The organism is Pedobacter quisquiliarum (assembly GCF_014642175.1).
Taxonomy (GTDB): domain Bacteria; phylum Bacteroidota; class Bacteroidia; order Sphingobacteriales; family Sphingobacteriaceae; genus Pedobacter; species Pedobacter quisquiliarum.
In genome coordinates, this window is record NZ_BMIL01000004.1 from 115,343 (window position 1) to 173,013 (window position 57,671).

The 57,671-nt window shown below is 46.6% G+C and carries 45 protein-coding genes, 1 tRNA gene and 1 riboswitch (2 of these 47 running past the window's edge); of the genes, 32 read left to right on the forward strand and 14 right to left on the reverse strand.

What is annotated here, in order from left to right; all coding sequences use genetic code 11:
• A protein-coding gene (locus tag IEW69_RS07090; protein ID WP_188626147.1) for an alpha-amylase family glycosyl hydrolase crosses the window boundary here: on the forward strand, positions 1-230 show its final stretch. The gene continues 2,371 nt to the left of window position 1, outside the view; the window shows 230 of its 2,601 coding nt (coding positions 2,372-2,601); the start codon falls outside the window, past its left edge; it ends in the stop codon at positions 228-230.
• Between the two features lie 109 nt (positions 231-339).
• The gene (locus tag IEW69_RS07095) at positions 340-1,305 is read left to right on the forward strand and encodes an acetyl-CoA carboxylase carboxyltransferase subunit alpha (RefSeq protein ID WP_188626148.1); all 966 of its coding nucleotides are present in this window, start codon (positions 340-342) and stop codon (positions 1,303-1,305) included.
• Between the two features lie 348 nt (positions 1,306-1,653).
• On the opposite strand, the gene IEW69_RS07100 is transcribed toward IEW69_RS07095, so the two are convergent.
• Positions 1,654-4,680 carry a glycosyltransferase family 117 protein gene (locus IEW69_RS07100; protein WP_188626149.1) on the reverse strand — a complete coding sequence of 1,009 codons (3,027 nt, stop codon included), beginning with the start codon at positions 4,678-4,680 and terminating at the stop codon, positions 1,654-1,656.
• A gap of 224 nt (positions 4,681-4,904) precedes the next feature.
• Between IEW69_RS07100 and IEW69_RS07105 the strand changes: the two genes are divergently transcribed.
• The 3 genes from IEW69_RS07105 to IEW69_RS07115 all read left to right on the forward strand — a co-directional run bounded on the left by IEW69_RS07105 (position 4,905) and on the right by IEW69_RS07115 (position 6,631).
• Positions 4,905-4,975 (forward strand) — tRNA-Gln (locus tag IEW69_RS07105).
• Between the two features lie 70 nt (positions 4,976-5,045).
• A complete protein-coding gene (locus tag IEW69_RS07110) occupies positions 5,046-5,987 on the forward strand; it encodes a ribose-phosphate pyrophosphokinase (protein WP_188626150.1) in 942 nt (313 codons plus the stop codon).
• Positions 5,988-6,052: 65 nt separating this feature from the next.
• A complete protein-coding gene (locus IEW69_RS07115; protein WP_188626151.1) occupies positions 6,053-6,631 on the forward strand; it encodes a 50S ribosomal protein L25/general stress protein Ctc in 579 nt (192 codons plus the stop codon).
• Between the two features lie 68 nt (positions 6,632-6,699).
• On the opposite strand, the gene IEW69_RS07120 is transcribed toward IEW69_RS07115, so the two are convergent.
• On the reverse strand, positions 6,700-8,043 hold the full coding sequence (locus tag IEW69_RS07120) for an alpha-amylase family glycosyl hydrolase (RefSeq protein WP_188626152.1): 1,344 nt from the start codon (positions 8,041-8,043) through the stop codon (positions 6,700-6,702).
• A 120-nt stretch (positions 8,044-8,163) separates the two neighbouring features.
• On the opposite strand from IEW69_RS07120, the gene pth reads away from it, so the two are divergent.
• Positions 8,164-8,724, forward strand: a complete 561-nt coding sequence (gene pth, locus IEW69_RS07125; protein WP_188626153.1) for an aminoacyl-tRNA hydrolase — start codon at positions 8,164-8,166, stop codon at positions 8,722-8,724.
• 1 nt (position 8,725) lies between these two features.
• Here pth and IEW69_RS07130 read toward each other — a convergent pair whose 3' ends face one another.
• Genes IEW69_RS07130 through IEW69_RS07140 form a run of 3 tightly spaced genes read right to left on the reverse strand, consistent with a single transcriptional unit; the run spans position 8,726 to position 14,609 of the window.
• Positions 8,726-10,318 carry a hybrid sensor histidine kinase/response regulator gene (locus IEW69_RS07130; RefSeq protein ID WP_188626154.1) on the reverse strand — a complete coding sequence of 531 codons (1,593 nt, stop codon included), beginning with the start codon at positions 10,316-10,318 and terminating at the stop codon, positions 8,726-8,728.
• A 16-nt stretch (positions 10,319-10,334) separates the two neighbouring features.
• A complete protein-coding gene (locus IEW69_RS07135) occupies positions 10,335-11,150 on the reverse strand; it encodes a CheR family methyltransferase (RefSeq protein ID WP_188626155.1) in 816 nt (271 codons plus the stop codon).
• A gap of 9 nt (positions 11,151-11,159) precedes the next feature.
• Complete coding sequence (locus IEW69_RS07140; protein WP_188626156.1) at positions 11,160-14,609, reverse strand: response regulator; 3,450 nt, start codon at positions 14,607-14,609, stop codon at positions 11,160-11,162.
• Positions 14,610-14,766: 157 nt separating this feature from the next.
• Between IEW69_RS07140 and IEW69_RS07145 the strand changes: the two genes are divergently transcribed.
• The 4 genes from IEW69_RS07145 (at position 14,767) to IEW69_RS07160 (ending at position 20,354) form a co-directional block, all read left to right on the forward strand.
• Positions 14,767-17,223 (forward strand): outer membrane beta-barrel family protein, encoded by a 2,457-nt coding sequence (locus tag IEW69_RS07145; protein ID WP_188626157.1) that lies wholly within the window; start codon positions 14,767-14,769, stop codon positions 17,221-17,223.
• 6 nt (positions 17,224-17,229) lie between these two features.
• A complete protein-coding gene (locus IEW69_RS07150) occupies positions 17,230-17,583 on the forward strand; it encodes an ArsC family reductase (RefSeq protein ID WP_188626158.1) in 354 nt (117 codons plus the stop codon).
• 63 nt (positions 17,584-17,646) lie between these two features.
• Entirely contained in the window at positions 17,647-18,372 is a 726-nt protein-coding gene (locus IEW69_RS07155) for a peptidase associated/transthyretin-like domain-containing protein (protein ID WP_188626159.1), read from the forward strand.
• 5 nt (positions 18,373-18,377) lie between these two features.
• Entirely contained in the window at positions 18,378-20,354 is a 1,977-nt protein-coding gene (locus IEW69_RS07160; RefSeq protein ID WP_229663548.1) for a M1 family metallopeptidase, read from the forward strand.
• Positions 20,355-20,419: 65 nt separating this feature from the next.
• On the opposite strand, the gene IEW69_RS07165 is transcribed toward IEW69_RS07160, so the two are convergent.
• From IEW69_RS07165 to IEW69_RS07185, 5 genes are all read right to left on the reverse strand, one after another.
• Entirely contained in the window at positions 20,420-21,262 is an 843-nt protein-coding gene (locus IEW69_RS07165) for an endonuclease/exonuclease/phosphatase family protein (protein WP_188626160.1), read from the reverse strand.
• A 28-nt stretch (positions 21,263-21,290) separates the two neighbouring features.
• Positions 21,291-23,063: a RagB/SusD family nutrient uptake outer membrane protein gene (locus tag IEW69_RS07170; RefSeq protein WP_188626161.1), complete on the reverse strand. Its 1,773-nt coding sequence runs from the start codon at positions 23,061-23,063 to the stop codon at positions 21,291-21,293.
• A gap of 40 nt (positions 23,064-23,103) precedes the next feature.
• Positions 23,104-26,376, reverse strand: coding sequence for a SusC/RagA family TonB-linked outer membrane protein (locus tag IEW69_RS07175; RefSeq protein ID WP_188626162.1), 3,273 nt, complete (start codon positions 26,374-26,376; stop codon positions 23,104-23,106).
• A gap of 507 nt (positions 26,377-26,883) precedes the next feature.
• On the reverse strand, positions 26,884-28,029 hold the full coding sequence (locus IEW69_RS07180; RefSeq protein WP_188626163.1) for an alpha/beta hydrolase-fold protein: 1,146 nt from the start codon (positions 28,027-28,029) through the stop codon (positions 26,884-26,886).
• A gap of 191 nt (positions 28,030-28,220) precedes the next feature.
• On the reverse strand, positions 28,221-28,442 hold the full coding sequence (locus IEW69_RS07185; protein WP_188626164.1) for a VF530 family protein: 222 nt from the start codon (positions 28,440-28,442) through the stop codon (positions 28,221-28,223).
• A gap of 35 nt (positions 28,443-28,477) precedes the next feature.
• Here IEW69_RS07185 and IEW69_RS07190 point away from each other — a divergent pair, with 35 nt between their 5' ends.
• Positions 28,478-29,113, forward strand: coding sequence for a DUF8465 domain-containing protein (locus tag IEW69_RS07190; RefSeq protein ID WP_188626165.1), 636 nt, complete (start codon positions 28,478-28,480; stop codon positions 29,111-29,113).
• Positions 29,114-29,127: 14 nt separating this feature from the next.
• Positions 29,128-30,753: a GAF domain-containing sensor histidine kinase gene (locus IEW69_RS07195; protein ID WP_188626166.1), complete on the forward strand. Its 1,626-nt coding sequence runs from the start codon at positions 29,128-29,130 to the stop codon at positions 30,751-30,753.
• Here the strand turns inward: IEW69_RS07195 and IEW69_RS07200 are convergent.
• The 3 genes from IEW69_RS07200 to thiC all read right to left on the reverse strand — a co-directional run bounded on the left by IEW69_RS07200 (position 30,737) and on the right by thiC (position 34,066).
• Positions 30,737-31,126 carry a response regulator gene (locus IEW69_RS07200; protein ID WP_188626167.1) on the reverse strand — a complete coding sequence of 130 codons (390 nt, stop codon included), beginning with the start codon at positions 31,124-31,126 and terminating at the stop codon, positions 30,737-30,739. The two genes, IEW69_RS07195 and IEW69_RS07200, sit on opposite strands and share 17 nt — an antisense overlap.
• 22 nt (positions 31,127-31,148) lie before the next feature.
• On the reverse strand, positions 31,149-32,003 hold the full coding sequence (locus IEW69_RS07205) for an alpha/beta hydrolase (protein WP_188626168.1): 855 nt from the start codon (positions 32,001-32,003) through the stop codon (positions 31,149-31,151).
• A gap of 179 nt (positions 32,004-32,182) precedes the next feature.
• Positions 32,183-34,066 carry a phosphomethylpyrimidine synthase ThiC gene (gene thiC, locus IEW69_RS07210; RefSeq protein WP_188626169.1) on the reverse strand — a complete coding sequence of 628 codons (1,884 nt, stop codon included), beginning with the start codon at positions 34,064-34,066 and terminating at the stop codon, positions 32,183-32,185.
• Between the two features lie 55 nt (positions 34,067-34,121).
• Positions 34,122-34,209, reverse strand: a riboswitch (TPP riboswitch).
• Between the two features lie 112 nt (positions 34,210-34,321).
• On the opposite strand from thiC, the gene IEW69_RS07215 reads away from it, so the two are divergent.
• From IEW69_RS07215 to rpsJ, 20 genes are all read left to right on the forward strand, one after another.
• A complete protein-coding gene (locus IEW69_RS07215; RefSeq protein ID WP_188626170.1) occupies positions 34,322-34,723 on the forward strand; it encodes an HYC_CC_PP family protein in 402 nt (133 codons plus the stop codon).
• 143 nt (positions 34,724-34,866) lie between these two features.
• Complete coding sequence (locus tag IEW69_RS16975) at positions 34,867-36,165, forward strand: efflux RND transporter permease subunit (RefSeq protein WP_188626171.1); 1,299 nt, start codon at positions 34,867-34,869, stop codon at positions 36,163-36,165.
• Positions 36,162-38,099, forward strand: a complete 1,938-nt coding sequence (locus tag IEW69_RS16980) for an efflux RND transporter permease subunit (protein ID WP_188626172.1) — start codon at positions 36,162-36,164, stop codon at positions 38,097-38,099. The genes IEW69_RS16975 and IEW69_RS16980 overlap by 4 nt, the downstream gene beginning before the upstream one ends.
• Positions 38,086-39,333: a TolC family protein gene (locus IEW69_RS07230; RefSeq protein WP_188626173.1), complete on the forward strand. Its 1,248-nt coding sequence runs from the start codon at positions 38,086-38,088 to the stop codon at positions 39,331-39,333. The genes IEW69_RS16980 and IEW69_RS07230 overlap by 14 nt, the downstream gene beginning before the upstream one ends.
• Positions 39,311-40,504, forward strand: coding sequence for an efflux RND transporter periplasmic adaptor subunit (locus tag IEW69_RS07235; protein ID WP_188626174.1), 1,194 nt, complete (start codon positions 39,311-39,313; stop codon positions 40,502-40,504). The genes IEW69_RS07230 and IEW69_RS07235 overlap by 23 nt, the downstream gene beginning before the upstream one ends.
• Positions 40,505-40,506: 2 nt before the next feature.
• Positions 40,507-41,715: an efflux RND transporter periplasmic adaptor subunit gene (locus IEW69_RS07240; RefSeq protein ID WP_229663549.1), complete on the forward strand. Its 1,209-nt coding sequence runs from the start codon at positions 40,507-40,509 to the stop codon at positions 41,713-41,715.
• A 29-nt stretch (positions 41,716-41,744) separates the two neighbouring features.
• The gene (locus tag IEW69_RS07245; RefSeq protein WP_188626176.1) at positions 41,745-42,317 is read left to right on the forward strand and encodes a DUF3347 domain-containing protein; all 573 of its coding nucleotides are present in this window, start codon (positions 41,745-41,747) and stop codon (positions 42,315-42,317) included.
• A 123-nt stretch (positions 42,318-42,440) separates the two neighbouring features.
• Entirely contained in the window at positions 42,441-43,529 is a 1,089-nt protein-coding gene (gene dinB / locus IEW69_RS07250) for a DNA polymerase IV (RefSeq protein ID WP_188626177.1), read from the forward strand.
• A gap of 38 nt (positions 43,530-43,567) precedes the next feature.
• On the forward strand, positions 43,568-44,899 hold the full coding sequence (locus tag IEW69_RS07255) for a sigma-54-dependent transcriptional regulator (RefSeq protein ID WP_188626178.1): 1,332 nt from the start codon (positions 43,568-43,570) through the stop codon (positions 44,897-44,899).
• 258 nt (positions 44,900-45,157) lie between these two features.
• Positions 45,158-45,235: a potassium-transporting ATPase subunit F gene (locus IEW69_RS17080; RefSeq protein WP_373284097.1), complete on the forward strand. Its 78-nt coding sequence runs from the start codon at positions 45,158-45,160 to the stop codon at positions 45,233-45,235.
• Positions 45,236-45,238: 3 nt separating this feature from the next.
• Complete coding sequence (kdpA, locus tag IEW69_RS07265; RefSeq protein ID WP_188626180.1) at positions 45,239-46,951, forward strand: potassium-transporting ATPase subunit KdpA; 1,713 nt, start codon at positions 45,239-45,241, stop codon at positions 46,949-46,951.
• 2 nt (positions 46,952-46,953) lie between these two features.
• Positions 46,954-48,987 (forward strand): potassium-transporting ATPase subunit KdpB, encoded by a 2,034-nt coding sequence (gene kdpB, locus IEW69_RS07270; protein WP_188626181.1) that lies wholly within the window; start codon positions 46,954-46,956, stop codon positions 48,985-48,987.
• Positions 48,988-49,005: 18 nt separating this feature from the next.
• Positions 49,006-49,584: a potassium-transporting ATPase subunit KdpC gene (kdpC, locus tag IEW69_RS07275; protein ID WP_188626182.1), complete on the forward strand. Its 579-nt coding sequence runs from the start codon at positions 49,006-49,008 to the stop codon at positions 49,582-49,584.
• A 6-nt stretch (positions 49,585-49,590) separates the two neighbouring features.
• On the forward strand, positions 49,591-50,661 hold the full coding sequence (locus IEW69_RS07280) for a porin (protein ID WP_188626183.1): 1,071 nt from the start codon (positions 49,591-49,593) through the stop codon (positions 50,659-50,661).
• 19 nt (positions 50,662-50,680) lie between these two features.
• Positions 50,681-51,811 carry a sensor protein KdpD gene (locus IEW69_RS07285; RefSeq protein WP_188626184.1) on the forward strand — a complete coding sequence of 377 codons (1,131 nt, stop codon included), beginning with the start codon at positions 50,681-50,683 and terminating at the stop codon, positions 51,809-51,811.
• 13 nt (positions 51,812-51,824) lie between these two features.
• A complete protein-coding gene (locus IEW69_RS07290; protein ID WP_188626185.1) occupies positions 51,825-53,582 on the forward strand; it encodes an ATP-binding protein in 1,758 nt (585 codons plus the stop codon).
• Between the two features lie 318 nt (positions 53,583-53,900).
• Positions 53,901-54,314, forward strand: coding sequence for a 30S ribosomal protein S12 (gene rpsL, locus IEW69_RS07295; protein WP_008244597.1), 414 nt, complete (start codon positions 53,901-53,903; stop codon positions 54,312-54,314).
• A 16-nt stretch (positions 54,315-54,330) separates the two neighbouring features.
• Positions 54,331-54,798, forward strand: coding sequence for a 30S ribosomal protein S7 (gene rpsG, locus IEW69_RS07300; RefSeq protein WP_188626186.1), 468 nt, complete (start codon positions 54,331-54,333; stop codon positions 54,796-54,798).
• Positions 54,799-54,816: 18 nt separating this feature from the next.
• Positions 54,817-56,931 (forward strand): elongation factor G, encoded by a 2,115-nt coding sequence (fusA, locus tag IEW69_RS07305; protein ID WP_188626187.1) that lies wholly within the window; start codon positions 54,817-54,819, stop codon positions 56,929-56,931.
• 60 nt (positions 56,932-56,991) lie between these two features.
• The gene (gene rpsJ / locus IEW69_RS07310; RefSeq protein ID WP_008244591.1) at positions 56,992-57,297 is read left to right on the forward strand and encodes a 30S ribosomal protein S10; all 306 of its coding nucleotides are present in this window, start codon (positions 56,992-56,994) and stop codon (positions 57,295-57,297) included.
• Between the two features lie 98 nt (positions 57,298-57,395).
• Here rpsJ and IEW69_RS07315 read toward each other — a convergent pair whose 3' ends face one another.
• On the reverse strand, positions 57,396-57,671 hold the 3' end of the coding sequence (locus tag IEW69_RS07315; RefSeq protein WP_188626188.1) for a hypothetical protein. It continues 345 nt past the right edge of the window; 276 of the gene's 621 nt are visible here — the last part of the coding sequence; its start codon lies off the right edge, out of view — the gene reads right to left on this strand; it ends in the stop codon at positions 57,396-57,398.

Genomic DNA, 57,671 nt, shown 5'->3' on the forward strand with positions numbered 1-57,671 from the left:
GTGTAGCTGGTGCGGTGAAGTACATCAAACTTACTGACGCGGATAACGTGGTCGTAGTAGTGGGGAACTTCGATGTCACAAATCGGGCGGCAAATGTGGACTTCGGCACTGCTGGTATCTGGTATGAAGCGGGCAGTTCGCAAACCCTGAACCTGGGCAGTAGCACTTACAGCCAGAACCTTGCACCAGGTGAATACCACATCTACAGCAAGCGGCCGTTGTTAAACTAAAACGGGTGAGAAGTTGTTATTTCAACTTGCACCGTTTTTAACTAAAAAATAGCTAATCAGCATGTAGCTGTAATGTTTTAAATAAAATGTCTATTTTTACAGCCCGCTTATGGAACAGATAAAAACGTCATTTGATTTCGAAAAACCAATTGCTGAACTGGTTCAGCAGATCGAAAAAGTAAAACAGGTTTCTGAAAAAACCAAGGTAGACATGTCTGCTACGCTCAGAGAACTGGAAGAGAAGCTGGATGTCACCACAAGATCTACCTACAGCAATCTATCTGGTTGGCAGCAAGTGCAAATGTCCCGCCACCCGGAAAGGCCGCAAACTTTAGACTATATCAATTTGATCTGTGATGACTTCATTGAGCTTCATGGAGATCGTACGGTAAAGGATGATAAAGCGATTATCGGTGGTTTTGCAACCATCGGTGGACAAACCGTAATGGTTATCGGGCACCAGAAAGGTAAAAATACCAAGGAGCGCCAGTACAGGAACTTCGGTATGGCAAACCCGGAAGGTTACAGAAAAGCCTTAAGGCTGATGCGTCTTGCAGAAAAGTTCAACAAACCGGTCGTTTCCTTCATTGATACCATGGGTGCTTACCCGGGGTTAGAAGCAGAAGAGCGTGGACAAGGTGAAGCGATTGCAAGAAACCTGCTGGAAATGTCTATTCTGAAAGTGCCAATTCTATGTTTCATCGTAGGTGAAGGTGCTTCAGGTGGTGCATTGGGCATCGGTATTGGCGACCGTGTTTACATGCTTGAGCATACCTGGTACTCCGTAATTTCTCCAGAATCCTGCTCATCCATTCTTTGGAGAAGCTGGGATTACAAGGAACGTGCTGCAGAATGCCTTAAATTAACATCAGATGATATGTTCCACAACAAGTTAATTGACGGTATTGTAAAGGAACCACTTGGGGGTGCGCATCAAAACCCGGAATTGATGGGCCAATATTTAAAAGAACAAATCTTAAAAGACCTACAGGAACTTATTCCTGTACCAACAGAACAGCTGATCGCACAAAGGATTGACAAGTTCTGTGCAATGGGCGTGGTCGAAGAAAACTAAACAAGATTTATATCACATAGCTGAAGGCTGTTCATGTTACATGACCAGCCTTTTTTGTTGAACAGCATTGCTACTTAAAGCGGCCTGTAACAGGTTGAAATATTGATAGCTATTAGAAAGATGGACAGCATACAAAGGGCGGACTTGCTTCCTTCAGGGGTTGTGCAGGGGGTTGACAAGGCGAGAGCCCTGTTAACCCCCTGCACAACCCCTGTGGGGACCCTGTGGAGGCCTTGTTATCCCTGGTGTTGTCCGCTTGTAATTGATGTGCTGTTAAGGTGCTGCTAAGCACAAAAAAAATCCCGCCATCAATGATGGCGGGATTGAAATATGTAAGCTGCGTAATGCTTATTCCTGTGCCAGGTAAGGACCGAATCTGGTTTCCAGTGCCCTGAACTGGTTGTTCAGTTTGTCTGCAAGCGGCATTTGTTTGTACTGTGACGCAGTGTTTGCCATCTGGTTTAAGAACGACATACCCAGACGTACGTTTTGCATACCCACAAGCCTGTTTTTGCTGTCAGATACATCGGCAAGGTAAATTAATTCCTTCTGGATGTAATCCGCGCAGCGGGTTACAATTGCGTTTGCTTTAGCGGTTTCTCCCAGGGTGTAGAAGTTTTCAGCCATAAAGTAGGTACCCATCATCGAGCGCATGCCGTAGAATTTGGTTGGCATAACTTCCAGGTATTTGTTGGCGGCCTTTTTAGCTTCTCCAACTTTACCTTCTTTAAGCATGCCGGTTACGGTGTTGTTCCACACGTTTGAGAAGATTGAAATGTCATCTGCGGATTGTGGATCCAGGTATTTAGCATCCTTGATGTTACCCCATTTGAATTTGTTCATCACATTGTTGTACAACACTGGCGCATTGATCAGCTCTGCTCTGTTTGCAGCTGTATCAGGTGTTAGCGGCATTAAGCGTAATGCTAAACCTTCGTTGTACAGGTAGCTGTCCAGACCGTTATACTGATCTGAAGGAACGGTGCTGGCGAAGTAAATTGGTCTCTTCCAGTTGTTATGTGCAAGGATGTCAAACATGGCCAGTGTACCTTTGGTTACATAGCCTTTATTGAAGGTCCATTGCATAATCGGTGCAATCTTGTCTGCATCTGCAGGGTTAACCGTACCGGTTTTAAGTACGTCTTCTTTGTTAACGGTGATGTGAAAGTTTTTCGTTGGAATAAAGTTCTCTTTTGTCGTTTCCGTAACCTGAACCTTATCCTCGTCGTTGTCGGATAACAACACTTCAAGGATGCTCTTCAGTTCCACAGAACCAGCAATTTTATAATCCTGATAGTACATGACATCACGAACACCCTGTACATACTGCGATTCTTTCATCGTAATTGGCAGAGGCTCAGATTCGTTCATCTTGCGCTTCATGCCGTTGATGTACCAGTCGGTGTCGAATAAACTTAAGTTTACCAGTCGGATATCTGGACGGATACCTTCCACTTCCTGTGCATACCATAGCGGATAGGTATCATTATCCCCATAGGTGAACAGAATGGCGTTTGGTGCACAGGATTCGAGGTAATCTACGGCGATATCATGTGCAACCATCTTCGTTGAGCGGTCGTGGTCATCCCATCCCTGTGCAGCCATAATGATTGGCGCAGCGAACATGGACACGACAGTGGCTCCGATGGCAGCATTTTTAGGGGTGACTTTCTTCTCCAGCCATTCACGAATGGCGAGCACACCGAAGCCGATCCATATGGCAAAGGCATAGAAGGACCCAGCGTAGGCGTAATCACGCTCACGCGGCTCTAAAGGCTTTTGATTTAAATATAAAACGATTGCAAGACCGGTGAAGAAAAACAATAACGCAACGATGCCGGCATCTTTCTGGTTGCGCTTAAAGTGCCATACGGCACCCAATATACCGATGATGAGGGGTAGGAAGAAGAACCTGTTGTAAGCTTTGCTTTCCACAATGCTCGGTGGGAGGTTCGACTGATTACCAAGCAAGATGCCGTCGACTGGCTTAATACCGCTTAGCCATTGCCCTTCGTAAAGGCTGCCCTGGCCCTGATCATCATTTTGTCTACCCACGAAGTTCCACATAAAGTAGCGCATGTACATGTTTCCGATCTGGTATTTGAACAGGAATCCGATGTTATCGAACAAGGTTGGGAACTGGGTTTCATCCAGGCCCGTCATGTCTCTGTAGTACTCTACGTGACGCGGATCGTCGCTGTACATACGAGGGAAAGGTGTTTTTCTATCGTATTCGTAGTCGGTCTTTTTACCGGCAATTTCATATTTGTCTTCACCTTTTCTGTACAGGTTTTTACCTTCTTTCACTGCAACACGTTGTGAGTTGTAGTTTGGTCCGAAAAGTAAAGGGCGGTCGCCATATTGCTCCCGGTTCAGGTAGCCAAGCAAAGCGAAAGCATTGTCCGGATCACTGTTGTTCAGGTTCGGATCTGCTTTTGCGCGGATGACGATCATCGCGTAAGATGCGTAACCGAAGATGATCAGTACGGTCGAAAGCAGGGCAAGATTAAGGACATGCTTGCGGTGTTTAATGGAGTGGCGGATACCAAGCACCAGCGCTGTAATCAGCACCAATGCAAAGAAAAGTACGCCGGTACCGAAGCCCATGCCCAGAGTGTTGACAAAGAAAAGATCGAAATAAGCACCGAAAGAAATCAGGTACTGAATGATACCATATTGAACAACGGCAAGGATCAGGACGCCAACAATGAAGGTTTTGAATATCCCTGCAGTGGTTGGTTTTACGGTTTTACGGAAGTAATATACAAAGGCAATTGCCGGAATGGTTAGTAAGTTAAGGAGGTGGATACCAATGGAAAGACCCATGATATACGCGATAAACAACAACCAGCGATCTGCCTGCGGCTCGTCTGCATGTGCTTCCCATTTCAGGATGCCCCAGAATACGATGGCGGTAAACAAGGAAGAAAGCGCATAAACCTCCGCTTCAACGGCCGAGAACCAGAAGCTATCGGAGAAGGTGTAGGCAAGTGCGCCGACCGCGCCGGCACCCATAATGCTGATCATTTTGGAGGTGTTGATTTCTTCACCTGCTTTCACGAGCATTTTCTTGGCGAGTGCCGTGATGGTCCAGAACAGGAAGAGGATGGTTGCTGCACTGGCAATGGCAGAACCCAGGTTCATGAAGTAGGCAACCTTAGTTACATCGCCGAAGGCCAGTAAAGAAAAGAAACGTTCGATCATGAGGAACAGCGGTGCACCCGGTTGGTGTACGACTTGCATTTTGAATGCGGAGGCAATGAATTCACCGCAATCCCAGAAACTTACAGAGGGTTCAAGTGTCAGCGTGTAGGTAACTGTAGCAACTAAAAAGCATATCCAGCCAATTAAGTTGTTTATTTTATTATACTTCATTTTAAAAGTGGGTATAGGTTATGGGCATATAAATGCTGCCGAAATTAAAGATAAAGATTGATAATAGGGCAGGTGTAAAAAAGAGTTTAACAAATTTTAACTAGCACTCAGGGCTTTAGCTTGGGATTTTAAAATAATTTGAAATTTTCTCTGCGAAGATTTGCAGAATTAAAAAATGTGCGTAGATTTGCAATCCCAATTCAAAGCAACCCTTTGACGGAGATTGCCCGATAGTATAAAGGTAGTACGACGGTTTTTGGTACCGTTTGTCTAGGTTCGAATCCTGGTCGGGCAACAAAACATATTCGGATTGCGAATAAACCCGCAATCCGATTTTTTTTAACCAGCATTGATACCCGCCAATCATGCCATTGCAATTTAACCCAGTTAAACTCTTTGCCGGAACCGGCAGTAAAGCATTAGCTCACAAAATTGCCGCCAGTTACGGCAAGCCCTTAGGAAATGTAACCTTAAGTAGATTTAGTGACGGGGAATTCCAGCCTTCTTATGATGAAACGGTACGTGGATGTGATGCATTTCTAATCCAGTCTACCTGTCAGCCCAACGATAACCTTATGGAACTGTTGTTAATGATCGATGCCGCGAAGCGTGCTTCGGCGCATTACATTACAGCCATTGTGCCTTATTATGGGTACTCCAGACAGGATCGTAAAGATAAACCACGTGTAGCCATCGGTGCTAAACTGGTTGCAAATCTTTTACAGGCAGCAGGCATTAGCCGCATCATGACCATGGATTTACACGCAGCACAGATACAGGCATTCTTCGATGTTCCTGTAGATCACCTGGATGCTTCTGTAATCTTCGTACCGTACATTAAGAGCTTAGGCCTTAGCGACCTGATTATCGCATCACCGGATATGGGTGGTTCTTACCGTGCACGTACCTTCGCAAAGTTTTTCAATGCAGAGGTGGTGATTTGTGATAAGCGTCGTAAACGTGCGAACGAAATTGAATCCATGTCGATCATTGGTGATGTTACCGGGATGGATGTGGTATTGATCGATGACATCATTGATACTGCGGGTACGCTTTCTAAAGCAGCAGGATTAATCATGGAGAAAGGTGCAAAGAGTGTAAGAGCTGTTTGTACGCATCCGGTACTCTCTGGCAAGGCATACGAAACCATTGAGAATTCAATGTTGACGGAGCTGATCGTTACGGATACCATTCCGCTGAAAAGAGAAAGTGAAAAGATCAGGGTACTGAGTACTGCTGAGCTGTTTGCGAAAGCCATTGCAAATGTAAATGAGCATGGTTCGATCAGCGACTTATTTAAAGTATAAACAATAACATTAAACCGGAGCCAGTACATTGGGTAGGAAGCTTCAAATAATTAAAAATCAATAAAATGAAAACAATCGCAATTAGCGGTTCTCCAAGAGAGAACGTAGGGAAACGCGATGCTAAAGAGCTTCGCTATGAAGGCAAGGTTCCTGCAGTATTGTATGGTGGTACAGAGCAAATTCACTTTGCTGTAGTTGCAACTGACTTAAAAGAAGCAATCTACACCCCAGAAGCAAACTTCTTAGAAATCGAAATCAATGGTGCTAAAAGTAAAGCAATCATTAAAGAACTTCAATTTCACCCACTAACTGACCTTTTATTACACGTAGATTTTCTACAGTTGTTTGACGATAAAGAAATCCTTATGGAGATCCCTGTTAAATTAACCGGAACTTCTCCAGGTGTTAAAATGGGTGGTAAACTGGTACAAAAATTACGTAAACTTCGTGTTAGATCATTGCCTGCAAACATGCCACAAGTGGTAGAAGTAAGCATCTCTAAATTAGAAGTTGGTAATTTGTTCCGTGTACGTGACCTTGCAAAAGCGGATTACGTAATCACCAACACACCAGAAGATACCATCGTATCTGTAGGTATGTCAAGAGCTTTAAAACAAGCTGAACAACAAGCTGGTAAAAAATAAGCTTCCGAGCTTAAAAGAAAAGGCCTGTATCGATTTGATACAGGCCTTTTTTTATTTGCTGTTATGTCCTATTGACTTTCCAACACCATGTACTGATAGGGTTCCAGGGAAACAGCTGTTTTAAGTGTTTTGGTGTTTCCGCTAAAAGCGTCTTTCCAGCGGGTGTTCTTTAAAGGGGATTTAAGCTGGTAGCTGATTGCTTTGGGTCTGAGGTTCGCCACTACGAGCACTTTCTTGCTGCCAAGTTCCTTTGTGAATACACAAACATCATTATCGCTGTATGTTTTTAGCTGACCACGCCTTATTGGCTCACTCCCTGCTCTAAACTTTATAATTTTCTTATACGCAGCGGTATGCGCTGGATTAATGTTCCAATCAATTTTATCGGTTGTGAATGGGAAAGTCAGACGATTAGCTGTTCCAACTTCCTGTCCATTATAAATCATCGGAATACTTTGCATGTACGAGACCACAACAAAGGCTGCCAGTTCTCCTTTTTTGCCATCGAATAGACTTAAAGAGGTGCCATCAGAACTATTTACATCATGATTGCTGGTGTATCTGACATATTGCTGGCCAGGCAGTGCACCTTTGAGATCTGCAGCGTTTATGCTATCAATAGATTGAACGGACTTTCCATCTTTGTATATCTTTTTAAGGTTTTCAAAGAAGTGAAAGCCAAAGTTATAGTCGAATCCAGCTTTGAAATGGTCTGCACGGGTACCTTCTGATAGCAATAGCAGCTTTTTGCTTTCTGCGGCAGCTCTTAAACTTGCAACAGCCTCTTTCCAGAAATCAAACGGTGGGCCATCAGAATAATCACATCTGAACCCATCTATGTTGACGTTGTCAAGCCAGAATTTCATAGATTTTATCATTTCCCTTCGCATGTCGGGATTGTCGAAATTAAGTTGGGCAACATCATTCCAACCTGTTCCCGGAGGACTTATAATTTTACCGGTGGAGTCCTGCTTGTACCAGGATTTGTTTTTTGTCCAGGTATGATCAAATGCTGTATGATTGGCTACCCAGTCCATGAGTACCCCCATCTGCTTTTGGTGTGCGGTGTTGACTAAGGTCTTTAGATCGTCCATCGTTCCAAATTCTTCTGCTATGGAAGTATAATCCCGAATGCAGTAGGGGGAGTTAACGGAATTTACGGTCCCTACCGGGTACAAAGGCATCAGGTAAATGACGTTTATGCCCAGTGCCTTTATGGAGTCAAGCCGGACCGTTACGCTCTTAAGGTTTCCAGCAACACTGAAAGCACGTGTGTTAACCTGGTACAAGGATACATCACGTCTGTCGGGTACAATAAAGGATGTTGATGAAGATTGCTGCTGCGCGATAGCTGCTGTTCCAAAGCAGAGCAGGAGCAGGGTGTTTAGTGCTAGTCTTTTGAGTGAATTCATATTCATGACGCTATATTTCAGATTTTCTTACGATAAATTAGGTGCTGCTGGATTACGCAAAACCGTGGTATTCGCGAAGGTAGCTGTTAATAATCATTTAAAGGCCTATATTTGCGGGGCATGAAATACTTAATCGTAGGTTTGGGAAACATCGGGTCTGAATACGCACACACCCGTCATAACATTGGGTTTGACATCGCCGATGAGCTGGTAAAATCCCTTGAAGGCAGCTTTCAAAACATTCGCCTGGCCTACTACGCAGAGGTTGGTTTTAAAGGCCGGAAACTCCATGTGATCAAACCAACAACTTACATGAATCTTAGCGGCAAGGCCGTGAATTACTACATGCAGGAGTTGAAAATTCCTTTGGAAAATGTATTGGTGCTGGTTGATGACCTTGCTTTGCCTTTAGGTAAGCTTCGCTTGAAGCTGCAGGGCAGCAGTGCCGGGCACAATGGCTTGAAAAGTATTGAAGCCCTTTGCGGCGGACAGCAGTATCCACGGCTTCGGTTTGGAATCAGCGACAACTACCCGAAAGGGAGACAGGCAGATTATGTGCTTGCACCGTTTGACAAAGACGAACAGCTGGAATTACCTGCCTTAATTGATCGTAGCGTGGAACTGATTAAGAGCTTCGTTACCGTGGGCCCTGCCAAAACCATGACTGCTTTTAATTCCTAGTTCAGGACACCAGGCAAAGATCGCTGATTTTGCTGTGGAGTAATTTTACATCAAAAGGTTTACTTAGAATGTCGTTCGCCCCTGCGTCTAACGCGGTCTGCTTATCCTGTTCCATTACGGCTGCAGAGAAGGTGATGATGGGCGTCTGTTCTTTTCCGGGCACAATGCCTCCACGGATCAGTTTTATGGCCTCTAGGCCGTTCATAACAGGCATAAAGGTGTCCATCAGGATGATGTTGTAATCATGCTCTTTCAGGCGTTCGATTGCTTCCTGTCCGTTCTCCACGATGTCTGCCTGTGTGTTCCAGGATTTGAGTATGCGTAAGATCAGGAACTGGTTGATTGCATTGTCTTCAGCCACAAGGATCTTTATGCCGTCCAGCGACTTCAGTCTGTTATTTGCCGGAACTTCAACCGGCGTGATGTTCACCTGCGGCAGCTCATATCGGTTGCTGAAACTGAAGGTACTGCCTTTCGATTCTTCACTACTAACTTCAAGAACACCGTTCTTTAGTGCTGCAAGCTGTTTTACGATGGACAAGCCCAGGCCAGTGCCACCAAACTTCAGCGTTGTAGAATCTTCGGCCTGTTCAAATGATTCGAAGATCTTATCTATGTTACTCTTGGCAATGCCGATGCCGGTATCAATCACCAGAAACTTAAGCATGCAGTCTGTTTCGGTACGATCGCGCACTTCAACCTTTAGGGTTACACTGCCTTCGATGGTAAACTTTATGGCGTTGCTGATCAGGTTGGTGAGGATTTGATTTAAGCGTAAGGAGTCTGCGATTACCGCATCCGGCACGTCCGTTTCGATCTCCAGGATCAGGTCAATACCTTTTTCCTTGGCTTTAAACTTCATAATGCTCAGCACGTCGTTGCAGATGCTGCGGATTTGGGTTATGCCACGCACAATTTTGAACTTACCGGATTCAATCTTAGAAAGGTCGAGGATATCGTTGATTACGCCAGACAGGGAATTGGAAGATACCTCAAGCAGATTCACCATTTCCTGTTGTTCTTCGTTCAGGTCGGTAAGCTGCAGGAGTTTAGTAATGCCGATGATGCTGTTTACGGGGGTCCGTATCTCATGGCTCATCGTAGCAAGAAAGTTCTCTTTACCGCGTTTTGCCTGCTCCGCAAGTTCTTTAGCTTTGATAAGTTGCTCCTGAAACTCGAGCAGCTCCTGGTTTTTGTTCTTCAGTATGCGCTGCGTTCTGGTGAAGCGGATAAAAGCGTCTACTTTGGCAGCGGTTACAAAAGGATTGAGGGGTTTGTACAGGTAATCTACAGCACCGGATTGATAACCTTGTAATGCGAATTCTGTATCCGTGGAAATGGCCGTGACAAAGATCACGAGAATGTCTTTAGTCTTTGGACTGCTTTTCAGGATTTTTACGAGTTCAAAGCCATCCATTTCAGGCATTTGAACATCTACAAGGGCTATTGCAATATCATTCTCCCATGCAATACGAAGCGCGTCATTTGGTCGGGTAGTGCTAAGTATATTGATGTCTTCGCGTTGCAAAAGTGCTTCAAGGGCAATGATATTCTCGGGTCGGTCATCAACAATTAATATGTTAATTTTATCCATGTTCCTACTTGGTACATTATGTAATTTTCTGATAGATATTAAGCTTCCTGTCAACAACCTTGAAACGGCCGGTCATGCTACCTTTCAGACTTTCTTTACTTCCTAAGCAAAGAAAGCCAAAATTCGCCAAACTGTCGTAAAATAACTTGAGGACTTTTTCCTGTAGGTCGGGGTTAAAGTAGATCAGTACGTTCCTGCAGGATATTAAATGAAACTCGTTGAATACCCCATCGGAGACCAGATTATGGATGGAGAAAAGCGTTCTGTGCTTTAATGCCGGGCATATGACCGCCGTATCCCCGTCTTTTTCATAATAGTTTGCCAAGCATTTGCGGCCACCAGCAAGGCGATAGTTTTCCTCATAAAGGCTCATCTGCTTCAAGGGATAGCGGCCACTGCGGGCCTGATCAATCACGAGCGCATTAACGTCTGTTCCGTACATGAACGACCTTTGATAGAGTTCTTCCTCTTCAAAAGCGATGGCGAATGAATAGAGTTCTTCGCCCGAGGAGCAGCCTGCGTTCCAGACTTTGACGTGGGGGTAGGTGCGCAGATAGGGGAAAACGGTGCTGCGCAGTGATTTATAAAAATCAGGATCTCTGAACATCTCGGTGACGTTTACCGTGATTTCCGTCAGGAAATATTCGAAGTAGTCCGCATCATTTGTCAGCAGATTTTTCAGGTCAAAGATGCTGAGGTTCTGCAGCTGTGCAATGCGTGCCACGCGTCGCTTCAGCGATGCCGGCGAATACTCGCTGAAGTCGAATCCGTGTACATTTTTGATCAGCTGCACCAGCTGATCCATGTCCTCAAAAGATATGTTTACAGGCATATGGAACGTTTAACTTAACCAAACACGCATGAGGGCCAGGAGTTTGTCGACATCAACAGGTTTGGAGATGTAATCACTCGCACCGGCGTCAATACACTTCTGCCTGTCGTTTTTCATCGCCTTTGCCGTAAGGGCGATGATTGGTATTTTGCCGTACTGCTCGTCTTTTCGGATGCGTTCTATGGCTTCGTAGCCATCCATTTCGGGCATCATAATGTCCATTAAAATCAGATCAATATCTGGCGTAGACGCTAATTTTTCCAGGGCTTCCCGACCATTATTAGCAATGATAATTTCCATGTCGTAGGCATGGAGCGCTGTTGAAAGCGCAAAGATGTTACGCATATCATCATCCGTAATCAGGATGGTCTTGCCTTTTAGTACCTGCTCCTGATTGGTGGACTTCTGTTTAGGGAGGGATTCTGTTGTTTCGGGTGCGGATTGTTGACTTTGCAGCTTGTTCATAAAGAGGCTGACCTCATCCATGAGCCGTTCGTTCGATTTATTCGACTTTAGCACCATGGCATCCGAGTAGTGCATAATTCTGGTCATCATCTGCTGGTCGAGCTCCATTGCCGTGTTGATTACAACAGGAATGTGGGCGAGCTCTGGCTGACTTTTTATCTTGTCGAGCAGTTCCATACCTGAAATATCCGGCAGGTTCAGATCGAGGATAATGCAGTCGAAGCTGTGCGTAGCCAATAAAGCCATAGCCTGCTTGCCATCGAAGGCCTGACGCACTTCGATGCCTCTGGAGGTTAGCTGAACTTTAAGGATTTCACTTTGAAGCTCCTGATCTTCCACAATCAGTACAGATTTGAAGTTACTGAACTGTGCGTGTTCCAGCAGTTCGAATGCCTCGTTAAGCGCTGCGCGCTCCACAGGTTTTTGCAGAAAGCCCACAGCACCTTCTTTTTCCGCTCGGCCGGGATTGCTTTCGCCGGAAGACATCATGTGTACCGGAATATTCTGGGTATTTGAATCTGCCTTAAGTGATTTCAAAACTGCCCATCCATCCATATCCGGCAGGAAGATGTCGAGAATAATTGCGTCTGGCAGGTGTTCCCTGGCAATGCTTAAAGCGGTTGCGCCATCGTGGGCGAGCAGGGCCTTGAAGCCTTTCTGATTGGCATAATTTTCCAGCAGTTTCGCGAAGATGACATCGTCTTCAACAATCAGCATGGTGTGGACGCTGTTGGATGCAGCCGCTTCTACTGTTGCTTCGGGTTTTGGCTGCGGAGCTACGGCTGGTGCCGGGGTGAGGGATGCATCAGGCTCCGTTACCGGCAGGTATAGCGTGAACTTGCTGCCCATACCCACTACACTCGACAGCTGGATTTCACCCCCAAGCAGCGCGGCAAGTTCCTTGCTGATGGACAATCCAAGGCCTGTGCCGCCGTATTTACGGCTGGTTGAACCATCCGCCTGTTGGAAGGCTTCAAAGATGAGGCGCTGTTTTTCGTCCGGGATGCCAATGCCGCTATCGGAAATGTGGAAAGCGAGGACATCCGCTTGCGTGCTTTTCAGGTTCTTGGAATAGAAAGGTTGCGTAGCGGGTACAAGTTCGACCTTCAGTCCGATGGTACCCTGCTCTGGTGTAAATTTGAAGGCGTTAGAAAGCAGGTTCTTTATGATTTGCTCGACCCTTAAGCTGTCAGAAGTAAAGCTGCCGGGCACCGCAGCAGCAATCTCGGTATGAAACTGTATTTTCTTGCTGTTGGCAATCTCAGAGAAAAGCAGTTCCATATTCTGGCAAATCTCCGTTGGCCGTACTGGCTCCTGAATAAGTTCCACCTTTCCAGATTCGATCTTTGAAAGATCAAGAATGTCGTTAATCAGGTTGAGCAGGTCGGCACCGGCATTATGGATTACGCCAGCATATTTGATCTGATCCTCCGTGAGGTTTGAAGGCTTGTTCTCTTTCAGAATTCTGGCCAGAATTAGGATGCTGTTTAGCGGGGTACGCAGTTCGTGACTCATATTGGCCAGAAACTCCGACTTATACCTGCTGGAGGCTTCAAGCTCTTCTGCCTTTATGCTCACTGCTTCCTTAGCCTGATTGATGGCGAGGTTTTTCTCCTCCAGCTGCTGTGCTTTCTCCTCCAGTTCGGCATTGGTTTGCTGAAGTTCTTCCTGCTGAATTTTCAGTTCTTCTTCAGAGGCCTGCAACTGCTCAGATTTGTACACCAGTTCTTCGTTGGTGGTTAACAATTCTTCCTGTTGACTTTCCAGTTCTTCACTTTGTGCCTGCAACTTATCGTACAGCTGGCGAAGCATGACTTTCGCAATACTGCTGTTAAGGCCCACAGCGATGTTTGCCGCAAGGCTTTCCAGGAATAAGACAGCATCAACGTCCGGTTCATTGATGTAGCCGATTTCAAAGATGGCCATGGTTTCCTGATTGTGTTGCACCGGGATCAGGTAAAGTGTTGATGGCTTGCGCTCGCCTAAAGCGGAGCTCACTTTGATGTAGTTATCAGGTAAATCCTTGATGATGCTGACCTGCCCGTCTAAAGCGGCTTGCCCAAGCAGCCCTTCACCCAGCTTAATGGGCGATTTATGCTTGCCGGGCGTGACAGCATACGTCCCCTTGATCAGCAATTCATTCGCTTCCGTACTAAAGTACATTGCGCCCACACTTGCCTTGGTGTATCGGCAAACTTCACTCAGGATGTTCTTAGCGAGATCTTCGAGCTCCTGATTGCCGAACATGAGGTCGTTCACCTTTCTTAAAGCAAGCATTAGCTTGTTCTTCTGGTCATTGTCGTACGACAACTGCGCTAGTCGCTCGTTACGTTCTTTTACCTGCTCCTCAACACGTTTCTGAAAATCAAATGTCTTTCTGATGAGGGTGAATAAATAAAGCACCAGACCAAAGATGGTTAGGGAGCTGATGATCACAATCGCGATGGTTCGCTTAGAATTAAGTTCCGAATCCGCTTTCCGCTGCTTGAGCAATAGGCGTTCTTCAGTCACAAGCGACTCCATGGATTCCAAGATCCGCTCTTTATAGACTCTTCCCTTGTCGGCCGTAACCAGCAGTTCGGGCGTAATGACTTTGGTTTTCCTATAGAGATCCAGGTTGCCTTTCATAGCGGCAACTTTCAACCGCACAAGAGCAGATAGGGTGTCGAGCGTCTCCAGCTGTTTTTGGTTGTCAGCCACGACAGATCTCAGACTGTTTACAGCAGGAATGATTTTGTCTATATTCTGATCATAGGGATCTAAAAACTTCTCTGAACCGGTAAGGATGTAACCCCGCATTGCCGTTTCTGCGGATATGATCATAACGTCAAGTGCCTGTATCTTATTAATTACATCATAGGTGTGACTTTGCCAGGCATCACTTTTTCTGGTGGAGAGCACACTGATGCAGGATGTGATGGCGGAGATGAGAGCAAAGATCATCGTAATGGAGAAGCCCACCAAGACTTGTCTTTTAAACGCGGAATTAAGCATGTTGTAGGAATGTAATCGCAATTTTACGAAATCGACAAGAATAATAAAAGAACTACAATCATTTAACAATAATTAACAGTCAGTTGAAAATAAATTTCCTTAGCATTGTAACTAACTACTTAGTTTCATGTCTTACCAACCACTTAACCTATTTTAAATGAGAGTGCTCTCCATCTTGCTGTTCCTCACATGTGTGTGTTTCTACAGTGTTAAAGCCCAGGTTTCACCAGAAACCGCATCCATCAAAGGTATTGTTATCGACTCGGCTTCGAATAAGCCCCAGGATTACATCACCGCCGCATTGAAAAAAGACAATGCAACCGTCAAAACTGCTTTGTCTAAGAGCGACGGATCTTTTCAGATTGACAAAGTCGCACCCGGCAACTATACCCTGGTGATTGTGGCCATGGGCTTTAGCCCGAAAAACATTCCTGTTAATGTAAAGGAAGCGAAGTCGTATGACCTCGGAAGAATTAAAGTCGCCGGAACGACCAATAACCTTGCGGAAGTAAGTGTTACGGCGGCAAGACCGATCATCAAACAAGATATCGATCGGATTACCTACGATATCCAGGCCGATCCTGAAAGTAAGGTAAACACCGTGTTGGACATGATGCGGAAGATTCCATTACTATCTGTAGATGCTGAAGATAAAATACAGCTTAAGGGTAGCGGGAGCTACAAGATTCTGATCAACAACAAGCCATCATCTTTGGTGGCCAGGAATCCATCCGATGTATTTAGAAGTATGCCTGCAGCGAACATCGAGAAAATTGAAGTGATTACCACGCCACCGGCGAAGTACGACAGCGAAGGTTTAGCGGGTATCATCAACATCATCACCAAGAAGAATATCGACGCGGGGTATAATGGTAATTTAAACCTTCGCCATTCCTTTCCTGCTGGCGGCCCAGGTGGCTCCGGAAGGATTACCGTGAAACAAGGTAAATTTGGACTTTCCGCCTTCGGTATGTATAACGTGTTTGAAAATCCGGGGACAGTATCCCGCAGCGAAAGGACGACCACTGCAAATGCGCTGTTAGGACTTCCGGGAACTTTCCTGAATCAAATCGGCACCAGCAGTAATGATGGAAATTCTGGCTACATGAGTGCGGAGCTTAGCTACGAAATTGATACCCTGAACTTGCTTTCAGGAGATCTTTCCTTCAACAGGTATAGTTTTGATAACATGTCGGATTTGACATCATCATTGCTACAAGCCAGTAATCCATACCAATCATACCGTTCTAACAGTTTCTCTAACAACTTAGGTGATGGTTATGACTTCAGTATCAACTACCAGAGGGGGTTCAAAAATAATAAAAATCAGTTGCTCACCATATCTTATCGCTCCAGCAACTATGGCGGGGATGCGGAGTCGGCCTACAACATCTTTGATCGGTTCAATTACGATCCACAAGCCTTTCCAAACTATTCCCAATTCAATGAAGAACAGCAAAAAGAACAAACCATTCAGGCAGATTATGTGCATCCTGTAGGGAAGAAATTGAATATTGAAGGTGGGGTAAAAGCCATTCTGAGAGATAACAATAGTGAATTTGAATACCAGGGTCAGAATGCCAACGGTGACTATGTTGTGGACCCAAGCAGAACCAATAATTACAACAACAACCAGAATGTTTATGGTATTTACAATACTTATCAGTACAATCTGGCTGACTGGGGTTTTAAAGCCGGCGTGCGGGTAGAGCTGACCACCATAGATGCAGATTTCATTTCACAGTCCTCCAATCTTAATGAAGAGTTCTTCAATGTGATCCCCTCCGTTTCCGTAAACAGGAAGTTCAAAAACATGAGCAGCTTGAACTTTGGTTATACGCAGCGGATTGAACGTCCGGGAATCTGGCAATTGAATCCGTTTGTGCAACGCCAGCCGAACTTTGAATCCAGTGGTAATCCTGATCTTGAACCTGTGTTGAACAATAGTTTTGAGTTAAACTACAGCAAGTTTAAAAAAGGTTCTATCAATATTGGTTTGAATTACTCTTTTGCCAACAATACCATCCAGCAGGTAAGTTCCTATCTCCCGGAAACAGAGATTACAAGATCGACCTTTGTAAACACCGGTAAAGACCGCAAGCTGGGTACAAACTTTAACGTGAACTATCCAATTCTGCCAACCCTAAACTTCTCAGTGGGTGGTAACATGAACTACGTATGGTTGGAAGGTTTCGTAAACGGGCAAACGGTGTCTAACGACGGCTTAACAGGTTATACTTATGGAAACCTGAACTACAGGCATAAATCCGGATGGCGCCTGGGCAGTAACTTCTCTTATAGCAGTGCATGGATTACCTTGCAGGGAAGCTCCAGATCAAGATTCAGCAGTGGTTTCTCTCTTGGTAAGGACATCATAAAAGACAAATTAACCTTCTCTGGTAGTATAAGTAATCCATTTACGAAGTTCATGGCTTGGGAAAATACAACGGAAGGTCCTAACTTTAGCCAACGAAGCTATAGCGAAATGTATTTCAGACGTGTTAACGTAAGTTTAAACTGGAACTTTGGTAAGCTGAAAGAATCTATTAAAAAGAACAGAAGAGGAATCAGCAACGACGATGTAAAAGCCGGCGGTGGTTCTGGAGCAAATTAAAAAGCAATGATAAAAGTATACGGTATTCCCAATTGTAACTCCGTTAAAAAGGCCATTACCTGGCTGAAGGAGCATAACCTGGAATATGAATTTCACGACTTCAAAAAAGAAGGTGTTAACGCAGACCAGCTGAAAAGCTGGTCTGCTGTGTTTGGTTGGGAGCAGGTGCTGAACAAAAAGGGCACCACCTGGCGTAAGTTAGACCCCGCGCAACAATCGACCGTGCAGGACCAGGAAAGTGCAGCGGCTGTGATGCTTCAGGCTTCCAGCGCCATCAAGCGGCCGGTAATTGTTCAGGATGAGCAGCCCCTATTGCTTGGCTTCGATGAAGCCGCATACGCGCAAAAGCTTAAATCCTAAACCCTCGCTGTTGTTTGTTGTTATTTTAAAACCGGTGCAGACTAACCTGCATTGGAACACACCATGATGAAGAAGTTTCTGTTATTATCACTATTGATGCTGCCGCTGATGCTGGCAGCACAAACATCCATAAGCGGCCGTGTTTATGACTTTGAAAATAAGGTGCCGCTGGCGCAGGTTGAAGTACGCAACCTGAACAATAAGCAGGTTTCTAAAAGTGCTGGTGCAGGACAGTTCTCCATAACCGCGAACCAGGGGGATGTACTGACCTTTACGCTGAAAGGCTACCATGTAGATACCTTGTATCTGACCAGCATGCGTCCAATTGCAGTTTACCTGCCCAATTCATCTATTAGTCTGAATGAAGTTAAAATTCAGAGCGCCAAATTATCGCCTTACCTAGATGTTGAAAACATCAACGCGGGTATCCCTGCGACCAAGCGCATAGAAGGAGATGGCCTCGATGGTAAGCGTAATAACGATCGCGCAGGTGGCATTGTCCTCAACTTGGGTTTCGATAAGATGAAAGCGCAGCGCGAGAAAGAACAACGTTTAACTGCCAATGAAGGGGTAGAGAATGACATCCGCTTGAACTTCAATGAAACGACTGTCGGCAACATCACCAAGCTTAAAGGTGACGACCTGAAAGCTTTCCTTTCCATTTACCAGCCTAGCGTGGACCGTGTGAAAAGTGATGCGCCATTCAATTACACTTTGTACATTGCACAGGCCTATCAGGCATGGCTCAAGTTGCCACCATCACAAAGAAAAGTACCTAAATTCAAATAAAGATTATGATCAAAACCTGCAGTAAACTTCTGCTTCTTGTTGGTTTTCTGAGCAGCGGTGTCACCGCCATGGCTCAGGAAAGTGCCAGTCCGCAGACTGGAAAGTATAATTCACATGATGCCTTCCGTCCGATGTTCTACACCTCAAACGGAAACGAGTACCGCTCCGCGAGTGGTTACCCCGGTCCAAAGTACTGGCAGAACCGCGCGGACTACAACATCACGGCCAGCCTGGATGAACAGACACATACCATCTCCGGCACGGTAACCATTACCTATAAGAACAACAGCCCCGATCAGTTGCCGTTCCTGTGGTTGCAACTAGATCAGAACTTGTTTTCAAAAGCATCCCGTGGGAATGCTTTGATCCCTAAAGGCAGCCGCTATGGCGCCCGTGGCGAACAGATCGACGGTGGTTATAAGGTCACTAACCTGAGTGTTTCGCAGAAAGCAAAAGCAGTAAAGTTTAACTCTCTTATTGAGGACACCAGAATGCAGATTCAGCTGGATCAGCCAATGGCTGCAAACGGTGATCTGATTACCATCAAGATGGATTATTCCTTCCCGATTCCGGTGAATGGCTCTGACCGCCTGGGTCACCTTACCACCAAAAATGGTGAAATTTACAGCATCGCACAGTGGTTCCCAAGAATGAGTGTATATGATGACGTAAACGGATGGAACACCTTACCTTATTGGGGTGCAAGTGAGTTTTACCTGGAATTTGGTGACATTACTTACGCCATTACCGCAGCTGCAAATCAAGTGGTTTTGGGATCAGGGGAACTGTTGAACCCACAGGAGGTCTTTACTGCCGAAGAACTTAAACGCTGGAATGCTGCGAAAAACAGCGATAAGACTGTGATCATCCGCTCAGAAGCGGATGTGCTCAATCCAGCTTCAAGGCCATCTAAACAGAAGTTGACCTGGAAATACAGGATCAACAATACCAGGGATGCAGCCTGGGCTTCTTCCAAAGCGTTCGTCGTATCTGGTGCAAAGATCAATCTGCCAAGCGGCAAGAAATCTTTCGCAGTGGAAGCACATCCTGTAGAAAGCAATACGCCGGAAGGTTATGCACGCGGTGCAGAATATGTGAAAGGTAGTATCGAGCATTATTCCAAACAATGGTTCGAGTACCCATATCCGATGGCGATAAACATCGCTTCAAACATTAGTGGTATGGAATACCCAGGCATTGTGTTCTGCGGCTGGGAAGCTAAAGGAGAAGAAGCATGGGGCGTAATTGATCACGAATTTGGACATACCTGGTTCCCGATGATCGTTGGTAGCAATGAGCGTAAGTATGGCTGGATGGATGAAGGTTTCAACACCTTTATCAACAACATCTCTAAAGCTAACTTCAACAATGGTGAGTTTAACAAAGGTCGCATGGACTATCAGAGCATCGCCAAATACCTGGCCCGCCCATCCAACGAAATTGTAATGTTAACACCAGACGCCATGCGCGAGGCGAATATTGGTATCAACCTGTACTACAAGCCGGCAATCGGTTTGGAAATCCTGCGCAAGCAGATCCTCGGTGAAGAGCGTTTCGACTATGCTTTCCGCAATTACATTAAGCATTGGGCTTACAAACACCCTACACCAACAGACTTCTTCCGTTCTATGGAAAATGCCGCTGGTGAAGACCTATCGTGGTTCTGGAGAGGTTGGTTTATGGAAGATTGGTCCATGGATCAGGGCATCGGTAGCGTGAAGGAAGCTAAGAATAAAGCTGGACAACGTGAAGGCTATGATATCGTTGTGAATAACCTTGGCCGCTTGCCAATGCCGATTATCCTTGGTGTAGAAACCAGCAGTGGTAAGAAGGAGTTGGTTCGCGTTCCGGTAGATGTATGGATGCGCAACAGCAGCTGGACAGTAAGGTTCCCGACTACTGAAGAAGTGGTGTCAGTAACCATCGACCCTGATCATGAGCTGCCAGAAGCTAACCCAGATAACAATACCTGGAAAAAGTAATCTCAATAAAAATAAAAAGGGCTGCTATATCGTTTATAGCAGCCCTTTCTTTTTTAAGGAAGTATCTATTTCATGGTTACTTCTGCCAGAATAGGGAAGTGGTCAGAAACGAATTTTCCGCGGTAGGTGTCTGTTAGAATACCCCAACGTTTAGCGGTAAACTGTTTGGTTACGAAGATGTGGTCTATCACGCCAAGATCATCCAATTGCTTACCCCAGCCGTTGAAAGAAGCATTGTTCACGTAAGGCTTTTCTACCTGGTTGTAGGTGTCTGTTAAAAAGCCTGAGTTCTTAAGGGTCAGATACCACTCACTCTCGTGATCGCCATTTAAGTCGCCGGTGAATACCGCAGGTGCATTACCTGCAATTTCCTTGATCTTTTTAATCATCAGTTTGCTGCTTTCCACGCGGGCAATTTTACCCTGGTGATCAAAGTGCGCATTAAAGAAAAAGAACTTCTTGCCAGACTTGATGTCTTGCAACTGTACCCAGCTTGCGATACGATTACAGCAGGTTGCATCCCAGCCAAGCCCTGGTTTATCGGGCGTTTCCGACAACCAGAAATCACCTTTACTCAACAGCTTGAACTTATCTTTCTTGTAGAAAATGGAGGAGTGTTCACCACCAGATTGGCCGTCATCACGACCGGCGCCATGGTTAGCATATTCCGGGAGGTAGTTGCTCAGGTCGTCGATCTGGTTTTTCTTGGCCTCTTGCGTGCCGAATACATCAAACTGATGGAAACGCATAACGTTGGCGGCGTACTCCCGGCGTTGTTCCCAAAGGTTGCCAACGTCACCACGGTTGTCGTTCCTGACGTTGAAGGTTCCGAAAATATAGGTTTGTGCATAAGCACCGCAGCTGATGCAAAGGAGCAAAGCTGCGGTTAATAGGTTTTTGATTTTCATTGTACGTTATTCAAGTTTATAATAGATACTACCATCCTGGGTTCTGACCCAATGCCGGATTAAACAGGCGGTCTGTTTCAGGAATAGGGTAAAGATAATTTTTATCTGTAAATACCCGATTTGTAGTTGTTAACCAGGTCAACTCTCCAGAGGTGTTGTTTGACAACCTTTGTGGATTAGGTCCGCCGCTTACCGTAGGGGCAACATTGATGTAGTTGACGCCCGGCACGCGGGTTGCCGGCATCACCTGATAGAATGCGACATCCAGAATGCCGTCCTCATTTAAGTCCAATGGTACATCCAGTGCAGGCACGTAGAAGCCGTTCCATACTTTAGTCATCAAAGCGCCTTTTTTCCACCTAATGATATCACTAAAGCGCAGTCCTTCGAACGATAACTCAATGCCGCGTTCCCGTCTGACTTCCAGCAGTGCCGGATCGGAGATTTCCGGGAAGTAGTTGGCCTGTAAGTAAGGATCAGCAGCAGTAGGTTTCGTACTGATTCCACCGGTGATACCTGCCCTCTGACGCAGTGCACCTATGGTTCTGGTCCAGTCCGCATCGCTGAAAGTGCCGAGCTCTGCTTTTGCTTCCGCATAGTTCAACAGTACTTCCGCGTAGCGCATCAGTGGAATCGAGTTGATGTTTTGCGCACCGCCATCATACCTTACATCATCCAGTACAAACTTGATCGGCTGATAGCCGGTATAAGTGTAAGAGAAGATCGGTGGCGCAACTTCAGGCGCGCCGCCATTGATGCGCTTATAGTTGCCCATACGAATGGTTTGTTGCAAACGTTTATCGCGGTTCTTCACCTCATCTTTAAACTGCAGGGTCGCGTAGTCTGGTCTGCTGGTAAATGGCGTACCATCGATATTCAGATAGGTGTTTACAAAGGTGCGGACCAAGCTAACCCTGGAACCGTAGGTAGCACTTGTCCACCACCAGTTCGCGTCATTATATACAGCAAGGTTGGCGTCGGTCACTGCAGCAAGCATCACCTCAGTAGCAACAGGTGCCGTGCTGATGAATAGATTTCGGTAGGCAAGGTCGGTGCCGCCTGCGGTATTCAAGGTGAAACCACCCGCAGTCATAACCTGCTCGGCAGCACTTGCCGCTTCCTGCAGCCACTGATTTGCAGAACCTGTAAGTCCAGCCTCCGTGTGGTATTTCCTGAACGTACCCTCAAATAGTGCAATTCTGGACTTTAAGCCATAAGCTACATACTTCGTGATTAGTGAACGGCTGTTGTCGTTTGTCCTGGTGATGTATTCACATGCATAGTTAATGTCTGCAAGTACAGAATCCATAACCAGCGCACGTTTATCGCGGCCGTTAAACAATGCCGGATCATCTACGGCGAAGGTCTTGTTAATCCAGGGCACATCACCAAAGCGCTTTACTTTTTCGAAGTAGAAATAGGCTCTGAAGAACCTGGCCAATGCCGTGTATTGCTGCCTTACAGCAGGTGCAACTTTTGGATCATTATTGTTCTCCAGAAAGTAGTTGATGTTGCGCAGGTCAGACCAGCTCCAGCCGGAACTCTGGCGTGGACCATAAGCACCATCGACCAGGAATTCTGGCGCCTGACTTCTTGCGGCGTAATCCGCCATAGCATCACCTTTATGTGCATCAGAAGGTGAGGGCAGGATGTTGTAAAATGAATTGGTGTATAGTTCAAGACCCTTTTCATTGCTGAAAACTGCTTCCCTGGTGGCCGTATCTTCTGGTGTCTGATCAAGTTTCTTACACCCGGCAAAGCCGATGACTACTGGTATAAGACATAATAAGAACTTCTTCATATTTTAATTTTTTAAATGCTTGTTGTAAATGCTTTAAACCCTAGAAAGTGGCCGATAGACCTAAACTGAAGGTTTTGAGTATTGGATAATTATTTCCATTCCCACTGCCGCCATCTGTTAAAATAGCATCAGATCTGCCGATGTTCTCGATGTCCAGATCCTTAGTTACTTTGTAGAGTGGTGATGACGACCAGAGGTTTTCACCAGACAGGAATACGCGAACATTGCTTAAACCTGCTTTTTTAACAAAGGTCTGCGGCAAGGTATAGCCCAGCTGAAGGTTTTTCAAGCGGATATAAGACACATCCTGTAGGTACTTCGTTTGCGCCTGAGCCAGTGTTCCAGATCCGTTTTGAGCAATGTAGCCTCTGTAACGTGGGAAGTATGCATTCGGATTTTCAGGTGTCCAGATGTTGCCAAGCTGTGAGGTTGGAATTTTGTTGTACGGACGGTTGTATTGTCCCCAGAAGGTTCCGTTCTCAGTACCCGGGTACCAGTCCATAGAGCCAACGCCCTGGAAGAAGGTGCTAAAGAAGAAACCTTTCCAGTCTGCACCCAACGCAATCCCGTAGGTGTAGCGTGGCGTAGAGTTACCGATAATCTTGCGGTCTCCAGGATTGCCAACGGTATTATCACCATTGTTAATCACCCCATCGCCGTTGATGTCGCGGAATTTGACATCCCCGGGCAGGCTTTTACTGGTGTTTGAAGATTTGTAAAGAATTTGACTAGGGGAGTTGGCGACATCCGCTTCCGAAAGGAAGAAGCCATCGGTCTCAAAGCCCCAGATCTCACCTACGGTCTGGCCAGCATAGTAGTCAGATAGCCTTTGGTCCGGGTTGTTGTACTTCAGGATCTTCGCCTTGTAATCGGCCAATGTTAAGCGCACCGAATAACTCAATGGCGAGCCACCAACATCAAGGCGGTCATTCCAGGTTACATTTGCTTCCCAACCCGTGGTCCGCAAGTCGGCATAGTTCCCTTTTGGTACACCGATACCAAAAACAGCCGGCAGCGTCATTCCCACGGTAAACATATCCGTAGTCTTACGCGTATAAGCGTCTCCGCTGAAGTTCAGGCGATTGTTCAGGAAGGCGATGTCCAGACCGATGTTTTGGGTAGTAGAAGTTTCCCAGGTCAAGCCATCAGGAATAACGCCTGGCTGACTGGTTTGCTGCGGTCGTACACCGTTCAATACACGGCCTGACTGGCTAATGCCAAACTTCTCCTGGAAAGCATAAGATGCGATGTTACCATTACCCAATGAACCGTAGGAAGCACGGATTTTTAAGTCGGTAATCACATTAGGATTAATCTTCCAGAATGGTTCCTTGCTCACCCGCCAGCCTGCAGAGAAGGACGGGAAGAACGCATAACGCTGGTTATCCGGAAACTTCGATGATCCGTCATAACGGCCATTCAATTCAACCAGATAGCGATCTTTGAAAGCATAGTTTAAGCGGTAAAATCCACCAAGTATGGCCCATTGCTCATATCCGCCTGAGGTTTGAATAGATTGTCCTAGTGCCAGGTTGATGTCGTTCGCATCTTCGAAGATTAAGCCGTTACGCAAAGCCTCGAGACGTTTATAGGTCGACTGCTCGTAATTGTAACCTGCAAGCACCTTGATGTAGTGATGCTCACTAATCTTTGGCTCGTACTCCGCGTAGATGTTTGTCACCATATACTGCGTATTGCGGTCAAGTTTCTGCAGGTCATTATAGTTCAAGCCCACATACTCAATAACCCCGGGTTTACGGCTGTATGGCACTGGCACACGCTTGCGACTTTGATCATTATCGGTGTTCTGGAAAGTGAAATCTCCCTTAATTCTGAACTTATCCTCAAAGAAGCTGGTGCTGAAGCCAGTAGTATTGCGAAACACTTTGTTGTCCATATCAATCCCGTTTTTACCATACCAAAGATCTCCAACAGTATACGCGGAAGAAAAGGTAAGCGTGCCATCGGGGTTGAACATTGGCGCTACAGTATGACCCTCATCGGCAATGTTACGCCAGATACCACCACCTTCACCAACATTCACCGGTGTGTGATATTTGGAAGCCGAATAGTCCGCATTGTTGTAAACCTTTAACCATGGATAGAGCTGTATAGATCCCTTTGCACGAAGGTTCAGCATCTCATAATCGTCAGAATTGTAGCGAAACAATCCATCCTGTTTGTAAGATCTTCCAGAGATGTAGAAGTCGGTCTTGCCACTTCCACCAGATAAGGAGATGTTTTGCTCCGTAGCACTGGTATTGTCTTTATACAGCTCATCGTACCAGTCTGTATTCTCATAGTAAACGTACTCACCCGCAGCATTAACCTCTGTTTTAGGCAGGTTCGGATTTTCAGAACGCCGTTTTAGCTCTTCCAGGTAAGCTGGAGAAAACTTAACGGTTTTGTTGATGTTCTGCGGGGTTTGGGAGTAATCATTCCAGGCCGACCAGCCTTCATTGAACATACTGGCGAATGTGTAGCCGTCACTTACATAGTCGGGCACGGTTGTCGGTGTTTTGATGGATTGTGTGATGCTGTAGCTTATCGACGTACGCTCTTTAGCCGGATTTTTAGTGGTAATCAGCACCACGCCAAATGCAGCTCTTGCACCATATATCGCGGCAGATGCAGCATCTTTCAGCACCGTTACACTCGCAATGTCATTTGGATTGATCCTTCCGGGATCTCCTTCAATACCGTCAATCAATACCAGTGCGCTTCCGCCTTGTCCAATCGAGGTTGTTCCACGAACGTTGAAAGCTGGAGACTGCGTTGGCCTGCCGTCGGCGATGCTCAGGTTCAGGTTGGGTATCACCCCTTGAAGCCCTTGCGCCAGATTGGCGACAGAACGGTTTTCAAGCACCTTGGAGGTAACCTGAGTCACTGCACCAGTTAGGTTTTCCCGTTTCTGCGTGCCGTAACCCACTACAAGCACCTCGTTCAGTGTGCCTGTTTCGGCCGTTAAGGTGATGTTTAGCGGGGTGGTCTGTCCCGCGCGAACGGCAACCTTGGTTTGTGTGGAGGAGGTATAGGAAATGAAGCTGGCGGTAAGGGTATAACTGCCTGGCGCGACATCAAAGGTGTATACACCATCTGCGTTGCTTTGAACAACGATGTTGAGCTCCGCAATTCGGATGCTTGCACCCGGCAGGGGCGCACCCTTTTCGTCGACGATTTTACCGCTGATCCTTCCGCGGTCCTGATTGAGGAAGTTGCCGGCATTCAAGCTGGCATTTGCTCCAATGGTCAGGAGCAAAAATGCCATCAGTAAAGCGACTTCCTTTTTTAAAGTAAGTACAGTTTTAAGCATAATTGGTTAAGGTTTATTGTGTACATGTGAATTGGTGGCAAAGTTGTAAACGTGATGTTAGCCGAGTGTTAACTGCCGATTAATTAAACATAGAATGCCCATGTAACGGGAAAAACATACCCGAAACAGCATACGCAATTGTCTCTTCGCAGTTATAAATTGCTATAAATAAGTCGATATGGTTTACAACATATCTTAGAAAAACCTGGAAAATCTGGTGGTTTTTGGCAATGGATCAAGCTTGCAATGCGACATGCAAGGCTTGCAGCTAGAGATGTAATCATACAGTATTTGGTTTGGTCTTGTCCAAGTTAGGGAATACAGAAAGCTTGTACATTCCTTACATGTAAATAAAGTGTTACATCCTGTAGTTTGTTAACATTTAGTTAACGTTTCAGAGGGCCCGCTTGAGGCCATCCCACTGGCTGGTACTTTAACACTATACGCTGAAATGGTACTTTAATGCTGTGTGCTGAAATCTACAGGAACCCCATACCGCACATTGCACTACTTCTTGAAAAGCAAGGGCGCGAACGTACTCAAATACCTTCGCCAGACATTGTAGCTATGTACGCCTTCCGTTTCTGTGTAGCTAAATCTGATCTTCTTTTCCTGCAGCCAGTCCCGGAATTTGCGTGTTGATTCCAGCAGATAGTCGTCCTTGCCGATCGCGATCCAGACAAGTTTAAAATCTTTGTTCACCGAGGCATTCAGCTTCGGGAAAGCCTTGCTATAATCTGGATTAAGCAGGATAACAGCAGGACTGAAGCCACCAACATAGCTGAAAAGCTCCGGATGATTTAAGCCCGCGTCCAGCGACTGCCCACCACCCATTGAAAGACCGGCAACGGCACGGTAGTCCTTCGAACGTCCCACGTTGTAAAGGGTATCAATCATGGGCATCACTTCTTTCAGCAGCGAAGCAATAAAAAGTTCCTCATTCTTTTTCAACGCTTCAGGGGTACGTCCATTCGCCACTGCAGGATCAAACATTTCAGGTGCACCATAACCAAGTGTATTCACAATAACCATCGGAACCGCTTTTCCCTCAGCAAGAAGGTTGTCCATGATAACATGTTCGCGACCGGCGGTGATCCAGGCACTGGTCTCATCTGTAATACCATGGAAGAGGTAAAGCACCGGATAAGGTTCTTTGCGCTTCGGATCATACCCTGGTGGGGTGTATACGCGGAAATCACGGTGGTCTCCAACAATCTTTGAGCTATAGAAATGCTGATTCAGCTGACCGTGCGGAACATCTCGCACTTGCCAGGTAAGCGCATCTTCCCCTGGTACAAGAACGAGGCTTTGTCCCAGTGCCCGCATGAAAAGCGGCTTAATAAATGGATTGTTCGGATCGGGAAGCACATTCCCGTCTACAGAAAAAGTATATCGGTAAATGTCGGGAGAGAACACAGCGATATAACTCCAAACCCCGGCAGTGTCCATTGTCATGTTTCGAAGCTTCCCGTCATCCATAATGAGCAGAACCTTCTTTGCATGGGGTGCCAGAAAGCGGAAAGTAACGGCACCGGCTGGTTTAACTTCCGGCGACTGGATATACTTTGCCGCAGCTTTAGGTAAAGTTTGCGACTTTGTTGCGGTGCTGCACAAACAAAAGCACAGCATGAGAATTAAGATTTGAAATTTCATCAGCTTACATTGGTTATCGCCATAGCCCTCAAATTAGAAAGGAAGGCCGGTAGTCGTACTTAAATATTCGTAATACAATTTACGCGAAAGTAGACAGCTGCTGTTACCAGAATTGCGATTTAAAATTAATTCTTAAGCGAGGGTGCTGGACTAGGCATAACAAGTACTGCAGTGTAAGCCGTTTTGCTCCGTTAATGAAAAGTATTCAGATATAGTTTCTCTACCTTCTTGCGCGCCCAGTCGGTTTTACGCAAAAACTTGAGGCTCGAGCTCATCGTAGGGTTGTTTCTGAAACACTCGATACGCACATAGGTAGACAATTCTTCCCAGCCATAGTGCCATACAAGCTGTTTTAGGATAAACTCCAGGGTTTTTCCATGTAGTGGATTATTTACTTGTTCTTGAGTGGCCATGCTGCAAAATTAGGAAGATTAAGTAAATTTGAGCTATGCAAATAAACTTAGGCGATTTCGTCCGTTTCGTGGACGAAAACATTGAGGGCTATGTCACCCGCATCATTGATAAAGACACCATTGGTGTTACCGACGCGAACGACTTCGAAATCCCGGTACTCGCATCAAAAGTTACCCTGGTTCATGGCACCATTCCAAGTGACAATACCGTAGTCAGCAATCGCAGCACCCCGGTTGTCGCAGCTGCAGAATTCATCAAAGACGGCGTTTTCTTAGGACTTGTAAGTGATCAGCACAGCAACTCCGTGGCGCACTTTCATATGGTAAACAATACATCATACGACCTGCTGGTTGCATTCTCAACCGAAAAGAATGACCATTTCAAGGGCGAGTTCGCCGGTGTCGTAGCTGGCAATTCTACAAAGCGGATATACTCTGCAAACATGAGTGATATCCAAATCTGGCCGAAATTCCGATTGGAAGCGCTTTTTCATACACCGCTAAGTTTCGAACCTAAGCCTGCCATCATCTTTCACCAACAGCTTAAGGGCAAAGATCTATCCGTAGCAAAACAAGACATTCCCTTGCTAAAGGCAAAAGGTTGGTTAATTGAACTCGATCAAAAGGAAGCAGCCTTAAATCTGGATCAGCTTAAAGCCAGGTTTAAATAGTCTCCTCCGCATTCATGGAAAACACATTCAACCAAGACATCATCCTGTCTAATGAGCAGCAAAGGCTTGCAGCACTGCGCAGATATAAAATTTTCAATACAGAAGCAGAGAAATCATTTAAAAACATTGCCCGCCTCGTTGCTGAAATATTCAATGTTTCCATTTCCATGATTTCTTTAGTGGATGATGAGGAAGTTTCCTTTCAGTCGAATGTTGGAATGGAAACTTCGATTGGTCCCAGAGGGGAAAGCTTTTGTTCGTTAACGGTACTAAGTCCGGAGGTACATGTTGTTGAAAATGCACTCGTCGACCCGGTCGTTTCCCGAAACCCGCTGGTATGTGGCGAGTTTGGCTTACGCTTTTATGCAGGCGCACCCTTAGTTACACCAGATGGCTTTATAATTGGCACCGTCTGTATTGTAGATACCAAACCCAGGGTATTTAGCGACCACGAAAAACGTATCCTATCAGGAATGGCAGCCGTGGTGATGGAACAAATCGAGCTGCACCTGATTACGTTACAAAATGCAGAGCGGCAGCAAGCTGTAAATGACGCGCTCAGTGCAAGTATTGAGAAGCTTGCCAGCAGCGAGCAGCACTTTCAAAACATCCTGAACACAATGGCCGAAGGGGTAGGAATTATCGATGCTACCGGCAAGATGACCTACGCCAATGCAATGGCGCAGCGAATTTTAGGCTTAACGCATAGCGAGATAAAAGACAGGACATTCGACGATCCCCGCTGGCAGAACCTGAAAATCGATGGTTCAGCATTGCCCGATGAAGAACATCCGATGGCCATCATGATGCGCACCCGACAACCCGTGTTCGACTATGAAATTGGTGTGCAACCGCCCGATCGAGAACGCTTCTACATCTCCATAAATGCCGCACCAATCATTGACCCTGAAACTGATATGCTGGTCGGCGGTATTGGAACCTTCATGGATGTCACCAACCGGAGAAGGGTCCTCCAACAGAAAGATGAATTTATCAATGTGGCCAGTCATGAACTCAAGACGCCTGTCACCAGTCTTAAAGCTTCCATTCAGATCCTCCAGCGGATGAAGGATAATCCAAATCCGGTGATTTTCGATAAGATGCTTAGCCAGGCGGGGAAGAGTCTGGACAAACTGAACCGGCTTATTGTAGATTTGCTGAATAGCAACCGTATTTCAGAAGGTCAGTTACAACTGCGAAAAATGCGGTTTAACATTGGTGAGCTGGTTCGCGATTGCTGCCAGCATGTTCGTACGGCAGGTACCTTCGATATCGTGCTGGAGGGCGACTATGATACTATCGTCGAAGCCGATGAACAGCAGATTGATCAGGTACTGGTGAACTTCATCAACAATGCCATGAAGTATGCGCCAGATTCATTGGAGATAAAAGTTGTTTGTGAACGTAGCGCTGCAGCACTCAAAGTATCCGTGGTGGATAGTGGACCGGGTATTCCAGAGAAGCAAATCCCACATTTATTCGACCGGTATTATCGCGCAGATTATAGTGGCTTCCGCTTTTCCGGACTGGGTTTAGGCCTTTACATTTGTGCGGAGATCATCAAGAAGCACGGCGGCACCATTGGCGTAGACAGCGAACTTGGAACAGGCAGTGCTTTCTGGTTTACTTTACCGTTGTAGTCGTCTTTGCTTCTAAAATCGCGACCAGTTCATCCAGATCGAATGGCTTGGCCAGGTAACCATCCGCGCCAGCTTCGGCACTTAATATTTCGATATCACTGTTTGCAGAGAAGTAAACTACTGGAATGTGTTTCAGCTGGTCGGAAGCTTTGAGCGCCCTTGTAGCCGTAATACCACCTTCTTCCGGTATCCAGTTGTCCATCAAAATGACATCAGGAGCTATTTCGCTCACCCGTTCAATGATTTGCGTGCAGTCTGTAAAAGTTGAAACCTGCCAGCCACTTTGTTCCAGAAAGTAACTGCAAATCGATAGAAGATCCTCGTCATCGTCAAAGATGACTAGTTTCTTTCTGTTAAGGGGCGTTTCATTCATAAGGCTTAAATGTAATCGTTTCTTACTTCAAAATTGCCTTTTTCAATACGCTAACTTCTTTAAGCAGCAGTGGAAATGCCGGAACCGCCATGCCACCATGATCAAAACCCTGAAGTTCATACAGCCTGGTAGATTTATGTCCCGCCAGTTTCATCATGCGGTTCAGGTATGCATTCTCCTCGTACCTGCCCAGTAGTTCCTGCTCCCGGTCGCCGGTAATCAACAACATTGGGGGTGCATCAGCCCTGACATGATACAGCGGCGCATATTTATCGATGGTCGGCTGTGTATCTTTAATGCCCATTTCCTGTCTTACCGTAAAGTGTGTAATGGCCTGCCCGCTGAAGGGAATCAATCCGGCAATGTCATTTGCATTGATGTTGTATTTTGCAAGGTACTGCTTATCGAGCGCCACCATCGTTCCAAGGTAGCCACCAGCAGAATGGCCGGAGACGAAGATCAGTTTGTTATTGCCGCCAAATTCAGCCACGTGCTTAAATGCCCAGGCAATCGCCGCTGCGGCATCTTCAATATAAGCAGGTGCCTTCGCTTTTGGCGAAAGCCGATAACCAACACCAATTACCGCCACGCCCTGATCCATCAACGCTTTTGGAATTTCCTTCGAACCACCGGTGATACCACCACCGTGAAACCACACGATCGTTGCGAAGTTCTTAACGTTTTTCGGGTAGTAGATATCCAGTCGGCATTGCGACTTGATGTAAGCATCTTTTATGGATGTGCTATCCGGGTAATAGAAAATGTTGTTTTTCCGCTCCGCTTGTTGGCCGAAGCTGTTTAGCCCGATAAATAGGAAGGATAGCAAAAGCAGCAGGGTAGAGCGATACCCAGCCTTGGTTGTGGAAGTCAATTTCATTGGTTTACCATTGGTTCACCGCAAGTTAGAAAGTATTGACAGTCTGGGAAAACGAATGGCGTAACAATCCTGGTATTATCACCAGAAACGTACTTGTACGTATAATAATTCATGATTGCAGTGGAGCTTAGCGACCTTCCACTGCAATCATAATTAGCTATGCATTCGAGCGAATATGGCTATAAATACAAGGCGCTGCCGTTGTCCAGAAACGCTTTGGATTTCGCTTCCATGCCCTTCTGTATAGCCTCTTCTTCCTCAACACCCTGTGCAGCGGCATAATCCCGTACATCCTGGGTGATCTTCATGGAACAGAAGTTCGGTCCGCACATGGAACAAAAATGCGCAATTTTGGCGCCTTCAGCAGGTAAGGTTTCATCGTGAAATGCCTTTGCCGTATCCGGATCCAGGGAAAGGTTAAACTGATCTTCCCATCTGAACTCAAAACGTGCCTTACTCAATGCATTATCCCTATACTGCGCACCCGGATGTCCTTTGGCCAGATCTGCCGCATGTGCTGCAATCTTGTAGGTAATCACCCCATCCTTCACATCTTGCTTGTTCGGCAAGCCCAGATGTTCTTTTGGTGTTACATAACAAAGCATTGCCGTGCCGAACCAGCCAATCATTGCCGCGCCTATGGCCGACGTGATGTGATCATAACCGGGTGCAATGTCTGTCGTTAGCGGGCCTAAGGTATAAAATGGCGCTTCACCACAGTGAATAAGTTGTTTATCCATGTTCTCTTTGATCATGTGCATCGGAATATGGCCGGGCCCCTCAATGATCGTTTGCACATCGTGTTTCCAGGCGATTTTGGTCAGCTCACCAAGCGTCTCCAGTTCTCCAAATTGTGCCGCATCATTCGCATCCGCAATACAGCCGGGCCTTAAGCCATCACCAAGTGAGAACGAAACATCGTAAGCTTTCATGATCTCGCAGATTTCTTCAAAATGCGTGTACAGGAAGTTTTCTTTATGATGCGCTAAACACCACTTTGCCATAATGGAACCGCCTCTGGAAACGATGCCCGTGATTCGTTTTGCCGTTAGCGGCACATAGCGCAATAGCACACCTGCATGGATGGTGAAGTAATCCACGCCTTGCTCGGCCTGCTCAATTAAGGTGTCGCGGAAAAGTTCCCAGGTCAGGTCCTCTGCTTTACCGTTCACCTTTTCCAGCGCCTGGTAAATCGGTACCGAACCAATCGGGACAGGGGAGTTGCGGATGATCCATTCCCTGGTTTCATGGATGTTCTTGCCGGTAGATAGATCCATGATCGTGTCTGCACCCCAACGGCATGCCCATACCGCTTTTTCCACTTCTTCTTCAATGCTGGAAGTAACGGCGGAGTTGCCGATGTTTGCATTGATCTTCACCAGAAAGTTCCGCCCGATGATCATTGGTTCTATTTCCGGATGATTGATGTTGCAGGGGATTACAGCACGACCGGCAGCCACCTCGGCCCGGACAAACTCGGGTGTGATGAAACCCTTTGGCGTATTGGCGCCAAAGCTATGCCCGGGATGTTGCTGCCGTATCAGCGCCTCATCTCCATCTAACTCTTCCTGCAATGCATCAATCCGCTGGTTTTCGCGAATGGCAATGTATTCCATTTCTGGCGTGATGATCCCTTTTCTGGCATAATGCATCTGCGAAACATTCTGCCCTGCCTTCGCACGGTAGGGCTTGCTGATGTGGGCAAACCGCAACACGTCCAGATTTGTATCATCTGCGCGCAGCTGTCCATAGCTCGAGCTGAGCCGATCCAGCTGCTCTACGTCTCCACGATGCAGGATCCAGCTTTCCCGCTGTTTAGGGAGGCCTTGTTTTACATCGATTGCGACATCGGGATCGGTGTACGGCCCGCTGGTGTCATAAATGGTTACGGCGGCATTGGGCTTGGTCTCGCCAAAGCGACCCTGCAGTTTGGTATCACTAAGGCTTACCTCACGCATGGCGACTTCAATGTCGTGCAACTGACCTTTAACAAATACTTTTCGCGATGCCGGGAATGGTTTGCGGCTAATGACCGCTGCTTCTGGTGTTTTTTCAGTTTTCATGTTGATTGTTTTACACTCAGGGAAGCACCTGTACAAGGAATGGTAAACAACATGAATATGTCATCTCACTTTTCCCTTCGGCAGTACTAACTGCATCAGGTTCAAAGGGTATATCTCAGCACAAGGCACCCCTAAAGTTTTTTATAAAGCTAGGCAATCAATTTTATTATCAAGCGATTTTGACGGTAAACTGTACAAATTTATCAGAATTGTATAAGTACTTCCCCGAAGGATGCCGTACATTTGCAGGGTAGCATGAAAAAGATATTGTTGATTTTACTCGCCTTTGTTTACCTGGCACTTGCCCAGGGACCAACGGTATATCTTCATTATTGCATGGGTGAGCTGGTCCAGATGGGCCTTGAACATCCAGGCGAATCAGCTGACTGTGCCTACTGTGGCATGAGCAAATCGACATCTGAGAAAGAAGCTTGCTGCCAGCAGGACACGAAAACGGTGAAGATTGACAATGTTCAAAAGATTGCCAGCAGCACCTACGAATTTACGCAGGCCGCTGTGTTGCTCCCTAAATCTTTGCTCCACGAATTTCTGAATACGACAGCCGAAAAGGGCTTCCGGTCAAGCTTTCCTGCTTTTGAAACGCCTCCTATCCAGGAGGTGCCCGTCTTCATACGGAACTGTACCTACCGCATTTAATACCATCCATCTACTGCTTACACATCCGTGTAACGGCATCAGGTATTCCCTGCATGTAACAATTTTCAATTAGAATTTTTCTTTAGACTGTTCTTTAGCTGCATCAATGCTGCTGGAGGATGATGGTTTAAATCATTGCATAAATGGTACATAAAATTATAGAATGGTCCCTCCGAAACCGATGGATCGTGCTGCTGCTGGCTACTGGCCTCTTCGTCTGGGGCATCTTCGCGGTTAAGCAGAACCCGATAGATGCAATACCCGACCTTTCCGAAAATCAGGTTATCGTTTATACCGAATGGATGGGCCGTTCGCCCCAGCTTATAGAAGACCAGGTTACCTATCCATTGGTCACCAACCTTCAAGGACTACCCAAGATCAAGTATGTACGTGGTTCCTCCATGTTCGGCATGAGTTTCATCTACGTGATCTTCGAAGATGACGTGGATGTATACTGGGCGCGTGAGCGGGTACTGGAACGGCTCAGCACCATCGGGAATACGCTGCCCGAAGGTGCCACACCACAACTTGGCCCCGACGGCACCGGCGTGGGCCATGTGCTCTGGTATACCCTGGATGCACCTGAAATGGACCTTGGTGAACAACGTGCCATACAGGACTGGTACGTTAAATTCGCCTTACAGAATGTACCGGGCGTTAGTGAAATCGCCTCCTTTGGTGGTTTTGAGAAGGAGTACCAGATTGCCGTAGACCCCAACAAGTTGCTCTACTACCGACTTTCCATTCCAGAGGTCATCGCTGCGGTACGCGGCAACAACAATGAATCCGGCGGAAGGAAGTTCGAGCGCAGTGACATCGGTTACATCATTAAAACATCAGGTTACCTGAAGTCGCTCGACGAAATCTCGAACATCCCCATAAAAAACCAGAATGGTACAGCCATCAAGGTTTCAGACGTAGCTACTGTGCAAATGAGCGGGGAAACCAGGCTGGGCATTTTTGATCAGGACGGGGAAGGGGAGCGTGTCGGTGGAATCGTTGTGATGCGTTATGGCGAAAATGCCGCAGCAGTAATCGACCGGGTGAAAGTCAAGATGAAGGAAGTCTCGAAAGGGCTGCCCGCAGGCGTTAAGTTTGATATTGTTTATGACCGCGGTGAGCTGATCCAGGAGTCTGTGGATTCCATTACCACCACGCTCATCGAAGAGATGATCGTGGTTTCACTAGTAGTCATTGTCTTCCTCTTTCACTGGCGGAGTGCGGTCAGCATCATCATCCAAATACCCATTACCATTGCCACCAGCTTCATTCTTTTAAATGCCTTCGACATTTCTTCCAACATCATGTCGCTTACCGGCATCGCCCTGGCCATTGGCGTCATCGTAGATAACGGCATCGTGATGAGTGAAAATGCCTATAAGCACCTTGCTGAGCGATACGAAAGCTGGCAGGCAGCACAACAAAAATCTAAAATGCTATGAGAAACTGGTTTAAACGAAAAGTAGATAAAGACGCAGACTGGATCTCCGAGGCCGACCGTCTTGCGGTGATTGAAAAATCCAGCAAGCAGGTATCCCGTGGGGTGTTCTTTGCGACCATCATCATCATCACTTCTTTCCTGCCGGTATTTATGCTCAGCGGTCAGGAGGGCAAGATGTTCCATCCCCTTGCTTTTACCAAGACATTCATCATGATTGTGGATGCCGTACTGGTGCTTACACTCGCACCGGTGCTGATTTCCTTTTTCATGAAAGGCAAGTTCAGGCCAGACCATGCGAATCCGGTTAACCGCTTTTTAGAGCGCTATTACGAACCTGTGATCCGTACGGTACTGAACTGGCGCAAAACTACCATTGCCATTAACATCATCGCCTTGCTGATCACCATTCCACTCCTAAAAAACCTGGGTACAGAGTTCATGCCGGCGCTCGATGAGCAAAGTATTCTGTTTATGCCGGTTACGCTGCCTGATGTTTCTAACAATGAGGCCAAGCGTATTTTGCAGGTGCAGGACAAGATCATCAAGTCGGTGCCCGAAGTAGACAAAGTATTGGGTAAAGCCGGCCGCGCAAGTACCGCAACGGATAACGCACCCATTAGCATGATCGAAACCATCATCATGCTAAAACCCAAATCGCAGTGGCGCGAAGGCATCACTAAAAAAGACATCATCAATGCGCTGGACGAGAAACTGCAGATCCCAGGGGTGATAAATGGCTGGACGCAGCCCATCATCAACCGCATCAATATGCTCGCCACCGGAATACGAACCGATGTGGGTGTGAAGATCTACGGACAAAACTTAGATACCATTGCGGCAGTCTCAGAACGGGTTAGACTAGCCCTTCAAGGTACCAGCGGAGTTACCGATTTGTATGTGGATCCAATCACGGGTGGTAAATATCTGAGCATAGACGTGAAACGGGATGCGCTTGCCCGGTACAACCTGAGCGTGGATGATGTCAACCAGATCGTAGAATCTGCACTTGGCGGTGCTTCGGTCGGCACGACAATCGAAGGGCGGCAACGTTTTTCCATCGGCGTAAGGCTGGGGCAAAGCTTCAGGAGCGATGTGGAAAGTATTAAACGTATTCCGCTGACATCTGCCAGCATGGGTGAAATTCCTCTTTCTGCCGTTGCGGATGTCCGTTTTGAAGATGGACCACCCATGATCAATTCGGAAAATGCAATGCTCCGTGGCGCAGTTATGTTCAACGTACGCGATCGTGACCTTGGCAGTACTGTGGAAGATGCTATGGAAAAAATCAATGCAAGCCGGGGCATCCTTCCTGAAGGCTATTTCCTGGAGTGGAGCGGACAATATGAAAACATGATCCGCGGACAAAAAACACTGTCCTGGATTGCGCCAATCGTGCTCATCATCATCTTCTTCTCTCTGTACTTCGCTTTCAACTCCTTGCGGGAGGCTTTTTTGAGCCTCATCACCATTCCTTTTGCATTGATCGGCGGGGCATACCTCATTTATTTCTTTGATGTAAGCCTTTCCGTTGGCGTTGCCGTGGGTTTCATCGCCCTCTTCGGCATCGCCGTAGAAACTGGAATCGTCATGGTGATCTACCTGAATGATGCCATGCATCAGCTTGTGAAGCTGAAAGGCAATTCGAGTGCAACCATTAGTCGCGAAGACTTACGCGAATACGTGGTTAAGGGCGCTGCAAAGCGACTACGACCAAAACTGATGACGGTATGTGTGTCCTTGTTTGGCTTAATTCCAGTACTCTGGGCCACGGGTGTGGGCAGCGATGTCATGCAGCCGATCGTCTTGCCAATGATTGGCGGCGTGCTGACCTCATCAACACACATCCTGTTGGTAACACCGCTCATCTTTCTGATGAGCAAAGAATATGAATTAAGAAAATACGGAAAACTGGAGGTGCACAATGCGAACCATTAAGATCATTGCGCTGCTGCTGGGCTTTTTCCCAATGCAGCTGCTTGCGCAACAACAGACGATACCACTGGATACCATTCTGAAAAGGATCGATGAAGACAATCCCTTGCTGAAGTCCTACGCCCTAAAGGCTGAAAGTTATAAGCATCGGGCGGAAGCAGGCACGGCCTGGATGGCACCCATGATTGGCGCTGGAACCTTTATGACGCCTTATCCGGGACAGCAAGTTATGGACGACAGTGATAAAGGCTCTATCATGCTCCAGCTGGAACAGGAAATTCCAAACCCAGCGAAACTTCGTGCACAACAAGCTTATGCTGCTTCAAAGGGCGATGTTGAACTCGCCGGGCGAGGCATCGCACTAAACACCTTGAAGGCCAGGGCTAAGAGCCTTTACTACAGCTGGATCATCGCCCGCCAGCGCATCAGTGTGCTGCAGGAAAACGGGAAAACCATGCAAATGATGAAGAAGATCGAAGAGATCAGATATCCTTACAACCGTTCACAGCTTTCTGGCGTATACCGTGCGGGCGCTAAGCTGGAGGAAAACGCAAACATGATCCGCATGCAGGAAGGGGAAATCGCCAAAGCAAAGGCCTGGCTCAATACCTTGATGAATTTACCAGCCAGAACCACATTGGCTATAGACACGACCCAGCTTCCGGAATTCCGTCCAGAACTGGCTATGGATACCCTCTTGCTGGCCGGGCAGCGTAAAGATATCCTACAGATGGAGCAAAACATCCGTTCCATGCAGCTGGGCGTAAAAGCAATGAAGAGCCAGGCGAAGCCTGACTTCAAAGTTCGTATAGACCATATGTCGCCCCTGGGTGGCATGATGCCCAAAGCTTACAGCGTGATGGGCATGCTCAGCATCCCTGTGGCACCATGGTCGGCAAAGATGTATAAGTCGGAAGTTAAAGCCATGAACTATGAAATCCAGGCCATGGCGCAGGAGCGTGTAGGCATGCTTCAGGAAAGTCAGGGCATGTTAACCGGCATGCAGTACGAGATTGAATCCATGCAAAAGCGTATTGCCGCAATGGAACAGAAAATTGTGCCTGCATTGAAAAAGACCATGGAAGCCGACTTTGTAAACTACCAGGAGAATAAGCAAGACGCCATGGCTGTTATGAGCAGTTGGGAAGCATTGACCATGATGCAACTCAATGTACTGGATGAGAAGATGAAATGGTATCAAATGATTGTTGATTATGAGAAAGAACTATATCGCTAACCTGCTGCTTGTGCTGATTTCGGTCTTGCTGTTTGCGTGTAAACGTAAGGCAGCACAACACCATGCAGAAACAAGCATGACTCTGGACTCGGCATTGCTGAACGTCTCAAAGCCGGTAAATGAGCAGGTGCTTGCGCGCATGCCCGTGATCCAGGCAAAAAAGGCATCCAGGTTGTTTGTGCAGGAAGTGCAGGGGCGCATTGAATATGATACCCGTAACCAACTGGCACTTGCCAGCAGGGTTTCAGGAAGAATAGAAAAGCTGTACGTAAAGTTTAACTATCAGCCCGTTAAGAAAGGCCAGTTGATCATGGAGATTTACTCGCCGGACCTGGCTGCCGCACAACGGGAGTTGTTGCTGATCCAGCAGCATGGAGATGCTGAAGGCATGCTGGAACCTGCTAAACGCCGACTGCTTTTGCTGGGTATGGAGATGGGGCAGATCAATAAAGTCTTGCGTACCGGACAGGTGGCCTACCGCATTCCGGTTTATAGCAATGCAGAGGGCTTTATTCTGGAACAATCCGCTGCCACAGCTGCCTTAACGCCGCCGCAATCAGCAGGAGCTGCCGCGGTCGATGGCATGGGTGGTATGGCGACCGGCTCGGCTGCGCCTGGCGCCACCTTGCCAATCACGCAGAATACACCGGTAATGATCCGTGAGGGTCAGTACCTGAATGCCGGACAGCAGGTGTTTACCATTTACCGGACTGGTGACCTGATTGCCACTTTTTCTTTCAGCCCTGAACTTGCAGCACAGATCAACAAAAACGAGAAGGTGCTCATACACCCGCTGGCAGATAGCACGACTTCCATCTCAGGTAAAATCGGAATGATACAGCCGGTGCTAAATGCCGGAGAGAACTTCGTGATTGCTAGGGTATACCTGAAGCAATCGGGCTTAACCCCCGGTGAACTGGTAAGCGGACAATTTCCTTTCTTTCTAAAAGACAGCTTTTGGCTTCCACAAGCTGCTGTCGTTTCCTTGGGGAACGAAAGTGTCGTATTCAGGAAGGTGGGGCAAGTCTTCGAACCCATTCGTGTGCGGACGGGTGTATTGCAAAACGGCGAGAGACAAGTGTTTGACGACATCAGTAGCTGGCAAATTGCAGCCAACGCGCAGTACCTGGTCGATAGTGAGAGTTTTATTAAACCGGCTAAAAAACAATGATCATGAGGCATATCCATATATTCTTATTCTTACTGTCCATGTTCCTGCTGCTCGGCTGCGCCGAGGAACAAGGAGAGACTTCCGCCAGCACAGCAGCTGCGGCAAAGACTTATACCTGTCCCATGCACCCTCAAGTGTTGCAGGATAAACAGGGTACCTGCCCCGTATGTGGCATGGACCTGGTGCTTTTTGAAAAAAGCGCCGCTGTAGAAGGTTTGCAGCTGAACGATCGGCAGCGAGCATTAGCCAACATCAGTACCATGGCCATTGAAACCGGTGCTGAGACTTCCGTACGACAGCTTAATGGTCGGCTTGTGGCCAATCCGGCGCAAACAACTTTCATCACCAGCCGTGTCGCAGGTCGGATTGACCGCCTGTATGTACGTCAGACTGGCGAGCCGGTATCCAAAGGGCAGCCCCTGTATCAGATTTATTCAGAGGACCTCGTGACCCTGCAGCAGGAGTTTCTACTCGCAACGGAGCAGGCTGCACAGTTCCCGGAAGATAAAACCTTCGCGCAGCTGCTGCTTGCCGCCAGGCAGAAGCTCATCCTTTATGGCCAGTCGGCAGGGCAAATCCGCCTGCTGCAGCAAAAGCGAAAGGCAAACCCTAACATCACCATTTTCGCTGCAGAAACCGGAACCGTAGCGGAACTTTCCGTTACCGAAGGGCAGTATGTTGCCGAAGGCAGTCCGCTGCTCAAACTGGAAAGCTATAATTCGCTCTGGGTAGAAGCCGACATCTATGCTTCAGAACTGGGAAACATCAAAGCCGGGCAACAACTTCGGGTGCAGATCCCCGGATGGGAGGATCAGCCGCAGCGCGTCAAGGTGTCGTTTATCAACCCTGCACTGCAATCGGGATCGCAGCTGCTCCAGATCCGTGCTGAAATGCCCAATCCAGGGGGTATATGGCAACCTGGTTTGCAGGCAAAAGTATTCGTAGAAAGTAAAACCGATGCCAAAAGTATAGTCTTGCCGGCAGATGCGGTGCTGAAAAATGCTGCAGGCGCACATGTCTGGCTGGAACGCAAACAAGGGTACTATGAACCCAGGGTGGTGCAAGCCGGAGCTGAGCGCGCGCAAGGCGTGGAAATCATATCAGGGCTCAATCCCGGAGATCGTGTGGTAGTATCCGGTGCGTACCTGCTATACAGTGAATATGTACTGAAGAAGGGCAAAGATCCAATGACAACCGCAAAGAAAGGTTGATTAATATCTCACATGCAAAAATTAGAATCATGAAAAAACTAAATCATATTGCATTACTGCTGAGCATAACCATACTTGCTATGGCTTGCAACCCGAATGAAAAACAGAAGGCCGGACAAACGCAACATGCACATGGCAGTGCTACCAACGAAACCGGCCATAAGACTAACCCGGGTTTGAAAGCTGATGCCCCGGGATCTGTAGTCTTGAAAGACCCGGATCTGGACGCGCTCCACCAGCAATATCAGCTGTTGACAAAAGCCCTGGTTGTGGAAGATGTAAAATCGGTAAAAACCGCTGCTTTAGCCATCGAAGCTGGTGCCCGGGCAATAAAGGGAACAGGATCTATGGCAACTGCTGCGGCGAAAATCAGTAGTACAAGCGACTTAAAAACCCAAAGAATGGCTTTCTCTACGCTGAACGAAGCTTTTATCGCTTTGCTGAAAGATTCTGGTTTAGATCGTGGCAAGCTGTATGTAGCCCACTGCCCAATGGCTCTTGATGATCAGGGTGCATCATGGGTCAGTTACACCAGGGAGATTAGAAATCCCTATTTTGGAGATCGCATGCTGACTTGTGGTTCCATAACGGAAACGCTGTAAGTTCAGGGTGCCGCTGTTTACAGGATTGTGGTCATGTTTTTGAGTTCTTTGCTAAAAATGTTTAGCTAATATTGTTAGCAATGTTACTTTTGCATTGGCTAAGCTGCATTCTTATTCCAATCTATGGCAATCCTTCGAAAAATCATCCATATCGATATGGACGCTTTCTACGCTTCTGTGGAACAGCGGGATAATCCGGACCTTCGGGGGAAGCCCATCGTTGTCGGGGGCTCTCCGCAGGGCAGGGGTGTTGTGGCTACCGCCAGCTATGAAGCCCGGAAGTTCGGCATCCATTCGGCCATGCCTGCACGACAAGCCGTGCAGCTTTGTCCACACGCCATCTTTGTGCGTCCGCGCTTTGAAGCCTACAAAGAAGTTTCAAATCACATCCGCGAGATCTTTAGCCGCTATACCGATCTTATTGAACCATTATCCCTGGATGAAGCCTACCTGGATGTCACAGCAGACAAACTCGGCATTGGCTCCGCACTGGAGATTGCCGAACAGATCAAGAATGCGATTAAAGATGAACTGCAACTGACCGCTTCAGCTGGCGTATCCATCAATAAGTTTGTCGCCAAAATCGCTTCCGACATCAATAAACCCGATGGCCTGAAGTTCATCGGACCCTCCGCGATTGAAGCTTTCATGGAAAAACTACCCGTAGAGAAATTCCATGGCGTAGGTAAGGTAACCGCAGAGAAAATGAAACAGATGGGCCTGCATACCGGGGGCGACCTGAAAAAGCTTTCTGAAGAAACACTTGTCTACCGCTTTGGTAAAACAGGACATTTCTATTATAACATCGTTCGTGGGATCGATAACCGACCGGTACAGCCGCACCGGGAAACCAAGTCGCTCGCTGCGGAAGATACTTTCTCCTATGATCTGGAGGAACTCGAAGACATGGAGCTCAAGCTCGAAGAACTCGCCGAGATTGTACACGAACGCCTGAAGAAAAAGAACTTGTCTGGCCGGACAATCACCTTAAAAATCAAATACAGCGACTTCAAACAGATTACCAGGAACCGCTCATTCCCTCATCCGGTAAGTGATCTGAAGACCATTGTGGATACCGCCAAAAGCTTATTGATGAGTACGGAACCTAAAGATCATAAGATCCGCCTGCTGGGCATTTCGCTTTCCAACTTCGGTGAAGCGCAGCCAAAACAAAAACCCAGCAAATACACCGGACAGCTAAGTTTATTTTGAATATTTGCCAGGCCAATCATGCGGCCAATAGATTACATATGTCCGACTCCGTTTTAATTATTGATGACGAGAAAAAACTCGCTGGTCTGCTTGCGCGGATCATTGGCCTTGAAGGCTTTAATGTTCTGCAAGCACATACTGGAAAAGAAGGGTTAAAGCTCCTCAAAACAGAAGATATCAAAGTCGTTGTCAGCGATGTCAAGCTCCCGGATTATAATGGTATCGAACTGGTAAAAGCAATCAAAGCGCTAAAACCCTATGTAGAAGTCATCAGCCTTACGGCCTACGGAACAATCTCCGATGGTGTTATGGCCATGCGCAATGGCGCTTTCGACTACATCACTAAAGGTGATGACAACGATAAGATTATCCCGCTTGTACATCGGGCCATGGAGGCGGCAAGCGTAAACTTCCTTGCCCACAATCAAAGTGACCATAAGCAACAATCTATAGGGTTCGACTTTATACTGGGTAAATCTAAGGCAATTCTGGAAGCCATCAATCTGGCGAAAAAGGTCGCACAAAAGGATACCACGGTACTCTTACTCGGCGAAACCGGGACCGGTAAGGAAGTCTTCGCCCAATCGATTCACAACGAAAGTCCGAGGCAAACCAAAGCCTTTGTCGCCGTAAATTGTAGCGGCTTCAATGCGGAGTTGCTGGAGAGTGAACTCTTCGGCTACCTCGCCGGTGCTTTTACAGGTGCACTGAAAGATAAAAGTGGTTTGCTTGAAGCAGCAGATGGAGGTACTTTATTTCTGGATGAAATTGGTGAGATGACACTTGAACTGCAGGCCAAGTTGCTTCGCGTACTGGAGAGCCAGACTTACATCAAAGTCGGAGATACAAAGACCAGAAAAGTCAACGTACGTGTCATTGCCGCGACAAACAGGGATCTTAAGTCGCGTGCAGAACAAGGTAGCTTCAGATTGGACCTCTATTATCGACTTTCTGTGTTCAGCATTGAACTGCCTGCGTTGGCATTGAGAAAGGATGACATCTTACCGCTGGCCATGCATTACCTGCTTCAATTTAGTGGGAGCACAAAAACCGCTGAATTCAGCATTGATCCCGAATTTACCCGCTTGCTGTTGACCCATCCCTGGAAAGGAAACATCAGAGAGTTGAAGAATGTGATGGAAAGGGTGACCATCCTGGCAGCCGATAATAACATCACAGCAGATTTACTGCCGCTTGATTTTCTCGATGAAGCCGTTGGCGGCGATCCTATGAACATGCAAAATGTTGAAAAGATGCATATTGTAAAGGTCCTTAAGCATACACAAGGAAATAAAACCGAAACGGCCAGGCTGCTCGGCATTGGCCTCACCACCTTGTACCGCAAAATTGAGGAGTACAAGATCAATTAATACTTGTATAGTTCCATTCTGAAAAGCACCCTTCCATTTTGGTAGGGTTTTTTTGTGCCTAAAAATATCAGAAAAGAATCCTGTCGACATAACTGTTTGTCTCAAAGTGCGATACAAATCTGTCGGCTTTTTTGGACCCGCAATTGGCTAAGGGCTTCTAAAAAAGACTATGCTAACGATTCTACTGCTACTTGCCTTACTCATCATGGTTTGGCTATTCTACAAATCCATCGACTGGTTCGAAAAAATTTAATCCTTATGATCTCCTTGTTTTTAATCGCTGTAGCCGTATTGATCTACATGATCTACGTGCTTCTTTACCCTGAAAAATTTTAAACTATGAACACAGAAATCCTAGGCGTAATTGCGGTGTATCTGCTTACCCTGGTCATTGCAATCCCACTTGGAAAGTACCTGGCAGAAGTATTTGCGGGGGAAAAGGTCTGGACCGATTTCCTAAAACCAGTGGAGGCGGGAATCTTCAAACTTTCCGGTATCAATCCTAAGGTCGAGATGACCTGGAAGGAACACATGAAAGCCCTCTTGACCATTAACCTGGTCTGGCTTGTTTATGGCTTTTTTGTGCTGATGCACCAGGACAAGTTGCCCATGAATCCCGACGGGAACCCCGGCATGTCGCCAGATCTGGCTTTTAACACCATCATCAGTTTTGTTGTGAATTGCAACTTGCAGCATTATTCCGGAGAAACGGGCGTAAGCTACCTTACGCAACACTTCGTACTGATGTTTCTGCAGTTTGTAAGTTGCGCTACGGGCATCGCTGCAGCCGTCGTGTTATTCCGTGCCTTTCGGGATAAAACCACGCAGAACCTCGGTAACTTCTGGGATTACTTCCTGAAGTCGATCACCCGATTGCTGCTCCCGCTTTCGCTCTTGATGGCGCTCATCCTTGCCTTCAATGGTACGCCCACCAGTTACGAAGGGCAGGACCAGTTCATTTCCTTGCAGGGTGATACCGTTAATGTCTCAAGAGGCCCCGCTGCACCTTTCATCGCAATCAAACATTTGGGTACTAATGGGGGAGGCTGGTTCGGCGCCAATTCCGCACACCCACTGGAAAATCCAAATTACCTCAGCAATAGCGTTGAACTCATCGCACAGGTGATCATCCCCATTGCTATGGTTATTGCTTTTGGGTATTACATCCGACGCCGAAAACTAGGGTGGATGATCTTTGGCATGATGACGCTGGGCATGTTGCTACTGCTCATACCAATGATTGCATCGGAGACCGCTGGTAGTGCCACGATTGAAAGCATGGGCATTTCACAAGCTACAGGTGCAATGGAGGGGAAAGAGGTTAGGTTTGGTCCAGCAATTTCCGCATACTGGAGTACCGTTACCACCATCATTTCTACAGGCTCTGTCAATAACATGCACGATAGTAGCATGCCTCTATCCGGTGCCTGGCAGCTCCTGGGTATGATGATCAATGCCTTTTATGGGGGCTGCGGCGTCGGCGTCCTCAACTATTTTGTTTACCTCATCATTGCGGTCTTTATTTCCGGTTTAATGGTGGGTCGCACACCAGAGTTCCTTGGGCATAAGGTAGAGTCCAGAGAGGTCAAGATTGCCGCTATTATAACTTTGCTCAGTCCCTTTCTAATTCTCGCAGGAACGGCGCTCGCCACCTATGTCTATACCAACCACGGCACCGCAGATTGGGCGGTACAGCCATCCAACTGGCTAAACAATCCCGATTTCCATGGCTTCTCTGAGCTGCTGTATGAAGTTACCTCGTCCAATGCCAATAACGGATCCGGCTTTGAAGGTCTGGCTGATAACAACATCTTCTGGAATGTCCTCACTGGCTTTGTCCTGCTGCTCGGACGTTTTCTACCGATCATTGGCCCCGTTGCTATTGCAGGTATACTTGGAGCCAAGAAGTTCATCCCCGAGTCTGCAGGGACACTGCGAACAGACACGCTAACCTTCAGTTTGATGACTTTCGCCGTGATCATCGTCTTAAATGCCCTTTCATATTTTCCTGCCCTGGTCTTAGGTCCGCTGGCTGAATACTTTACCTATTAGAAATGAAAACTTCCAGAAATAATCTTTTTGAACCCCAACATGTAAAAGCTGCACTGCTGCAGGCCTTTATAAAGCTGCATCCGAAGGTGATGATCAAAAACCCAGTGATGTTCACGGTGGAAATCGGCACGCTGGTTATGGCTTATGTTACCATTTATTCCATCACGCATAAAGGGGAGGGCTCACCGGTTTACAACTTCGCCGTTTTTATCGTGCTGCTGCTTACCCTCCTGTTTGCCAACTTCGCTGAAGCGATAGCGGAAGCCAGAGGTAAGGCGCAGGCAGATAGCTTGAGAAAGACCAGGGAAGAAACACCGGCAAAGGCGCTGAACGCAGAAGGTCATATAGAACTTCGCTCTTCCGGAATGCTCAAGAAAGGCGATCTTTTCCTATGCGAAGCAGGTGACACCATCCCCTGTGACGGCGAAATTATAAAGGGCATCGCGACCATTGATGAGTCGGCAATCACTGGGGAATCTGCACCTGTGATCCGCGAATCCGGTGGGGATAAATCCTCGGTAACCGGTGGCACAAAGGTGCTTTCGGATCAAATTACCGTTCAGGTAAGCACTGCCCCGGGAGAGAGCTTCCTTGATCGCATGATCGCCCTGGTGGAAGGCACTTCAAGACAAAAGACACCAAATGAAATTGCCTTAACAATCTTGTTGTCCAGCTTCACCATTGTCTTCATCATCGTTTGCCTTACTCTGAAACCATTCGCGGATTATGCGAATACACCGGTCACCATCGCCGCCCTGATCTCTTTGTTCGTGTGCCTGATTCCAACAACCATCGGCGGGCTCTTGTCTGCAATTGGAATTGCGGGTATGGACAGGGCGCTTCGGGCTAACGTAATCACAAAATCTGGGAAGGCCGTGGAAACTGCTGGCGATATTGATGTTTTGTTGTTGGATAAGACAGGTACCATCACCATCGGGAACCGTAAGGCGACCCACTTTTATGCAACGGAGCAGGTAACCGAAGATCGCTTTATCGACGCAGCTGTGCTCAGTTCACTGGCAGATGAAACACCTGAAGGCAAGTCGATCGTAGAACTCGCTGCATCAATCCAAAGCGGCAAGGTTTGGCAGGCACCAGAAGGGGCTGTGTTTATCCAGTTCACCGCAGAAACCCGTTCCAGTGGCATGGATACCCCTGAAGGCCGCAGCATCCGCAAAGGCGCATTCGATTCCATTCGTAAAAAGGTACAACGGGCAGGGAATACTTTTCCTGTTGATGTGGAAAACCATGTTAAGAACATTTCCAGCAATGGCGGTACACCGCTGGTTGTTGTAGAAAATCTGGAGGTTCTTGGTGTAATTGAGCTTCAGGACATCATCAAACCAGGTATCAGCGAGCGCTTTGAACGATTGAGGAAAATGGGTGTTAAGACCGTCATGGTTACTGGTGATAACCCGCTTACGGCGAAGTTTATTGCGGAAAAAGCAGGTGTCGATGATTTCATTGCCGAGGCAAAACCTGAGGATAAGATGAACTACATCAAAGCAGAGCAGGCACTCGGAAAACTGGTCGCCATGATGGGTGATGGCACCAACGATGCGCCTGCCCTGGCCCAGGCAGATGTCGGCGTCGCCATGAACAGCGGTACCCAGGCTGCAAAAGAAGCTGGCAATATGGTGGATCTTGACAATGATCCAACCAAGCTGATCGAGATTGTGGAGATTGGAAAGCAACTCCTTATTACCCGCGGTACGCTCACCACCTTTTCCATCGCCAATGACATTGCTAAATACTTTGCCATTGTACCGGCACTTTTCATCGCCTCCATCCCAGGCTTGCAGAAGCTGAACATCATGAATCTGCACAGTCCGGAAAGCGCCATCCTTGCCGCTGTCATCTTCAACGCCATCATCATACCGATACTTATCCCGCTTGCCTTGAAAGGTGTGGTTTACAAGCCCATCGGCGCCAGCGCCTTGTTGCGCAGGAATCTTTTGATCTATGGTCTTGGTGGTATCATCGCACCGTTTATCGGGATCAAACTTATTGATCTTCTAGTAGGCCTATTTGTTTAAAACAACCATTAAAATCTCATGAAAAAATATCTTATACCATCCATTCGCCTAACCCTCGTTTTAATGCTGCTCCTATGTGTACTCTATCCAGTTTTCATATCCTACGCTGGTCGGCTTTCGGAAGGTCAGGGTGGTGGCGAAAAAATGATTTCCCAGGGAAAGATCGTGGGCTATGCAGCCCTTGGGCAGCGCTTTGATAAGCCGCAGTATTTCTGGGGCCGTCCATCTGCGGTAGACTACAATGCTGCAGGTTCCGCAGGCTCCAATAAGGGACCTGCTAATACCGAATACCTGAAAATAGTTTCAAACCGGGTAGATACCCTGTTAAAGTATCATCCCTACCTAAAAAAATCAGATATCCCTGCAGATCTTGTAACCGCTTCTGGTAGTGGACTTGATCCCGACATTTCAGAACAGGCCGCCACCATCCAGATCAAAAGAGTGGCTCAGGCAAGAAACATCCCGGAAGCGGAGCTGGCGGCACTCCTGGTAAAACATACTCAACAACCGCTCTTCGGATTGTTTGGCCCAAGCGCCGTGAATGTGCTGAAACTGAACATAGATCTTGATAAGCTAAAACCACGCCCCCTTAACTAACCTTCCATGAAAAAAATCATATTTGCCGTACTGGCACTTACAGCTGCATGCGCAGCAAAGGCACAAGCCCAATCGAAACTTAAAATCAGCGGATACCTGGAGACCTATTATGGTTACGACTTGAATAAACCTGCAGATCACAACAGGCCAGGGTTTGTCTATTCGCACAACAGGCATAATGAGGTAAATCTCAACCTGGGCTTCATAAAAGCCAGCTATGAGGATGATCAAGTGCGAGCCAACCTGGCCATCATGTCGGGAACCTACACCAATGCTAACCTTGCTGCGGAGCCGGGCGTATTAAAAAACATCTTTGAAGCCAATGCAGGCATAAAATTGACGAAATCAAGCAACCTGTGGCTCGACGCCGGTATTTTTTCTTCTCATATAGGCTTTGAAAGTGCTATTTCAAAAGACTGCTGGGTCGTAACCAGGAACATTTCTTCTGAAAATACACCGTATTATGAAGCAGGGGCGAAACTGAGCTACACGACAGAAGACGGAAAATTTGCAGCAACATTGCTTTATCTGAATGGATGGCAGCGGATTGCCCGGCAGGCCAACAATAGTGCTGCGGCAGGGGGCTTGCAACTTACCTGGAAACCGATGGAGCACGTAACAATTAATTACAGCAACTACGTAGGCGCGGAGGGCGCAGACTCGATCGCCACCACCAGGTTTTACAATAATCTTTATAGCATCATCAAGATGAGTGAGACCTTTGGCCTTACCCTAGGTGTTGATTACGGCATTCAGCAGCGCGAAAAAGGTAGTACCACACAAAAACATGTTTTCTCACCAGTAGCAATCGCCCGCTATAAGCTTGATCCGAAATGGGCTGTTGCCGGAAGGGTTGAATACTATCGCGACAAGGATGGTATGTTAATCACGACCAACGTTGAAAATGGGTTTGAAACCTATGGATACTCCCTGAATGTTGATTACTCCCCCGTAGATCATGCAGTATTCCGCTTAGAGGGAAAGGTTTACGATAGTGAAGGGCAGATCTTCTCCAGGCAGTTGCAACAGGTGAACCATAGTGCATCACTCACCGCTAGTTTAGCGGTATCATTCTAAACAGAAACGCATTTGCGCCATGGAACAAGCTAAGCAGTCGGCATCTGTAAAAAACTTTCTTGATCTGGTGAAAACATCCAGAAAGGGCAAGCTGAAAATCTATTTAGGTATGAGTGCTGGTGTAGGTAAAACTTACCGGATGCTGCAGGAAGCCCATTCCATGTTGCACAACGGTATCCATATACAAATTGGGTATATCGAAACCCATGGTCGTGTGGAGACCCATGCATTGCTGTCGGGCATACCCATAATCCCTAAACGGGAGATCTACTACAAAGGAAAACACCTGGAAGAAATGGATCTTAATGCGATCCTGCACGTACATCCTGAGGTCGTGCTGGTTGATGAACTTGCACACAGCAATGTCGAAGGCAGTAAGAACGCAAAGCGTTGGCAGGATGTCTTCGACATTTTAGCGGCTGGTATCAGTGTGATATCAGCCCTCAATGTTCAGCATCTTGAAAGCATTAATGAAGCGGTTGAACAGATAACCGGCATAGCCATTACGGAACGGGTTCCGGACAGCGTTCTTGATGCTGCAGATGAAATTGTGAACATCGATCTCACCGCTGATGAATTGATTGCGCGGCTGCTTGCCGGAAAAATTTACGATAAAAGTAAAGTAAGCTATGCGTTAAACAATTTCTTCAAGCGGGAGAAGATCCTGCAATTGCGGGAGCTGGCGGTAAACGAGGTTTCACATCACCTGCAAAGGAAAATCCAGATTGAGGTGGCAAAAAATATCAAGCTCCGACCCGAAAAATTCATGGCTTGTATCTCTACAAACTTTAAAACGGCCAAGGTAATCATCCGGAAAACAGCCAGACTCGCATCATACTACCATTCTCCCTGGATTGTACTGTACGTACAGAAAAGCGGTGAAAGTGCTGATAAAATAAAGCTCGACCTGCAGCGCCACCTGATTAATAACCTTAAACTTGCAACCGAACTTGGTGCAGAGGTGATCAGAATAAAAAGTGATGACATTACGAGCTCCATATTCCAGGTGTCAATGGAAAAAGAAGTCACAACAATATGTATTGGCAAGCCACATATCACCCTCTTTCAGGTTATAATGCAAACAGCTGTGTTCAACCAGCTCATAAAAAAACTTTCTACAACAGAGACGGATCTCATCATCCTGTCCTGAATGGCTAACTCCTATGAAAATCAAAACTAAACTTCGCCTTGGCTTCGGATTTTTATTCCTGGTCATCTTATTTTTCGGGGCAATCTCCTTGTATTACATGAATAGGATCTCCATAAGTTCAAAGGTGATCTTAAAAGATAATTACAAGAGTTTACGACTTTCGGGCAGCATGCGGGCCATCCTTGATGATCAAACGCTGCCTTTATCGGCCGGTAGCAAACGTGAATTTCTAGCCTTGCTTGAACAGGAGCGGAGCAATATCACTGAACCTGGGGAGCGAAAGGCTGTAGAACATGTTAGCCGGGCATTTGAGGTGTTGTCAAATCCAGCCATAAGCCCAGGAGACAAGGCTGATGCCCTGAAATCTGCAAGGCAACAATTAAGAAGGATAGACCAGTTGAATATGGCTGCCATCTCCAGTAAGAATGACGCTGCACTAGCGGGCGTAGAAAAGGCCGCTGGATACCTGATCTTTGCGGCTTCCATCTGTTTTCTGGTGCTTTTTTCCTTTATGCTGAACTTTCCCGGATTTGTGGCGAACCCATTAAGGGAGTTTTCGGAAGCCATAAAAGGTATCAGCAGGCAAAACTATAAGCAGCAACTTCAGTTCAGCAGTACCGACGAGTTTGCGGAACTCGCACAGGAATTTAATACCATGGCCAGGCATCTGAACAAATGGGAAAATAGTAACCTGGCGAAACTGCAGTCGGAAAAACGACGTATAGAAGCCATCATTGAGCAAATAAATGATGCGATCGTTGGTCTCGATGAACATAGAAAAGTACTGTTCATTAATAAGGTTGCGTGTTCCCTGCTGAATATGGACAAGGCGGATGTGATGGGCCAGAACGTAAATGCGCTGATGGCTAAGAACGACTTGCTAAAGAAAATTCTGAATGCGGAAGCGGAAGATAAAAACTTTACCATATACGCTGATCATAAAACATCCTATTTCCAGTTGGAGAAAAGCCTTATCCATGTACCGGCCTTCAGCCCGGGAGATGAAGCGATTACGGAAGCCAACATTGCAGCAGGTGAGGTTTATGTGCTAAGGAACATCACGCCTTTCAAGGAGCTTGATGAAGCGAAAACAAATTTTATCGCTACGGTATCGCATGAACTGAAAACGCCAATTTCGGCTATAAAGATGAGTGTAAGCATATTGGAGGATGAGCGGGTTGGAACAATGAATGCAGAACAAAAAGAAATGGTTCAGCACATTGCAGACGACTGCGGCCGGCTGCTGAAAATCACGAGTGCATTGCTGGATTTGGCGCAAGTGGAGACGGGTAATCTGCAGTTAAGCTTCAGAAAAACGGCTCCGGCCACGATTGTGAATTATGCAATAGATGCGCTTCGTTTCCAGGCTGATCAACGCGAGATCCAGCTTGAGCTTCATGCTGCGCCAACCTTAGCCCTGGTGAATGTTGATGTAGAAAAAACAGCATGGGTGCTAATTAATTTCTTAACGAACGCATTGCGTTATAGTACGAATCGCTCCAGGGTAGTGTTGGAAATTCAGCAAAGCGGTGATGATGTCGTGTTTTCTGTCAGGGATTTTGGTCAGGGGATCCCGGATCAATACCAGGAGCGTTTGTTCGAACGCTATTTTCAGGTGCCCACCGATGGCAGAAACAAATCAGGGTCCGGGCTGGGGCTGGCAATATCGAAAGACTTCATCGAAGCGCAAGGCGGAACGATCTGGGTAGAGTCTTCTGTAGGGGAAGGCAGCCGGTTTTGCTTTCAGCTGCCAGGCGTAGGTGCAGCGTAATCAATGGGCCAAGGTTTAAGGGATAGCTTTGGACCAACCCCAGACCAAACGCACACCAACCCCAGACCAAACGCACACCAAGCGCACAGGTTGTGTGCGTTTCCTGTGTGTTTGATGTTTGACTAACCTGTAATTCTTCCCTTGATGGACGTGGTTCGGCATGGCCTTAAGACACTGCAATTCAGCTTGGCAAACAAATGCAGGGATGGAGCAATATATTTCAGTTAACCCCTTGATTTATAAAATGTATCTTCCTACCTTTGCAGTCCCTTTATTAGGGGTAAAGTTTTTAAAACACTTAATAGAAAACAAAAAACAATGCCAACCATTCAACAATTAGTTAGAAAAGGTAGAGTAGCACTGGAGTTCAAGAGTAAGTCTCCAGCGTTGGACAGCTGTCCACAGCGAAGAGGTGTATGTACACGTGTATATACCACTACCCCTAAAAAACCAAACTCAGCAATGCGTAAAGTTGCCCGTGTACGTTTAACCAATGGAAAAGAGGTGAATGCCTATATCCCTGGTGAAGGTCACAACTTACAGGAGCACTCCATTGTATTGATCCGTGGTGGTCGTGTTAAAGATTTACCAGGTGTACGTTACCACATCATCCGTGGTGCATTAGATACATCAGGTGTAGCTGGTCGTAACCAACGTCGTTCGAAATATGGTACTAAACGTCCTAAACCAGGACAAGTAGCTGCGGCACCAACAAAAGGTAAAAAGAAATAATTAGGAGGAAACAAAAATGAGAAAGTCAAAACCAAAAAAGAGAATTATCCTTCCTGATCCGAAATTTAACGATGTTATGGTGACCAGGTTTGTAAACAATATGATGTATGATGGAAAGAAATCCATTGCATATGATATTTTTTATAACGCAGTAGAACTTGCAGAAAAAAGAGCTGGCGAAAGCGGTCTTGAAGTATGGAAGCGCGCTTTAACCAATGTAATGCCTGCAGTAGAGGTTAAGTCACGCCGTGTAGGTGGTGCTAACTTCCAGGTGCCAACTGAAGTAAGACCTGACCGCAAAATTGCTTTAGGTATGAAATGGTTAATTTCTTACGCACGTAAACGTGGTGAGAAAACAATGAAAGAAAAATTAGCAGGTGAGATCGTTTCAGCAGCTAAAGGTGAAGGTGCCGCAGTTAAGAAAAAAGAAGATACGCATAAAATGGCTGAGGCTAACAAAGCGTTCTCTCACTTCCGTTTCTAATATTACATTAATAACAAAATGTCAAGAGATTTAAAATACACAAGAAATATTGGTATTGCAGCTCACATTGATGCGGGTAAAACCACAACAACCGAGCGTATCCTTTATTATGCAGGTGTTAGTCACAAAATTGGTGAAGTGCACGAAGGTGCAGCAACCATGGACTGGATGGCACAAGAGCAGGAGCGTGGTATTACCATTACTTCTGCTGCTACAACAGTTAATTGGAACTACAGAGGCCAGAAATACCATGTCAACGTAATTGATACCCCGGGTCACGTGGATTTTACCGTAGAGGTAAATCGTTCATTACGTGTACTTGACGGATTGGTGTTCTTGTTTTCAGCAGTTGATGGTGTTGAGCCTCAATCTGAAACCAACTGGCGCTTAGCAAACAACTACAATGTACCACGTATTGGTTTCGTTAACAAAATGGACCGTTCTGGTGCTGACTTCCTTAAAGTTGTTGGACAGGTTAAAAACATGTTAGGTAGTAATGCAGTTCCATTGCAATTACCTATCGGTTCTGAAGACAGCTTCAAAGGTGTTGTTGATTTAATTAACAACCGTGGTATCGTTTGGAATGAACATGATAAAGGTATGACCTTTACTGAAGTGCCAATTCCTGATGATATGATTGATGATGTTGCAGAATGGAGAGAGAAATTGCTTGAATCTGTAGCAGATTATGATGAGTCATTGATGGAGAAATTCTTCGATGCTCCTGATACAATCACGGAACGTGAAGTTTTAGACGCTTTACGTGCAGCAGTATTGGACGCTAAAATTGTACCTATGGTATGTGGTTCATCTTTCAAAAACAAAGGTGTTCAAACCATGCTTGATTATGTGATGGAATTATTGCCATCGCCTATGGACGTTGAAGGCATTACTGGTACCAATCCAAACACTGGTGAAGAGATTTTACGTCAGCCAAGCGAAAAAGAGCCTTTTGCAGCTTTAGCATTTAAAATTGCGACAGATCCTTTCGTAGGTCGTCTATGCTTTATCCGCGTTTATTCAGGTAACCTTGAAGCTGGTTCATACGTGTACAATGCACGTTCTGAAAGTAAAGAGCGTATTTCCCGTATCTTCCAAATGCACGCAAACAAGCAAAACCCAATCCCTAACGTAGGTGCTGGTGATATTGCTGCGGTAGTTGGTTTCAAAGACATCAAAACTGGAGATACCCTTTGCGATGAGAAAAACCCAATCATCCTGGAATCAATGAACTTCCCTGAGCCGGTAATCGGTTTAGCGATCGAGCCTAAAACGCAGGCTGACGTTGATAAACTAGGTATGGGCTTAGCGAAATTAGCTGAAGAAGATCCTACCTTCAGAGTACAAACAGATCAGGAAACTGGCCAAACTGTAATCTCTGGTATGGGTGAGCTTCACTTAGATATTTTGATCGACCGCTTAAAACGTGAGTTTAAAGTAGAGGTTAATCAAGGTGCGCCACAAGTTGCTTACAAAGAAGCCATCACTGGTACTGCTCAACACCGTGAAACATACAAAAAACAAACTGGTGGTCGTGGTAAATTCGCGGATATCCAGGTTGTTATTTCACCAATTGATGCAGATTTCGAAAAAGGTGGTCTTCAGTTCGTAAACGAAATTGTAGGTGGTTCAATCCCTCGTGAATTTATCCCTTCAGTAGAAAAAGGATTTGCTGCTGCCATGTCAAATGGTGTGCTTGCAGGTTTCCCGCTTCCTGATATGAAAGTTCGTTTGATTGATGGTTCATTCCACGCAGTCGATTCAGATGCTTTATCTTTCGAGATTGCAGCGCGTTCTGCATTCCGTGAGGCATTGCCGAAATGTAAGCCTGTGTTGATGGAGCCAATCATGAAAATTGAAGTATTGACTCCAGAAGAAAACATGGGTGATGTAATGGGTGACTTAAACCGTCGTCGTGGCCAACTGCAAGGTATGGACACTCGTAATGGTTCACAAGTTATTAAAGCCCTTGTACCACTTTCAGAAATGTTCGGTTATGTAACGCAGTTACGTACCATCACTTCAGGTCGTGCAACATCTACTATGGAGTTTGATCACTACGAACCAGCTCCAAGAAACGTTCAGGATGAAGTAATTGCTAAAGCAAAAGGCAAGGTTAAATCCGGAGAATAATAAAACAAACCGGCCGACTGTTATTAATAGCTCTAACAGTCGGCTTTAAATAAACATATCATGAGCCAAAGAATCAGAATTAAATTAAAATCTTACGATTACAACTTGGTAGATAAATCTGCTGAGAAAATCGTTAAGACTGTTAAGCCTACAGGCGCAGTAGTTAGTGGTCCAATTCCATTGCCTACAGAAAAGAAAATCTTTACTGTTTTACGTTCACCACACGTGAACAAAAAAGCAAGAGAGCAATTCCAATTGTGTGCTTACAAACGTTTGTTAGATATTTATAGCTCCAACTCGAAAACAGTTGATGCCTTGATGAAACTTGAATTGCCTAGCGGTGTTGAAGTTGAGATCAAAGTTTAATTGATATAAGTACTTCAAAAAAGAATAGGTCCCTGCAATTTGCAGGGACCTATTCTTTTTTATAATACAGCTTAGGGGTTGTTGCCGGATAACAAGGGTTAGTAGCCCCTGCTCTTGTAGTCGTCTAACTTATTCCGCTCATCCTGCAGCTCTCGTGCAAGCTTCTTCTCTTTTTCATTTGCCTTAACCTTATAACTCTGGTACTCGGCAGAGATCTCCTCATAAAGGCTACTCCGGTATTTGGCTTCATGCAATAATTTCGCGGAGCGAAGGATGATGATGACCAGTGCCAGGGCAAGCACAAGGATGATGGTCCACACCATAGTATTATAGGTACCCTTAGAAAAGGATATGCCCATAAAGGTTATTTCATC

Excerpts from the sequence above, each read along its gene's own strand:
- IEW69_RS07095 (WP_188626148.1), top strand. The coding sequence starts at position 340 with ATGGAACAGATAAAAACGTCATTTGATTTCGAAAAACCAATTGCTGAA.
- IEW69_RS07100 (WP_188626149.1), bottom strand. The coding sequence starts at position 4,680 with ATGAAGTATAATAAAATAAACAACTTAATTGGCTGGATATGCTTTTTA.
- IEW69_RS07110 (WP_188626150.1), top strand. The coding sequence starts at position 5,046 with ATGCCATTGCAATTTAACCCAGTTAAACTCTTTGCCGGAACCGGCAGT.
- IEW69_RS07115 (WP_188626151.1), top strand. The coding sequence starts at position 6,053 with ATGAAAACAATCGCAATTAGCGGTTCTCCAAGAGAGAACGTAGGGAAA.
- IEW69_RS07120 (WP_188626152.1), bottom strand. The coding sequence starts at position 8,043 with ATGAATTCACTCAAAAGACTAGCACTAAACACCCTGCTCCTGCTCTGC.
- pth (WP_188626153.1), top strand. The coding sequence starts at position 8,164 with ATGAAATACTTAATCGTAGGTTTGGGAAACATCGGGTCTGAATACGCA.
- IEW69_RS07130 (WP_188626154.1), bottom strand. The coding sequence starts at position 10,318 with ATGGATAAAATTAACATATTAATTGTTGATGACCGACCCGAGAATATC.
- IEW69_RS07135 (WP_188626155.1), bottom strand. The coding sequence starts at position 11,150 with ATGCCTGTAAACATATCTTTTGAGGACATGGATCAGCTGGTGCAGCTG.
- IEW69_RS07140 (WP_188626156.1), bottom strand. The coding sequence starts at position 14,609 with ATGCTTAATTCCGCGTTTAAAAGACAAGTCTTGGTGGGCTTCTCCATT.
- IEW69_RS07145 (WP_188626157.1), top strand. The coding sequence starts at position 14,767 with ATGAGAGTGCTCTCCATCTTGCTGTTCCTCACATGTGTGTGTTTCTAC.
- IEW69_RS07150 (WP_188626158.1), top strand. The coding sequence starts at position 17,230 with ATGATAAAAGTATACGGTATTCCCAATTGTAACTCCGTTAAAAAGGCC.
- IEW69_RS07155 (WP_188626159.1), top strand. The coding sequence starts at position 17,647 with ATGATGAAGAAGTTTCTGTTATTATCACTATTGATGCTGCCGCTGATG.
- IEW69_RS07160 (WP_229663548.1), top strand. The coding sequence starts at position 18,378 with ATGATCAAAACCTGCAGTAAACTTCTGCTTCTTGTTGGTTTTCTGAGC.
- IEW69_RS07165 (WP_188626160.1), bottom strand. The coding sequence starts at position 21,262 with ATGAAAATCAAAAACCTATTAACCGCAGCTTTGCTCCTTTGCATCAGC.
- IEW69_RS07170 (WP_188626161.1), bottom strand. The coding sequence starts at position 23,063 with ATGAAGAAGTTCTTATTATGTCTTATACCAGTAGTCATCGGCTTTGCC.
- IEW69_RS07175 (WP_188626162.1), bottom strand. The coding sequence starts at position 26,376 with ATGCTTAAAACTGTACTTACTTTAAAAAAGGAAGTCGCTTTACTGATG.
- IEW69_RS07180 (WP_188626163.1), bottom strand. The coding sequence starts at position 28,029 with ATGAAATTTCAAATCTTAATTCTCATGCTGTGCTTTTGTTTGTGCAGC.
- IEW69_RS07185 (WP_188626164.1), bottom strand. The coding sequence starts at position 28,442 with ATGGCCACTCAAGAACAAGTAAATAATCCACTACATGGAAAAACCCTG.
- IEW69_RS07190 (WP_188626165.1), top strand. The coding sequence starts at position 28,478 with ATGCAAATAAACTTAGGCGATTTCGTCCGTTTCGTGGACGAAAACATT.
- IEW69_RS07195 (WP_188626166.1), top strand. The coding sequence starts at position 29,128 with ATGGAAAACACATTCAACCAAGACATCATCCTGTCTAATGAGCAGCAA.
- IEW69_RS07200 (WP_188626167.1), bottom strand. The coding sequence starts at position 31,126 with ATGAATGAAACGCCCCTTAACAGAAAGAAACTAGTCATCTTTGACGAT.
- IEW69_RS07205 (WP_188626168.1), bottom strand. The coding sequence starts at position 32,003 with ATGAAATTGACTTCCACAACCAAGGCTGGGTATCGCTCTACCCTGCTG.
- thiC (WP_188626169.1), bottom strand. The coding sequence starts at position 34,066 with ATGAAAACTGAAAAAACACCAGAAGCAGCGGTCATTAGCCGCAAACCA.
- IEW69_RS07215 (WP_188626170.1), top strand. The coding sequence starts at position 34,322 with ATGAAAAAGATATTGTTGATTTTACTCGCCTTTGTTTACCTGGCACTT.
- IEW69_RS16975 (WP_188626171.1), top strand. The coding sequence starts at position 34,867 with ATGGTACATAAAATTATAGAATGGTCCCTCCGAAACCGATGGATCGTG.
- IEW69_RS16980 (WP_188626172.1), top strand. The coding sequence starts at position 36,162 with ATGAGAAACTGGTTTAAACGAAAAGTAGATAAAGACGCAGACTGGATC.
- IEW69_RS07230 (WP_188626173.1), top strand. The coding sequence starts at position 38,086 with ATGCGAACCATTAAGATCATTGCGCTGCTGCTGGGCTTTTTCCCAATG.
- IEW69_RS07235 (WP_188626174.1), top strand. The coding sequence starts at position 39,311 with ATGAGAAAGAACTATATCGCTAACCTGCTGCTTGTGCTGATTTCGGTC.
- IEW69_RS07240 (WP_229663549.1), top strand. The coding sequence starts at position 40,507 with ATGAGGCATATCCATATATTCTTATTCTTACTGTCCATGTTCCTGCTG.
- IEW69_RS07245 (WP_188626176.1), top strand. The coding sequence starts at position 41,745 with ATGAAAAAACTAAATCATATTGCATTACTGCTGAGCATAACCATACTT.
- dinB (WP_188626177.1), top strand. The coding sequence starts at position 42,441 with ATGGCAATCCTTCGAAAAATCATCCATATCGATATGGACGCTTTCTAC.
- IEW69_RS07255 (WP_188626178.1), top strand. The coding sequence starts at position 43,568 with ATGTCCGACTCCGTTTTAATTATTGATGACGAGAAAAAACTCGCTGGT.
- IEW69_RS17080 (WP_373284097.1), top strand. The coding sequence starts at position 45,158 with ATGATCTCCTTGTTTTTAATCGCTGTAGCCGTATTGATCTACATGATC.
- kdpA (WP_188626180.1), top strand. The coding sequence starts at position 45,239 with ATGAACACAGAAATCCTAGGCGTAATTGCGGTGTATCTGCTTACCCTG.
- kdpB (WP_188626181.1), top strand. The coding sequence starts at position 46,954 with ATGAAAACTTCCAGAAATAATCTTTTTGAACCCCAACATGTAAAAGCT.
- kdpC (WP_188626182.1), top strand. The coding sequence starts at position 49,006 with ATGAAAAAATATCTTATACCATCCATTCGCCTAACCCTCGTTTTAATG.
- IEW69_RS07280 (WP_188626183.1), top strand. The coding sequence starts at position 49,591 with ATGAAAAAAATCATATTTGCCGTACTGGCACTTACAGCTGCATGCGCA.
- IEW69_RS07285 (WP_188626184.1), top strand. The coding sequence starts at position 50,681 with ATGGAACAAGCTAAGCAGTCGGCATCTGTAAAAAACTTTCTTGATCTG.
- IEW69_RS07290 (WP_188626185.1), top strand. The coding sequence starts at position 51,825 with ATGAAAATCAAAACTAAACTTCGCCTTGGCTTCGGATTTTTATTCCTG.
- rpsL (WP_008244597.1), top strand. The coding sequence starts at position 53,901 with ATGCCAACCATTCAACAATTAGTTAGAAAAGGTAGAGTAGCACTGGAG.
- rpsG (WP_188626186.1), top strand. The coding sequence starts at position 54,331 with ATGAGAAAGTCAAAACCAAAAAAGAGAATTATCCTTCCTGATCCGAAA.
- fusA (WP_188626187.1), top strand. The coding sequence starts at position 54,817 with ATGTCAAGAGATTTAAAATACACAAGAAATATTGGTATTGCAGCTCAC.
- rpsJ (WP_008244591.1), top strand. The coding sequence starts at position 56,992 with ATGAGCCAAAGAATCAGAATTAAATTAAAATCTTACGATTACAACTTG.